Source organism: Candidatus Wallbacteria bacterium, assembly GCA_028687545.1.
Classification (GTDB): Bacteria; Muiribacteriota; JAQTZZ01; order JAQTZZ01; family JAQTZZ01; genus JAQTZZ01.
This window is the reverse complement of record JAQTZZ010000008.1, coordinates 1-57,671: the sequence shown is the minus strand read 5'-3', so window position 1 is coordinate 57,671 and position 57,671 is coordinate 1. Positions and strand designations below refer to the sequence as shown.

The window sequence follows — 57,671 nt, the reverse complement described above, 5'->3', positions numbered from 1 at the left end:
GCCGCTCGAAGATCCTCAGCAGAGCCCGTACGCGGTTGAACCAGCCGATTGAGGCGATTTCCCCTGTAGCGACCCTGAAAAAAACTTCCGGATCAATATCATAATCCCAGAGAATCGGTTTCAGGATGCGGTTAATTCGGTTCCGGTCCAGTCCAGCTCCCAGTCCTGTTCCGGAATCCTGCTTCATTTTCTGATGTTTTCTCATATTTCAATGATATTGCGATTATCGGACTTTGACAAGAAGAAAGGCGAATTGTAGTGAGGTTTTTCAAGAAAAATCGATTTTCCGGTAAGTAAGGGATTGATTCACGCTTATTTTTTTTCAAACTGTTGCAATGCCGCTTTCAGACTTGACTCCGAGTCGATCAGGAAATTGGCTGAAACAACGACTGTTTCGCCTGATGCCACACCACTCAAGACTTCGTAATAATCATTTCCCTGAACACCAAGTTTCAGATCGCGCGGCTCTAACATGCCTCCGCCCAGATCCACAAAAGCGATCTTGCGGTTGCCTGCATCAAGGACTGCACTGGTTGGGATGGCGAGGCGGCTGCCAAGATCCGATAACAGTTCCAGATTCGTGAACATTTCGGGTTTCAGCTTCAGGTCCAGGTTTTCAGCAACGATACGGATTTTGATAGTGTGTGTCTCAGGGTCAACAGTGGGGTAGATGTAATCGATTCTACCGCTGAATTCTTCACCAGGATAAGCCTTGAGGCTGAATTTCACTTCCTGGGAGTTCTGAACGAAACCCAGTTCATATTCATAAATTTCGCCATAGATCCAGACTTTGGAAAGATCCGCGATTTTGAAAAGCATTTCTCCTGCCATGATTTTCTGGCCTGCTGAAACTGATTTTTCCACGATTATGCCTCTGGCAGGCGAGGAAATCGTGATTGTCTTATCCGGAATGCCGTTTTTTTCCAGTCTGGCGATCTGTTCAGAAGTAATGTCCCAGTATAGGAGCTTCTGCCTGGGGCTTTTCACAATCTCCGCATCGCCTGAGCCCATGGATCTCCTGACCAGTAAGTACTCCTGCTCTGCCGCGATCAGCTCCGGGCTGTAGATGGAGAAGAGCGGATCGCCTTTTTCCACCTGTTTGCCTGTGTAATCAGCCTGCAGGGTCTCAATGAATCCCCCGAACTTGGTGTTGACTATGTACAGATTTGGTTCAGCGTAATCCACTCTGCCGGCAGCGTGGATGGTTTTCCTGATTGGCATTGATTCAACTTTAACGGTTTTGACGCCGATCAGCCTGCTCTGTTCAGGTGAAACAATCACTGTAACCCGGTCTGATTGAGTTTCGTTTCCCGTCACTTCAAAGGTAACCATTTCCATACCCATTGAATCTTTTCCAGGCTGATCTGAAGTCTCTTTGGGATTCATGGTGGAACGGTATCTGACTTTTTTTGCCTGCACCTATTCAGCAGCTTTACTTTTACTCAGCACCAGATCCATCCCGCAGATCGGGCATGAGCCAGGTTTATCCGAAACAACAGTGGGATGCATCGGGCAGTAGTATTCAGTTTTTCCGGCCATACCTGCATCAGGAGCTCCGCATCCGCTGAGGAAGATCAAGCATAGAATTGCCAGGAAAGCTTTTTTCATTTTATCCTCTCAATCAGTGCAAGGTAAACAGTGGCAGGAGATTCGGCAAATTTTCCCTGTTAAACGCACATGACTTTGTGGGGTGGCCATCCATGGCTGTTGAAAATCCTTCGGATTTGTTACAGCCATGGAAGGACAGGACCCGCCACAAATCCCTGATAAACTAAAAGGATCTGGCTGCACACCACAAAAATTTGCCGTTAACTTACTATTAATTATCATTCCATTTCACCAGACTTGCGGCAGTGATTTCTTCCAGAGCAGCGATCATGTTCCAGAATTGATTCTGTTCCCTGATCAGGGAAAGCTCAAAGGCATAGACTTCATGGATATCGTCAAGCAGGGCTGTATAATCGATTCTGCCGAGTGTGTAGTTTGAGGATGATGACTCTGCTGCAAGTCTGGCCTGGGGCAGGAGTTTCTCCTTATACAGGCGGAAGATTGAAAGGCCGGACTGCAGCTTATAGAAATTTTCGGTCAGCCCGGCTTCGATTTCATTTGTGGCTGCGTCAAGCTCTTTCCTGGATTTTTTCAGCATGGTCTCGGATTCTCTCAGCAGCGGTTCCTGTTTTCTGGATTTGTGCACAGGCAGTTCGAATCCTGCCATCAATTCGTACATTGGCGTAAGTGATTCTTTGTATTCATAACCCAGGCGCAGATTGATGTCTGATGCGAAATTCCTGCGGGACAGTTCCACACGGCTTTCATTTTCCAGTATCTGCAGGTTGATCTCCGCAGTGAGCGGGGAACTTGCTAGAGCCAGGCTTCTGAGCTTTTCCAGCTCCCAGGGGAATGACTTGATCCGGCTGAATTTTGGAACATCGAGCTTACGATCCGCAGGATAATCCAGCAGCAGATTCAGCCTTATTTCAGCGGACCTGATCATCTCTTTCAGGGGAAGTATCAGTTCGTCCATTTTAGATACTTCAAGCTGGGCTTTAGTTATATCTGACTGCAGGATGTCGCCCACGCCATATCTGGACTTGGTGATTTTCAGGATCTTTTCCATCTGGGATTTCTGACGCTTGAGGATTTCTTCTGAATCATGCAGATACTTAAGGTTAAAAATCAGTGATTTGACCTGTCGCTCAATCGACAGACTCAATGCCTTCGCTTCCTGCAGCTTCTGCTGATACTGGAATTCAGAAATCTCGCCCTGCAGAGCCAGCTTGTGCGGTCTGGGTATGGTCTGCGAGATGTAAACTGGAAGTCCGCTGTTAGGTTCGTCCCCGACATTATAGTCTTTCAATCCCATGTTCTTGATGCCCAGTTCCAGCATCGGGTCAGGCCTGGCTGTGGAAGGTGCGATCCGCTCCTGATAGGCAGCAACTTCCTCAGACATGGCTTTGATTTTAGGGTTGCGATCAGAGGCAAGTTTCAGGAGATCCTGAAATGATAGGTTTTCGGCCTGTAACGGAAACAGTAACAGCAAAAGAAAAAGCAGATGCAGAACAGATTTTATCAAAGAGTACCTCACAGTTAAAGTTATCAATTTTCCAGGCTAAAGGCAAGAAAACGGATTGCTAATTGATCTTGTATTTGCTGTATTTGACAATGATATTGACCTTTTTACCGGCTTCCGAAGTGGTGTTCACGATCCTGTCCACCATCTGGAATTTTCCGACTGTGATATAGGTGAATGCCGATTCCTGCCTGACTCTGTCTTTGTCGGCCTCAAATCCGGTCATCCTGTAATTTTTATCCAGTCTGACCGTCATTTTCTGCGCTATGGCGTTTTTTGTGGCAGCAGTCAGGTTAATCCTGATTTCAGTTGTAGTGTTTTTTGTGGAAGCGATTTTGAAGTCCTTCTGCAGCGCGACCAGGCCGCTGCCGAATTCGATGAAATCCTTTTTGCAGAATGACTGCTCCATCATCTGTTCAACAACGGTTTTCACGTCTTCAGGTGTCTGGGGAAGCAGGGTATAGGAGAGTTTGAATGATTCGGGCTTCTTGAATTTCAGGATCAGGTTCGGAATATACGGGTTAAGAGCGCTCATGTTGGAGTCGTCGAAGCTGATGGAGATTTCGCAGGTCAGGGAATTGAGTCCTGCCTGTTTGTAAGGATCGAAAATCCTCGTGAAAATATTTTTCTCCTGGGCAGAATTTGCAGAAATACAGACAAACAGCAGCGAAATCATTAATAATCTGGCCATGATCATCTCCCAGCTGGAATGATATCAAAAAGAAGCTTACAATAGAATTTATTGATTTGGGATAGATGTAACCAAATAAAAATGGGTATGATAAAATTAAGATAATAAAGTGGATTCGAAGTTGAAAATATGCTTGAGGACAGTAAATTGAAATTCTGGATATCTCTGGCACTGTTCTGGCTGTTCAACAGCTGTAGACCGGTTGGAGCCACAGGCGAGATTTCCATCCTGGCCAGTTTCTACCCGATCTACATCATGGCTCGGAACATTACTGACGGAGTGCCTGGCGTGAAACTTTCCAATCTGACTCAGCCTGTCACTGGCTGCCTCCACGATTATGCGCTTTCCACCAATGACATGAAAAAAATCTCCGGTGCCCGGGTACTGCTGGTGAACGGTGCTGGAATGGAATCTTTCCTTGACAATGTCCTGCGGCAATTCCCTTCGCTTACAGTAATAGAAGCTTCCAAAGGAGCAGAGCTGATCAAATCCGGAAACGGTTTAAATCCTCATGTCTGGCTGAGCCTGGACGGAGCGAGCGCTGAAGTGGCTAACCTTGCCGCAGGCCTCGCAAGCCTTGACCAGGAACATGCGGATCAGTATAAAACGAATGCTGCGAATTATCTCGCAAAGCTTCAAACCTTGAAATCCCGCATGGTGCAGGAACTTGCTCCTTACAAGGGGAGTCTGATCATCACCTTCCATGAAGCCTTTCCATATTTCGCCAGGGATTTCGGTCTGAAAATCGCAGCAGTAGTAGAGCGCGAGCCCGGCTCGACACCCGGTGCCAGGGAACTGGCTGCGACAATTGCGCTGATCAGAAAATACAGGATCAAAGCTCTGTTCATTGAACCCCAGTATTCTCCTGCTGCTGCTCAGATCATCAGCCGGGAAACCAGTCTCAGGGCTTTTACACTTGACCCGGCCGTCACAGGGCCGGACGGGCTGGACTCATATCTGCAGATCATGGAAAAGAATCTGGAAACATTAAAAGAAGCTCTGGGTGGTTCATGAAATATCAATCCTGCGACCACTGCTGCACCCGCATCGAAGGGATCACAGTCCGCTATGGCAGCAAAACGGTTCTGGACAATGTGAATCTGCACATCAACTGCAGGGAACTGCTGGCAATCGTAGGGCCGAACGGGGCTGGAAAAACTACACTCCTGAAAGCTCTGCTGGGAGAGATCAAGTACGAGGGAAAACAGGAATTCCGTTTGATGGGAAAACCAGCCAGACCTACCATCGGATATGTACCCCAGAAAGTAGTGCTTGATCCGGAGACTCCAGTCAGTGTGCTGGATTTGTTTGCTGCCGCTGTGGCCGGCAGGCCATGCTGGCTTTCAATTGGGAAGAGGATCAGAAAAACCGCAGCCGAGGCACTGGAAATGGTGACAGCCGGAAATTTGATCCGTCGCCGTCTCTGCGATCTTTCCGGAGGAGAACTGCAGCGTGTGCTGCTCGCTTTAGCCATCTCACCTGTTCCGAATCTGCTCCTGCTGGATGAAGCCATGGCAGCGGTTGATGTCGGCGGGATCTCGCTGTTTTACGATGTGATCAACCGGCTTAAGAAAATCCATGACATCTCGATTATTCTGGTGACTCACGATATCGCAGGCGTAGCTCAGTACGCGGACAGAATGGTACTTTTAGATCGCAAAGTAGTGGCAGATGGCGATCCGGCTGAGATCCTCTCGGATGAACGCCTGCTGCAAAGTTTCGGCCCGGCATTATGGAACATCTCGAAGATTCCTGGAGGGCAGGGGCGAACTGCCGTTCGCCCGTACAAAGAAATTGATTGAATTTTCTGGAGAATGTTTATGGAATCCTGGCATGCTCTGATCGCGAAACTGCCGTTTGAATGGGCTCATTACCGCTTCATGGCAGATGCGCTGCTGGCGGTGCTGATCTGTTGCCCGCTGTTTTCCCTGATCGGGACTATGGTTGTCAGCAATCACCTGGTTTTCTTTTCTGATGTGCTGGGACATTCAGCCCTTACCGGCATTGCGATTGGAGTGCTGATGGGGCTGGGAGATCCTCAATGGGCAATGGTGGGATTCGCAATCATGCTGGCCATAGGCGTGAATGCGGTGAAAAAATACACCTCTGCTGCTCCGGATACAGTGCTGGGAGTGTTTTTCTCTGCCATTACAGCGCTCGGCATTGTAATTTTATCCCGGGGCGGTGGATTTGCGAAGTACACATCTTTTCTGATCGGGGATATTCTGGCTGTAGGCCCTGTAGAGATCGTTCGTCTGTGTTTTGCCCTTCTCCTGGTGCTCCTGCTCTGGTACATCGGGGGAAACGCGCTGCTGCTTGTCAGTGTCAGTCCTTCGCTTGCCAGGAGCAGGGGCAGGAATGTATTCCTGATCGAAACAATTTTTTCCATGCTGCTCGCGGTAGTGGTCACCATCTCGATCCGGCTGGTGGGAATCCTGATCATCAATTCTTTGCTGGTGCTGCCTGCCGCTGCAGCGCGCAACCTGGCGCGTGACACCCGCGCATATACTGCCTGGGCCCTTCTGCTGAGCCTGATTTCCGGAGTTTCCGGTTTGATCGCATCTTATTACTGGGGCACTGCCTCAGGACCGACGATCGTGCTTTTTGCGGCATTCCTGTATGCGGTCACAGCTGTTCTGCGCCCGCAGTTTCGAAAGAATTGATTTGATTTACTTTTCATGCATGTGAGTCACGCCGGTCCAGTCATGTGGCGGATCGGCTTCGTACTGGACACAGCGGGCAAGAATGATCTGCGCTGGTTTGTCGTCGGGTTTACTTTTTTTCAGTTCTTCGAACAGCTTTCTGGCTTCGGCCCATTTCTGCGCCATGTAAATTTCCATGCCTTCATTAAACAAATCGATGAATCGTTTGAATTCAGAGCTGAGACTCCCCCGCTCAGAAACAAGTTCATACACTCCGATACCCTGAGATTTACCCTTGACCGCGACTATGTCCAGCAGCCTGGCTTCGACCTCGGTTTTGGATCTCTGGTAGGTGAATTCGCTGATCATGATCTGCGTGCCGTAATACTTGTTAAGTCCTTCCAGACGATTGGCCAGATTCACATTGTCGCCCAGAATGGTGTAATTCAGCCTCTCAGAATAGCCGATGTTTCCGACCACAACCGGGCCGGTGTTAATGCCGAAGCGGGTTTTGAAAAGCGGCAGCCCTTTTTCCATCCATTCTTTTTCATGGAGTGAGAGATCCCTGCAGCACTTGAGTGCCGTGAGACAAGCAAGGACAGCGTGATTTTCGATCTGCCGCGGAGCTCCCCAGAAGGCCATGATCGCATCTCCTATGTATTTATCCAGGGTGCCGTGATTCTCCAGGATGATACTGGTCATTACGCGGAAATACAGATCCAGGTCTTCCGCCAGCTTTTCAGGGGCGTACTTTTCAGCGATCCTGGAAAAGCTCTCGATGTCGGAAAAAAAGATGCTCAGTTCCCTTCGCTCCGCGCTCAGCACAGCTTCTTTTTTCAAGCTGATCAACTCGCTCACTATTTCCGCAGGGACATATTTCTTAAAGGACCTCAGCCCTTTCTTCATATTCTCGATCGCGTCCTTCATGTGATTCATTTCCATGATCCGGGAATTGATCTGGATCTCATCCTCGATTTCAAATTTCTGAACTTTCTGCATGTCTCTGGAGATGGCGAGCAGCGGCTGGCTGATTTTTCTGGACAGTTCAATCGCGATCACGATCACCAGGACTAGAACGAGCAGTGAAATGAAGAACTGCATGCTGACCTGGAGCCGTTCATATCTGATAATTTTGTCGGCTGAAATGTCGATCCCCAGAATTCCTTCGAATTTCCCCTCCTTATCGAAAAGCGGAGCATAACTGGAGAGGAAAGTGCCCCACTTGTCAGTGTTGAACTCTTTTTCCACCTGGGTTTCATAGGGAGGATTGAAAGCTGCCAGCATCGGTTCTGTGGGTTCATCATACAGGTCACCGATGTGACTGACTTTTGTCGGGTCGTCTTCAGCATCCACTACAAAATAGACGTCTCCGCTACTCCGGCGCATGGTATAGATATACTTGAAATCTTTGCAGTTTGCCTTTACTTTCCTGAGCGATTCCTTGATCTCCTGGTATGCTGCGGAAATTTCGTCGCTCCGTGTCAATAATGTCCTGTGCTTCTCAGTGTCAATCTGCTGAGCCGCAATGGAGACCGAGTCATGCAGGCGCTCGCGGATCTGCTCTCTGATAAACGAGCTGACCATGAAGTATGTGCTCACTCCAAGCAGACAGGCTGTGAACAGCACGACTGAAATGAATGCGCTGCTGATGCTGAACTGGAAGCTGAATAAAAACTTTTTTCTGCTCATTCTATCATCATACTTTCTTCACTAAAATTGCTCAAGAAAAAAATGGGGCTGCCTTTTTGGACAGTCCCATTTTTTGAATTCAGTCGGTTCGGATCAGGAATGCGATTTTTCCTTTTTGGAAGTCTTTTTCGGAGCATCGGTTTTCTGCTTATCTCCGTAGTCAAGAGCAGCCTGTGCCGCTGCCAGTCTGGCGATCGGCACTCTGTAGGGAGAGCAGGAAACATAATTCATTCCTACAAGATGGCAGAACTTGACACTTTTAGCTTCGCCGCCGTGTTCGCCGCAGATCCCTACTTTGAGGTGTTTGCGGATGGAGCGGCCGCGTTCGATGGCCATGCGGACAAGCTGACCGACACCGTCAAAGTCCAGCACCTGGAAGGGATCGTCCTTGAAGATTCCAGCTTTTACATAGGCCGGAAGGAAGCTGCCCCCGTCATCGCGGGAGATGCCCATCGTGGTCTGGGTCAGATCATTGGTGCCAAAGCTGAAGAATTCAGCGTGTTCGGCGATCTGGTCTGCCATTAATGCAGCCCGCGGGATCTCGATCATGGTTCCCACCATGTATTCAAGCTTTACTCCGGATTTATGGATAATTCTGTCCGCAATTTCCCGGACCTGGATTTCCTGGATCTTGAATTCATGGGCATCCAGAGTCAGCGGGATCATGATCTCCGGATATACTTTCACGTTTTCTTTGGTGAGGTGTACGGCAGCTTCAACAATGGCTGTTACCTGCATTTCCAGAATTTCAGGATAGGTGATGCAGAGCCTGCAGCCGCGGTGTCCGAGCATCGGGTTGGCTTCATGCAACTGCTCGCAGCGATGGCGGATGGCTTCAGGGGTAAAACCTGTGATTTTAGACAGTTTGTTCACTCCAGCGTCATCCTTTGGTGTGAATTCATGCAGCGGAGGATCGATCAGCCTGATTGTCACAGGGTATCCTGCCATGGCCTTGAAAATACCGTAGAAGTCGTCCCTCTGGAAAGGAAGCAGTTTGGCCAGGGCTTTCTTGCGCTCGGAGGGAGTGCCGGCGACGATCATTTCCTGCATGGCAAGGCGGCGTTCTTCAGTGTCGAAGAACATGTGCTCGGTCCTCGTGAGGCCAATGCCTTCAGCGCCCAATCGAATAGCATTTTCAGCATCGTAAGGGGTGTCGGCATTTGTTCTGACCTTGAGAGTGCGAATCTGATCTGCCCAGCTCATCAGGGTTTTAAAGCTTGGAGTGAGCTCCGGTTTGATCAGTTCAAGTTTGCCGGCATAGATGTCGCCTTGTGAACCGTCGAGTGTAATGTATTCTCCCTGCTTGATAGTTCTGCCGCCGACTTTCATTAATTTCTGGTCATAATTAATATCCAGTGAGTCGCAACCCACGATGCAGCATTTTCCCCAGCCGCGGGCTACGACTGCAGCGTGTGAAGTCTTTCCGCCGGTGGCTGTAAGAATGCCCTGGGATGAGTGCATGCCGCCGACATCTTCAGGGCTTGTCTCCTTGCGGACCAGGATTACTTTATGCCCCTTGGCTGCGAATGCCTCAGCTTCGGCTGCAGTGAAAACCACTTCACCGGTAGCTGCTCCTGGAACCGCGTTGATGCCTGATGCAAGCCTGGACTGGGAGAGTATCTTCTTGTCTGTTCTCGGGTCAATGACCGGGTAGAAAAGCCGTTCGATGTCTTCAGGAGTGATGCGCTTGACGGCTTCTTCCTTCGTGATCAGGCCTTCTTCGACCATGTCAACGGCGATGCGGAATGTTGCTGCCGGTGAGCGCTTGCCGGTGCGGCACTGAAGTATGTACAGCTTCTCGTCTTCGATGGTGAATTCTATGTCCTGCATTTCCTTGTAATGCTTTTCAAGGATCTGGCGGACATTGCAGAGCTGCTTATATGCCTTGGGCAGTTTGCTCTCAAGCTCGATCAGTTTCAGCGGAGTCCGGATGCCTGCGACCACGTCTTCGCCCTGGGCGTTGATCAGCGTGTCTCCGTAAAATTCGTTTTCGCCGGAATTCGGGTCGCGGGTGAAACAGACGCCTGTGCCTGAGTTATCGCCTTTGTTGCCGAAGACCATCTGCACGATGTTGACGGCAGTGCCTTTGAGTTCCAGGATCTTTTCCACGCGGCGATATGTTACGGCTTTATCAGCTTCCCAGGAATTGAAGACAGCCATGACCGCGCCCCAGAGCTGTTCCATCGGTTCCTGAGGGAAGTCGCTGCCTTTCTTCTGGCGGTAGAAATCCTTGAACTGACCGCAGAGTTTTTTCAGCTGATCAGCTGGAATCTCGGGATCAGTCTTGACTCCGAGATGATGTTTCATTTCGTTCAGCATTTCTTCCATGGGTTCTTTGGAAAGTCCCATGGCTGTAGTGCTGTACATCTGGATGAAACGGCGATACGCGTCGTAAGCAAAACGGGGATTGTTTGTTTTGGCTGCCAGGCCTTCCACTGATTTGTCGTTGAGGCCGAGATTGAGGATGGTTTCCATCATGCCTGGCATGGAACGGGCTGCGCCGGAGCGCACTGAAACCAGCAGCGGGTCATGGGGATCACCAAGCTTTTTGCCTGTAGCCTTTTCCATTTTAATCAGGTATTCCCTGACATTGTCCTGCAGGCCTTCGGGGAATTTCCGGCCGAGTCTGAAGTATTCCGCGCAGGCGTCGATGGAAATGGTGAAACCGGCAGGTACAGGAAGTCCGATCTTAGTCATTTCGGCTAAACCAGCACCTTTTCCGCCGAGAATCTCCTTCATTTTTCCATCGCCTTCGGACTTGCCGCCCCAGAAATAGTAAAGATATTTATCATTTTTTTTTGCAGTTGTTTTCTTAACGGTCATTCATCCTCCAAGCGAACCATGGTTCGCTGTTTGATTCTCTAAGCTCCATACTGCTTGACAAGTTTTTCGAAAGAATCCCAGTCCCGGACTGCCATGTCGGCGAGGATCTTGCGATTTAACCCTACATTGGCTTTGCTCAGCCTGTTCATGAAAACACTGTAACTGGTGCCGAGCTTCCTGCAGCCCAGGTTGATCCTGGTGATCCAGAGCCTGCGCATCTGGCGTTTCTTTTGTTTCCTGTCCCTGAAGGAATAGTACATCGCCTTCATGATGGCGTTGAGAGCGGTCCTGTAAAGCACATTTCTCGAATTTTTAAAACCCTTTGCGCGATTCAATACTTTCCGGTGTCTTTTCTTGGTCATGACACCGCCTTTGACCCTAGCCATGAGAACCTCCTTAAATAATGAATTTAATTCACGCGGTAATCATCCTTGCTGCGCTCTTCTGCTGCGATTCGTGGATCAGTGTCGCTTTGCGCAGGTTTCTCTTGCGTTTCCTTGATTTTTTAGTCAGAATGTGGCTTTTGAAGGCTTTGCTTCGCTTGACCTTGCCGCTTTTAGTGAGGGAAAACCTCTTGCAGGCCGCTCTTTTAGTTTTCATCTTGGGCATTGCTGTCCTCCTTCTTGAGAGCTTTTTCAATTTTCTTCGGTGCTATAAGCATTATGATCTGACGTTCTCTGAAATCCGGTTCTTTTTCCACCTTGCCGGCATCGCCGATCAGCCCGACTATTTTTTCAAAAAGCACCTTTGGCTTTTCCTTGTTCCCGATCTCCCTGCCGCGAAGCTGCAGGATAAATTTGACTTTGTGCTCATGAGCCAGAAATTCAAGGGCATGCTTGACCTTGATCCCCAGGTCGTGATCCTCTATGTTCAGCCTCATCGTGAGCTGCTTGATCTCGACGACCTTCTGCTTTTTTCTGGCATCGCGCTCTTTGCGGCGCAATTCATACTTGTACTTCCCGAAATCCATGATTTTGCAGACCGGAGGAACCGCCTGGGGAGCAATTTCCACCAGGTCCAGCTCAAATTCCCTGGCTTTGGCCATGGCATCTTGAAAGCTCACAATTCCAAGCTGCTCAGCTTCGGGACCAACCAGGCGAACCTCTTTCACCCTGATCTCGAAGTTGACTTTCGGGAGCTTAGGATTTCCGACTTTTCCTTTAATAGTTACACCTCCAAAATAAAATAGGCAGCCCTGGAAGCTGCCATTTTGAAATAAAACATGTTGAACATGTTGTTCCCGGACCGATATTACCCTCTAAGCCTGAGGCTGAGGGTGAGAAGCGGCAGCTTCTGCTTAGATTAATGCGCTTATATTAATATCCGGACTTTACCTTGTCAAATAGGCACTGGACCAGAGCACCAAAATTTTTCCTTCCAGTTTTTCAAGCCCCCGTGCTTAAGAATTTTTTCGCTAATTATTCTTCCTGTTTCAGGAGATATCAGTGATTCATTATTATTTTGAAGATAATCAAACAAGTTGTCCGAAAACAGGGAACCTATTGTGTACCAATAGCCGTATCCGGGTTGAGTGTTCAGCACGAAATCATAAAGCCAGGTGTTTTCGGAAATCTTTACCCCTGTAATATTCTCGAAATTTTTCGCATGATATTTCGATATTTCATCAGGAGCAATGACGCCGTCGGCGTAAATCTTCAATTCCGTTCTGGCGTTGTTCAGCACAAAGGCATCAAAATTGACAATAAAACTGTCTTTAAACAGATGATAGCAGCTGATATCATCTTCGGAAAATCCGAGTTTCAAAAGGTTCTCTTTGCTATAGAACAGTCTCTCAAAAAAAATGGCAAGTCCCTCCTTGATTCCAAAAAAAGGATCAGTGGAAACAAGAAGGTTATCTCCTGTTCGGTGAAGATATTCTACGGCATGCCCGAATTCATGCACAAGCGCACTTAGCTGCATCATATTTTGAGCTTTTTTCCCGATCAATATCACAGGCGGATCAAGTGTGAAGAACATGCCACAGGTGGGAATGTCTTCCACTTGAACCCTGACTCTGTCAAGGCAGTCGCCGTAACCTATAGATGCATAAAATTCCAATACCAGTTTCACCGGATCATCAATTTTCTCTCTGAATTTATCGAGTTTGATTGCTTTTCTGTTTTTGGTGAATTCCCAGTCACAGAATGAGAGGCTGCCGCGAGACTGAAGTCCCAGATTGTTTTTTACAGGTATAAGACGTTCTGCCAGTTTTCTAGTCTTGGAATCAAGCAAACGATGGATTTCATTTTCCTCTATGCCAGCCCTGAAAATTTCGCTGTAATCAATGAACCCGAATTTCCGGGCAAGTTCAGTCCTTTTTTTAATCATCCCCAGAGCCGGGGTGAGAATTCTGTCATCATTCCCGTAAAGGGCATGATAAATGCCATTTCTTTGTTCAGGGTCTTCTGTGGTATAAATTTTACCGAACAATTGGTTGAAACTCAGTTCTTCGTTATTGTAATTATACTTTTTCCCTCCCAGGTTCTCTTGGTATTCGTTTGTAAGTTTCAGGAGTTCTCCGTTCTTGTAGAACATGGAGTCAGTGATCGACTCCCTCGCCGCCAGAAGAATATTTCTCTTCTCCGACGGATGATTTTCTTTCAATTCCCTGTTCACATCTGCTAAAAGCCTGCTGTCGGCAATGAAAGAATGATATTCCTGCTGTTCTTTCTGGTCATCGATATCCTTGCCGCAACAGCTCTCTAATCTGTTGCGGTCAAGGAATTCTTTCCTCTTTTCTATTTCTTTCGCAAAAATGTTAATCCTTTCGAAGAATTCCATCTTAACTCCTTCCTATAATGAGGGCAGAGCAATTTTAACTTAATTTTGGCGGACACACAAGTCGTTCCAAGAAGAAAGGCGGGAATTCAGCATTGAAAAAAAGCCTATCCGGAATTATAATGAGTTAAGTTTTCAACTGGAGTCCTGCCATTATCAGGGAAAAGAAGATTGTCATCGGACCCGCGGCTTTCGAATTCATCAGGATCGAACCTGGAGAATTCGAAATGGGTTCGGATGGACCCTTCTCAGTCAGGGATGAACGACCTGTCCACTCAGTGACCATCAGAAAGGCTTTCTGGATCGGGAAATTTCCTGTCACCCAGGAGCAGTTTGAAGCAGTCAGCGGAAAAAATCCCAGCTTCTTCAAAGGCGGGAAATTGCCTGTAGACAATATTTCCTGGAATCTATGCCAGGAATTCTGCCGGGAACTCAGTTCGAGAAATGCTGGCTGGTTCAGGGTACCAACGGAAGCCGAGTGGGAATTCGCCTGCCGTTCAGGAAATTCTTCCGAGTTTTTCTGGGGGGATTCACTGAATGGAGATTACTTCTGGTATTCCTACAACAGCTCTGGTGAAACACAAGAGGTCGGCCTGAAAAAGCCCAACGCCTGGGGGATCCATGACATGCTTGGCAATGTCTGGGAATGGTGCAAGGATTTTTACAGCGAGGATTATTACATGGAGTCTCCTGAGACAGACCCTGTCTGCCTGAGGGACAAAATCAGGCTCGGCATGAAGGTGAAACGCGGTGGTTCCTGGCAGGAACCTGCAGATCGTTGCCGCTGCGGAAGCCGGGGCAGGGCAAATCCGGAATTCATGACCAGGGATACAGGTTTCAGACTGATTTTTGAAGAACTGGCATAAACCCGTAATTTCTCAAACATCAATTGTAACTTTAATTTTACTGTACATCAGACGAATTTGATTAATAATTGAATTACAAGTACAAGAAAGTAATTCAAGGGGGTACTATGAACACAAAATTTTACATCTGTTATTTTATCTTAGGGATTTTCATGACATTGACTGCTTCTGAGCCGGTTTCTCCGGCATTCAAACCCTTTTCCCTGCCATTCTTGTTCGGCAGAGGAAACTCTTTTACTTTTTCCAAGCCGGTTGCAGGACGGAATTATGTATTCTGCTTTTTTAACAACCGGCTCGGAGATGCTGCCATTGAAATCAGAAAGCTGGACGCCATGAGGGATAAATACAGCCACACCTTTTTTTATGCAGTAGATGAGAATGAACCTTCCAGATTCGGAGCGGATTTTGTGAACCGGAATACGATCGAGATGCGCTGCCTGTCTGACAGCTGCGGAGAACTCGCCAAGCTTTATGGAGCTGGTGGCTCTCCTTCAGTTCTGGTGATCTCAGGCAACGGCTCACCATATGTGATTAATTCTCTCCTGGTTCCTTCTCTTGACAAATGCCTTAAGGAACTCACCAGAGAACACGATCAGATTTTTTACATCTCCTCCAGGTTTTCCTATTACAGTCATGGAGCATCCAGCACCCGGGTCACGCTGGGATCGATTGAACCGGACAGTACCTATCGAAAAAGCGAATCCCAGTTCGAAAGCCCGGATTGTCATTATTTTACTGATATCGCGCCTTGCGGATATAAATTCCTGGAAGGAAAGTTTAAATGTACTGGATACAGTCTTATCGAGTACAACCTCAGAAATCAGAGCCTGAATGAAGTCAAAGGAGTCGGGGGATATACCGCGAAATATTCCCCTGACTATAGGCAGGTAGCCTTTGTAACAGGCCTCAAGGATACCACAATCCTCCGCACCTGCAATCTGGACGGCAGCGGACTGCAGGACTGGGTCACTTACAAGACCGGCTACAAGGGAGATTATGACAGTGATTTTATCCAATGGGGTGTGATTAATGATCCTGAGTTCACACCTGACGGGAAGACCATTGTATATTCAGCCTCGATAGAAGGGATCAGCAACCTTTATCAGGTGGATCTGATCAGCAGGGAAGTATACATGCTGACAGACAACACTGACCAGAAAACCAGCTATAGTTACCCTTGCGTGACTCCGGACGGCAGTGAACTTGTGTTTGCGGAATCCAGATGTTATGAAGACAGGAGAACAAGTTATCTCTGCACCAAGGAGATCCATGGCGGCAAAATCAACAGGTTTTACTGTGTTGAGGAGATGGGGATCTCTTCATTGCACCTTTCAGTTGACGGTGAGAAACTGGCATTTTTACAATATGCCTGCCATGGCTGGGACAGCTGGCTTAATGAAATCAGACTGGACAGCCTTGAACTTAAGCGGCTGTTCAAAGGGGATGTGGACTGGATTGTGGGCTGGAAATAATGTCAGTTTCCGGCCTTCTTATGTACAGAACCGGGTTTATAAAGCTCTTCCAGGATCTGCCTGATATTGGTCTGATTCACTGTGACATTATCGAGCTTGGTTTCACTGGTTTCAGAAGTATTTTTCTGCGATTCCAGATCACCGGAAGACAGGTCTTTCAGGGCATTCACGTTGATCGAGGAAAGAAGCTTCTGCACCTCGGTGGAGTCGCCTGAATTGAGTTTTTCGATCAGCTGGGAGACTTCGCTCGTATTGCAGGACTGGAACATTTCCTGGCCGTCGCTGCTTTTCAGATATGCGCCCATCGATGACATCAGCTTTTTCAGGAAATCCGAGTCTCCGGTCTTCACCTGGCCTCCGAATTCCGCCATGCTGCCGTTCAGCCTGGAGAGCAGGCCTTCCATCAGGTCAGGGCTGACCAGGCCTTCAGGGCTGAAATCAGGCAGATTCGCGGAGTCCTTGGCAGCTTCGGACAGCTTCGTCGGGTCCACGTCGTCAGGGTCCAGGCTGGTGCCTGCAGTGATGTTCTGCAGGCTTTTATTCAATTCATCAGTGTTTGGGATGTCCTCGTCATCGTCTGCCGCGAAAAGCGGCAGGGAGATAAAAATAAAAAAAAGAAAGCTGAAATAAAGCTTATACATGTTTCGCAGTGCTCCTTTCATTGTTATGGGCGCAGCAAGCGGCGGCATACAAATCTTGCTCACCATTATAGTATACCTGAAAAGAATTTGGAAGATACATAATCCGTCAGGCTGTGAATCACCTTGAATTTTACCAGTAGAATCAATATAATTCGTGCATGAAAAGTTCGCTCTGGCTTCCGCCTGAATGGAGCAAGAAAGCTGTCTGGTACCAGATTTTTCCTGAACGATTCAGGAATGGAGACCCAGCGAATGATCCCAGGATCGGAGACCTGAGTGGCGCTTATCCTGGAAATAACGACCTGGCCTGGCAGCTGCACCCCTGGAACTCGGACTGGTATCAGCGTCAGCCCTGGGAGCGGAATCAGCGTGACATCTGGTACAACATCCACCGCCGCCGCTATGGAGGCGATCTGCAGGGTATCCTGGATAAGCTCGATTATCTACAGGATCTCGGTGTAAACGCCATCTATCTGAATCCAGTTTTCGATTCCCCTTCTGCGCATAAATACGACAGCGCATCCTATCATCACATTGACCCTAATTTCGGTCCTGATCCTGACGGGGACCGCAAGCTGATCCAATCTGAAATCCCGGATGATCCGTCCAGCTGGGTCTGGACTTCTGCTGACAGGTTGATGAGATCTCTGATCTCAGAACTGCACAGGCGTAAAATGCGGATTATTTTTGATGGAGTGTTCAATCATGTGGGCTACAATCACTGGGCTTTCAAGGATCTGAGAAAGAGTCAGAAAAATTCGAAATACGGGGACTGGTTCTCTGTCAACGCTTGGGATGATACGGCTTCAGGAAGCAGTTTCGATTATAAATGCTGGTATGGCGTGAGAGAACTGCCTGAATGGAAACAGGATGAAAACGGGCTTGTGGAAGGGCCGAAAAAATACATCTTCGATTGCACCAGGCGCTGGATGGATCCTGACGGAAATGGTGACAGCTCAAAAGGTATCGACGGCTGGCGGCTGGACGTGGCTTTCCTGATCAGGCATCAGTTCTGGAAAGAATGGGCGGCACTTGTGCGAGAGATCAATTCTCTGGCATACCTGACAGCAGAAATCATCGACACTGTGGAAGCTAATAAACCCTATCTGGAAGGCGATGAATTCCACGCAGTGATGAACTACAATTTTGCCTTTGCCTGTTCGGATTTTTTCTTTGATAAAAAAGGAATATCAGCAACATGTTTTGATGAATTGCTCAGAAAACTTCGCGACGCCTATCATCCTGAAACGGCATATGCCATGATGAATTTGTTCGGAAGCCATGATACGAACCGACTGGCTTCGCACATTGTCAACGGATTTCCAGATTACCGAGACTGGTCTAAGTATTTCGACGAATCCCTTGGAAGGAATCGGAATTACAATGTGCGGAAACCGAATGCAGATGAGATCAGATTGCAGGAATTGTTTCTGATAATGCAGATGACTTATGTTGGCGCGCCCATGATTTTTTATGGCGACGAGGCAGGAATGTGGGGAGCCAATGACCCCTGCTGCAGGAAGCCGATGCTCTGGGATGACATAGAGTATTTCGATGAAGTATTCCTGCCTGATGATACAAAACGGGCTAAACCTGATCCAGTGAAATTCAACCGTGAGTTGTTCAGTTGTTACAAAAAACTGATTGGGATCAGGAATTCCCATCCAGCGCTGCAGATTGGAAAATATGAAACTATTGTGATTGATGATGAACATGAGATTTTCGGATTTTCAAGGAACCTGGGCAGGGAAGAACTGCTGATTTTTTTAAATAAAAGCCTTGATTCTCAGATTATTAGAGTTAAAACACTTAGTAAAGGGCCATTTATCGATTTGCTGGACGAAAAAGGCCTGTTTCAGGTTGTGAATGGTGAAATTCTGCTGGAAATCCCGGCTTGCGGGGGAAGGATTATCATGCAGAGATGATTGTTATTGATGGTAACAGGAAATTCAAGATTCAAGATTCAAGATTCAAGATTAATAATGCAGTCAGTAATGTCCGCTACCTGGCGAAATGTTTTTCAATGTATTTCAACATCAGTTCATCCGCCCTGTCACGGCACTGACCGCAGACTGTACTGATCTTGGTCTTTTCCTGCAGTTCGATGAAAGTGCGGGCACCTTCCAATACAGCATCTTCAATTTCCGAATCATAGATGGTCATACACTGGCAGATGAGTGTTCTGTTTTCCTCTCTGATCTTGTCCAGCATGCCGTTTTTTTTGTAGTAATCGTTGATTGCAGCCCTCAACGCCTTATCGCCGAGCACCGAGCAGTGGATTTTGCGGTCAGGCAGGCCGCCCAGCTTCTTCACTATGTCTTTGGGCGTGATTTTGAAAGCTTCTTCCAGCTTCATGCCTGTCACGACTTCCGAGAGCATTGAGGTACTGGCAATTGCGCTCGCGCACCCGTATGTTTTCCAGCGGCATTCGCTGATGATGTTTTTAACTTTATCCACTTTGATCACCATCAGCATCTCGTCTCCGCACTGCGGATTGCCGACCATCCCCCGGCCATCGGGATTGAAGGCTTCTTCGTCATCCAGGATGTTTCTGGGATTTGTGAAATGCTCGCGTACCAGGTCGGTGTATGCCCATTCGGTTTTGGCCATCTGTCCTCCGGTCTATATTACCAGTTGATTTTTCATCATATTTGTGGGGGCGCAGCATGCTGCGCCCTTACGAAAGTACATTCATTTTTTCTTATACGTTGTAGACATCCTGCGGATCTTCTCGATGATGCCAGGAAACACTTTCAGCACTCGGTGGATTTCTGATTCTGTCGTCTGCCTGCCCAGGCTGATCCGGACTGAGCCGTGAGCCCATTCGTGAGTCAAACCCAGCGCAAGCAGGACATGCGACGGGTCGAGTGATCCGGACGCGCAGGCTGAGCCAGTGGAAACGCAGATGCCTTCCAGGTCAAGGTAGAGCAGAATTGATTCCCCTTCAGCACCCATGAAAGAAACATTCAGAGTTCCGGGCAGGGTGTCATCCTGGTCTCCGTTGAAGCGGATGTCAGGTATTTTTTCAGCGAGTCCGTATTTCAGTGCCTTCTTCAGGCTCAGCAGTCGAATTGCTTCTTCATCCATCTCCTCTCTGCGCATGTCTATAGCTCTGGAAAGTGCCAGAATTCCGATCGTATTCTCTGTACCGGCCCTTCGTCCCATCTCTTGATGCCCGCCTCGGATGAATGGGCAGTAAGGGATGCCTTTCCGGATGTAGAGAGATCCTACACCTTTGGGTCCGTAAATTTTATGCGCTGAAAAGGAGAGGAAATCTATCTCCAGTTTTCTTACGTCCAGCGGAATTTTTCCTACAGCCTGCACAGCATCGGTATGGAAGTAAGCGCCATACTTATGTGCCAGCCTGGCAATTTCTCCTATTTCCTGGATGGTGCCGATTTCATTGTTGGCAGACATCACAGAGACCAGGGCAGTATGCTCTGACAGGAGTTTCTGCAGTTGGTTCAGATCGATCTTACCCCGGTCGTCTACTTTTAGAAAGTGCACTTTGAGACCTTTACTGGCAAGGCACTTGGAGGCCTCCAACACGCAGGGGTGCTCAATCACTGTAGTGATGATCTCGTCCCGTTTGCCCTGTTTGGCGCTGCAGCAGGATCCGTGGCAGGTGATATTGTTCAGAACTCCGTTATTAGCTTCAGAGCCGGTGCCTACAAAGATAAGTTCTTCAGGGCTGGCTCCGAGAAATCCGGAGATATTGGCACGTGAGGCCTCGATCGCTGCACGTGATGTGCGTCCCAGTTCGTGCAGGCTGGAGGCATTGCCGTAAAGGCTCATGGCCTTGATAATGGCCTTCTTCACCTCAGGGTGGATCGGAGTGGTGGCGTTGTTGTCCAGATAGATTATTTTGTGGCTCATTGCTCCCTCCGGCCGGATTTGATAAATTGTCAGCATTATATCATGATTCAGGATCAGTTTGAAGGCTCGGGGTACGATGTTCGCGGTTCGGGTATGGAACAAGAGGCTTGCGGTTCGAGGCACGGATCATGGCATGTATCAACAGAGAATCCGATTCCGGACCTCGCACCCCGAGCCTCGTACCCAAAAAGTAAGTGTGCTGTTAGAGGATTGAAAAAATGGATGAAAAGATCGATAACGGGCAGAGTCAGACTCACGAAGCCTTCCTGAAAATGAGGACTGAGAAGAGGCTGAAAGCCCGCGCCCGCAGGATCAGTGTGGTCGAAGGATCAGCTTGCAGCATAATGGACGGCTGCGGTCAGCGTTACATGATACCTTACGCTCTAGCGCTGGGAGCGCAGAACAGGGAAATAGGATTTCTGAGCAGCTTTCCCTCTATTCTGGGTGCGGTTTCCCAGCTGATCACAATCAGGATGCTGGGAAAATTTTCTCGGAGAAAGCTGCTTTTCTTCTCTGTTTTTTCCCAGGCTCTGATGTGGCTTATGATGATTTTCGCAGGTTACAGGTATTATTACTGCCCGCATGGCTCAATGGAGATAATAAATCTGCTGACCGTGATCTACACTCTGCTGGCTCTTTTCGGGTCAATGCTTACTCCTGCCTGGAACTCCTGGATGAACGACATTGTCCCGAAAAACAGGGGCCGTTATTTCGGCAAACGCAATCAGATAGTGGGCCTGGTTGCGATGGTGAGCATGCTGTTTGCTGGACTTTTCATGGATGTTTTCAAAAAAAACCACCTTTTCTGGGGTTTTGCAGGGCTGTTTGCCGTCTCTTTTCTGGCGAGAACAGTCTCTGCCCTCCTTTTCCTGATTCAGTATGAACCGCCATTCAGGCAGGAAAAAGGGAGTTTTTTCAGTTTCAGGGACTTTCTGCTCCGGATTTATGAGAATAATTTCGGAAGATTTGTGGTGTTCGTTTCCCTGATCGGTTTTTCCACCATGATCTCTGCCCCTTTTTTCTCAGTATATATGCTCAACGAGCTGCAGATGAGCTATACAGGTTATACCGCAGTAGTCCTTGCTTCGTCCCTCACCAACATGATCTTCATGCCTGCCTGGGGCAAGTTCGCGGACCGTTACGGCAATTTCATGGTGATGCGTATCTGCGGTATACTGGTTGCCATTGTCCCCCTGCTCTGGCTGGTATCACCGCAAGTGCATTCAATTCTTCCTTCTCTGGTTGTACCTGTGCTGGTATTGATAGAGGGTTTTTCAGGGATTGCCTGGGCCGGTTTTTCCCTGGCTAACGGCAATTACATTTTCGAGGCTGTCACCAGGCAGAAACTGGCGATCTGCGTGGCTTACTTCAACATCATATACAGCATAGGGGTTTTTGCAGGAGGAATGCTGGGAGGTTATCTTGGGAATATGGGGATCAGGCTTTCCGGTTCAGGCCTTCTCTTTGTATTCCTGATCAGCGGATTCGCCAGGCTGGCTACATATCTCCTGATGATCGGGAGGATCAGGGAAGTGCGGATCGTGAAGAAGTTCAGGCTCAGGGATGCGATAGAGATGATTTCACATCTGAATCTGATGAAAATTGTGGGCATATTTCGATAAAAGTGACTGGTGATTAGTGAATAGTGAATTGATAATATTGATTCCTGGTGGAAAGAGTGGAAATTCTCTATTTCATCATTCACTAATCACCATCAATTCATTGAGAGGTAAGAATGATAAAATCGACTATTTTTCTCCTGGTCATTGCAGTGACTGCAATTTGTGAGGGAGGAGTTATGAATCTCGTGCTTGCAGGCGGAGGAATTGACGACAGCGACAAGGAATATTACGGGACTATCATCAAGCTTGCCGGCGGGAATCACAGCCGGATCGGGATCATCACCGCAGCATCCGTGCCTGAGCGGGATGACCCGGACCGGGGAACTCCTGCTGCCAGTAATTCGCGGGAAAACGGTGAATTCTATCTGAAGCTTTTTACACAGCACGGTGCTAAAGCCGCAGAATGGATCCCGATCGATATTGACACGATCTCGAACAATAAAGATGAGAAACTGATTGCCAGAGTGGGGAAAATGACCGGCTTCTTTTTTGGAGGTGGTGATCAGACCAGGCTGGTGCAATGCCTGATGAATGACGATGCTTCTGATACGCCACTGCTCTCAGCCATCAGACGCAGATTCGAAAACGGAGCAGTGGTTTCAGGCACCAGTGCCGGAACCGCGATCCAGTCAGGGATTCCGATGATCTCAGGCGGAGTTTCATATTACGGCCTGCGTGACGGGATCTACAAAGATGGAGCTCCACATCCTCACGGCGATGATGATCTGACATATTCTCCGCAGGGAGGTTTTGCTTTTTTCAATCAGGGTCTTCTAGACACTCATTATGTGCAGCGCGGCAGACAGGGCCGTTCCATCAGGCTGGCATGGGAGAGGGGAGTCAGGCTGATCTTCGGCGTCGATGCCGGTGCCACCATGGTGATCAGGAATGCCAACACTCCTGACGCTGAAATGACAGTGCTGAGCGACCTTGGCGTGACAGTGATCGACCTCTCGCGTGCCCGGGCCGGAGCAGGCAAGGAATTTTCCATTTCCAACGTGCTGGTGCATTATCTGACGCACGGCGACAGGATGAAAATCGGGAAAAAGGAATTTCAGATTGCCGACTATAAAAAGCCGCTGGCAGGCAGGGAGGAAATACTTTCTGTAAAGCCATCCCCTGACATTTTCAGCTGTCCGGAACATGTCGTCGGCACCAGTGAGACCAGGATCTGTGAGAAGGAATTCATGCGCGTCACCACAGGGCTGTTCAAGTCTGCCAACCATGTTGTATACGGCACTACCTGGGAGAAGAATCCCAGATTTCAGGTCAAAATGGAAAAAAGTGGAAAATATGGATCAGCTGGTTATGAGGGCATCAGGAAGAAAGAATCAGTGATTTCCTATCTGAACATGCTCCTTGAAATCAAGCCGTTAAATGATGACTTCCAGAACAGTAGAATCAGGGAATAAAACGCGATCTTTTTCATACGGCATCTTCCCCTTTTCCGATCATTCCAACTCCCCGTATTTCTGATATTGCTTAGGCACATACCAGTTCTCAAAATTGTAGCGGATGCCTGCCGGCTCAAGCTTGATGCCGTGAATGCGTTTGTGAACAGCGTAGATCATGTCTGTCGCATAGATGAAGATGTAGGGCTGCTCGTCAGCCAGTATCTGATGGAAACGGTGATACATTTTTTCCCGTTCTGCCTGGTCCGTAATTTTACGGGCTTCTTCCAGCAGTCTGTCCACCTCAGGATTACTGTATGACATGAAATTATCACCCATCTTGCCTTTTTCCTTGTCAGGCATCTGTGATGAATGCCAGCGCCGGTATGGGTCCGGATCAACATTGTGGGACCAGCCCAGGATCATTGTATCGTAACTTTTGTAATCACAGATATCCATCAAGGCGTTCCAGTCCACAAATCTGACGCTGGCTGAAACGCCTACGTCCTTCCAGTAGTCCCGGATCATACAGGCGGCCAGTTTGCGGGTGTCATTTCCGTTGTTGGTGACTATCTCCACCTGGAATTTCTTTCCGTCCCGCTCCAGGATCCCGTCGCTGTCCGTATCTTTCCACCCTGATTCATTCAACATCTGCCTGGCTTTTTCAGGGTCATAGGGCCAGGGCTTGACGGACTTGTCGTATGCCCAGAAAAATGGAGGGAACGGGCCGGTTATGAGTGTGCCCATGCCATAGAGAGCGTTGTCAATGATCTTCTGCCGGTCAGTGGCCAGGCACAGTGCCTGACGAACTTTTCTGTCCTGGAAAAAAGGATTCAACAGATTGAATGAGAGAAAGTTGTAAACCCTCTGCGGATAACGGAAGACATTGAATTTTGAAGTGAATTCAGGGGTATCGGCCTGCTTGATGAACTGGTCTGTCGTGATCGCGAAGATGTCCACATTTTCCTTCAGAAGTTCCAGAAACTGCATGGACGGATCCGGAATGATTTTCAGAATGTAGCGGTCAGCATAGGGACGTCCATTGAAATAATCCAGGTTGGCTTCTAAAACTACTCTGGTCTGAGGTTCCCAGTTCTTCAGCCTGAAGGGGCCGGTACCTATCGCCTGCTGATTATATTTGGATGTATTGATATCTTCATTGAGGAAAAGGTGCCTGGGAATTATGCCAATCGACCAGGCTTCCAGGGCTGCTGGAGTCAGATTGTCGTATCTGACTCTGACTGTATCAGGGTCAATCACTTCCACAGTTTTGACCTGTGAGAAATTTTCCCTGTCATAGGTCTGGGTTTTGGGGTCAGCGATTTTCTGATATGTGAAAAGCACGTCCCAGGCATTGAACGGCGCAGCATCGTGCCATCTGACGTTTTTTTTCAGATGAAAGGTGATCTCCCGGCTCTCCAGCGAGATTTCCCAGGTATCTGCCAGATCGCCCAGCATATTCAGTTCCGGCCCTTCCTTGACCAGCCCGGAAAAAATCAGTCCGCAGGTTCTGCGGGTGACTGAATCAGGGCAGAGGATCGGGTTAAGGATTACAGGGCCGGCATTGGAAGTTTCCACGATACTGTCCCCATATGCCGGGGACAGCGAGATTTCCATCGTAGTTTCCGACACGCGATTGCTGGGAGTTTCTACGCCACAACCTGGGAGGAAAATAAACATGACAACCAAAAATGGCGCAAATATCATCACCATTCACAACTCAATCCTTGAATTTGTCAGGTGTCAGTTCCTTGACCGGTCCGTGATAGCGCAGGAATTTCCCTGTATCAAGTGTCCCTTTTAAATAGTTAACTGCGCATGCTGGGCAGAAATTATAACAGCGAAAACAAGATATGCATTTTTTTCCGAAAACCGGCAGTTCATTTTCAAGCAGGATGTTATGGACAGGGCAGGACTCCACGCAAAGCCCGCAGCGTGTGCAGCGGGATTTATCCGCCCACAGATGTCTGGGCAGGCCTTTGATACCGAACTTCCAGATCCAGCGCATGAGAGAGCCGAACAGACGGTAACCCGGATTTTTTCCCTGAATGTATTTTTCATCAGCCACGATCAGGTCTGCAAATCTGCTCAGAGCCCAGTTTGCCCTTTCTTTCATTTTTTCCAGCTTTTCTCCGGATTCAGGGGGAAAGAAGGAAAAAGGAGGAATCGGGACCTGGAAATTTGTGGGCATGTTTATCTGGATGGACTGGCGCAGTGTCAGACCTTTGTGGCGCAGTGTTTTTCTGAGAAAAGAATCTCCGTCTCCTGAAAAGGAATTCTGGGTGCAGAAGATGGAGATGTTTTTCCGTTTAGCGAATCTGGGCAGTTTTTTTACAAAGTCTTTCACAGGTGCTGGAGCATCTGAACAGTAAATTGGATATCCAAGAACGATCTGATCCGCTTCGCTCAATGTTCTGGACAGAAGCTGCTCGTCGCTGATGAGCGGGTTTTCCACAGACTGGACTGTGACTTCGCAGTCCCGGTCGTGCAGCCTGGTGGCGAGTTGCCCTGCCGCCCACCAGGTGTTTCCCGTGCCGCTGAAGTAGAAGATCGCGATTTTCATGTCAGCTCCTTATCAAGATAGTGTTCTTTATGTCTATCATACTCCAAGAAAAGATCTTTTCAAAATGTTGAGTTATTACCGGTCAGAGGTTTTGGCATTTAAGGTCTTCCGGTGGTTGCCGGAAGAGATAAAAACAGTTAAAATATGTTCATGCATAACATACCATCAACCCCTATCGGATTTTGTGGAAGAAAGAAGGAACTGGACGAACTTGTGACTGCGTTTTCCGATCACCGCGTGCTTGTGATTTCCGGGAACTCCGGCATCGGAAAATCCGCACTTGCCATGACTCTGGCCAATCAGCTCAACGCCATGGAGGCCTATCAGAACCTGGTGGCATTCATCATCTGCAGGCCGGGCTGGAACAGGGAAGACCTGATGGCAGAGATCGCAAAAAATGTTTTCCGCGTCACAGGCAACAAGGATCAGTATTCACCATCGATCGGATATTCAGCAGAGACTGTCACCCGTATGATCGAGGACAATCTTCTGATCCTCTTCATTGACGACCTCTATCAGATCGGGAAAGAGATTTTCGTGGAGCTGATCACTGCGGCCAGGAAAAACCTGAAAATGGGACGCCTGCTGATCTCTTCACGGACCGACTTCGCCGGACTGAACATGAAAACTCTCGAAGTGTACGATCAGGTTCTGGAAGGTCTTCAATACGAAGAATGCACCCAGATGGTGGAGAATCTGCTCAAACTCAACCTGTTCGAGAGATTTCCAGATGAGATCAACTGGAAGCTTTTTTCCAAGTTCAAGGGGAACCCGTTTTTTGTGAAGATGATCGTGGGACTGCACACTGCCTTTGGCCTCAAAATCGACGAATTTCTGGAGTCTTTCCCTACCGCTGAAGAGGAAAAGAATAATCATATATTGCGTACTGTAGTAAATACCATTTCCCAGATCGAAATATCCATTCTTAAATCACTCGCTGTTTTGCGGATTCCGATCAGGGCCGAAGAATTTTTCCGGAATGACGATGATGCTCACAAGTCAGCCCGGCGCAGGCTGATCAGCGGCTTCATGCTGGAATATGATCAGGAACACAAGATTTATCTGCACAGCGTAGTGCGCAATCACTTGCTGCAGAGCATGAAACAGGAAGATCTCAAAAACATGCACCTGGATTATGCCGAGCATTTCGCAAAGCATGAGAAAGCCAGGATTGCGGATCTGAAGGAAGCTTACTACCATTTCCAGAAAGGCGGAGACACGAAGAAAGCTGTGGACCTGATCCACAGGCTCAGTAAAGAGATGCTGACTCTAGGCCGGCAGACCGAGAATTTCTACTATCTGCTCGTCGACGCTATTGAAAATTGCAACGAATACAGGGAGCAGGACCTGATCAAATCCAGGATCGAGATGCTGATCCAATGGCGGCAGATCCAGGAAGCTGAGCAATTCCTCGAACAGATAAAAGGTAAGGTTGATTCAAAGATTTTAGCCGGCAAGATCGCCTATGCTGCAGGTAAATATACCGATGCTGTAAAGAATTTCGAATTTGTGCTGAAAGAAGATATTCCCAGGAAAGTGGCTGCCGATATTTTTGTAAGCCTGGCTGTCAGCTACAATTACCTGGACAACAAGGAGAAAGCCAAGGCCTGCTTTGAAAAAGCCCTGGAAAACTGCCAGAAAGTCAAGGCTCCGCTGGTGCGGGCGAGATGCCTTCTGAATTACGCGGTGTTCCTGTCCGAACGCGGCAAGCTCTATGAAGCTCTCAAGCACCTGAAAACCACAGAGGATTATTACAGAAAGTATAACCTGCCTGGCCTGCTAGCCACTACCATCTATAACAAGGCTGCTATTCTGTTCGAACTCTCAGAGCTCGAGGAAGCAGTGGAATGTCTGAAGGAATCCACTGAGATCAAGCGGCGGATCAAGGACCATCATGGCCTGGTCTACACTTATTCCATGCAGGGCGAGATCTATTTTCAGGCTCAGAAATACATGCAGGCTCTCACTGAAAAATACAATGCCCTGGAACTGGCAAAAAAATTCAACTGGACTCAGCTGGAAGCATACATCCTGCGCGATATCGGCGAGATCAACACCCGCATCAAGAAGCATTCGGATGCCGGATCCAATTTCAGAAAATCCCTGGAACTCTTCGAACAACTAGGCAACCCTGTGCAGACGGCAGGTGTGCTTCAAAGTTACGGTCAGTTTCTGCTCTTTGACCTGCAGATCGTGCCTGCTCTCAACTGTTTCGGCAAGGTGATGAAACTCACTGCCAACAGCAAGAATCCGGAAATCTGGGCCAAGGCATCCTTTTTCATGGCCAAGGCCATGGAATTGAAGAACAATCCGGCGAAGCAGAAGGATTATTACGCAGTTCAGCATCATTTTCTGGAGAAACTGCCTGACCCGGCGCAGAACAGGCTCAAGCGAGAATTCGACTGGTACGACAAGAACATCGAGCAGCGCTACCGTGAGGATACGAGCGGCTATTTCGCGATGGACAAGGCTAAACGGTATACTGACCATACCCGCATCGGAATCGGCAGGATGGGCATCACTTACAAGGTCACCAATGTCTACCGCAAGGAGCAGTTCGCGATCAAGATGCTTAGTGAAAAAAAACTGATCGATAAGAAGCTTGTGCAATCTTTTATTCTGGGATTCGGGAGTTCCATGCAGAAGCTCGAACACCCCAATATCGCGAAGATCCTGGAACTGGTCGGCGCTGAGACTCCGTTCGTCGTGATGGAATGGGTGGACGGAGAGAGCTTGCGGGTTGTTCTGGACAGAAAGAAGAAGATCAAGCCTGAATTCGTACGCCTGATCGGCATCCAGACTGCCGAAGCCCTTGGACATGCACATGAGAAGCATGTCATCCATCGTGACCTGCGGCCCGAGAATATACTCCTGCATCAGAACCGTACAGTGAAAGTCACAGATTTCGGTCTTGAGCGCGTGCTGGTGGAAGAGCTGAAACCAAAGGACGGCGATTCATACAACAATTTCCAGTATCAGCCGCCTGAGCAGCATAAAGGCGACAAGCTCACAGACTCGGCCGACCTCTATTCGCTCGGAGTCTGCATGTATGAATTTCTGACAGGCAAGCTGCCCTATGACGACGAAGCCCCTCAGGGAGTGCTGCACGAGATCCAGAATACTGTCCCGCTCCCCCCGTCAGAGCATGAGAAAAGCCTGCCCCAGGATTTCGACCGGATCATCATGAAATGCCTCTCCAAGAATCCTGGCGAGCGTTACCAGAGCGCAGCTGAACTGATCGCTGAACTGGAGAAAGTTTACTCTTGAGACTTTCGACAGCTGGTTCTCATACTGTACAACTTTTTGTCACATGATAAAGTCAAGCTGAAGATCATTTTTACCCTGACACCGAACTTTTCTTTCTTGATTTGAGGCGATTAAGTGGTATAATTGTATCATAATATGAAGCGATTATACGGATTAATCGCTTCATCCTGGAGTGAAAAATTAACATGAAGTACATCTGGCAATGCGAATTCTGGCCTGAATTGACCTGGGACAGCGATGCTCTGCTTAAGCTTTCCGGACAGGCAAGGCTTGCCCAGGGGACCTTTTTCGGCCGAGTCAGGCATCTTGGATTGAACCTCGGAGAAGATGCGCAGTCTGACCTTCTGGTTGAAGAGGCTATAAAAACCGCAGAGATTGAAGGAGAGCGCTTGAACCGGCAGATGGTGAGATCTTCTGTCGCGAGGCATCTCGGGCTTCCTGCCGGAGGCCTGGTCCAGTCAACCAGATCGATTGACGGACTGGTGGAAGTGATCTTGGACGCCACTCAGAAATCTGAGGAGCCTCTTACAGATCTGAGGCTGAAAGTCTGGCAGGCAGCGCTTTTTCCGGCAGGCCATTCCGGGCTGCATAAGATCCGGACAGGACAATGGCGTGGAAACGATCCGATGCGGATAGTGTCAGGGAAAGTTGGGCGGGAAAAAATCCATTTTGAAGCCCCTCCGGGTGAAGTGGTTGAAGCTGAAATGAGGAAATTTCTGCAGTGGTGGGAAGAAGGCCGCAATACCATGGACGGACTTCTGCGAGCTGGCCTGGCACATTTCTATTTTGTCGTCATCCACCCGTTTGAAGACGGGAACGGACGCATCGCCAGAGCCCTGACCGACATGGCTCTGGCCCAGGATGAAAAGAGCGCGTCCAGGTATTACAGCCTTTCATCGCAGATCATGGAAGAAAGGGAAGAATACTATGCTGCCATTGAGAAATGCTCGACCGGAAAAAGCCCGGATGTAACCAGCTGGCTTTCCTGGTTTCTGGGATGCTTCAAACGCTCAATCGAGAGATCCGACAGGATCATCGGAAATGTGCTGGCCAGGGCTGATTTCTGGCAGCTGCACGTTCAGGCAGAACTCAGCGTGCGCCAGAAAAAAGTGCTGAACCGCATGCTGGAAGCAGGGCCAGGCAATTTCGAGGGCGGCCTGACCACCCGAAAGTATACGGGCATTGCTAAAGTCAGCAGAGCCACGGCATTCAGGGAGATCTCAGACCTGCTCGAAAAGGGAATACTTAAACAACTGCCTGGCAGGGGCCGCAGCGTCAGCTATGACCTGGTCTGGCCGAGTGAAGGAAATAGATAAATCTTCATCGTGATGTAGCTTTCAATTTTATCATATCATAACAGTAGTTACATGAATCAGCAGGCCGGGGACTTATTCCTGCTCCGGTCGTTTCGTCCTGCTTGCCGAATCTTCGGTCAGCAGGACTTCACTTATCTGCAGGCTTAGACAGGATTCTGCCATTGACAAGGCTGAGTGCAGCGCCTTTGAACTCCTCCGCAGGAACAAGTCCCCGGCATACTCTCCCTTCCGTCATACCTGCGACTATAGTCCCCGAAGCTTCAGCTGCGCTGGAATGAGGGAAAAGGCACAAGTAAAAAAGTTACATGATTTTTACAAGATTATGAAAGGATGTTTACAGGATCTGTTTATAATGGAATCAGGAAAATACGATGAAGGAGGTAAAAATGAACAGACCCCATGCTTTGGCAATAGTCTGCGTTGGAATTCTATGCTTCCTGCCTGCACTGGCCTCAGGTGAGGACAAACTCCTGACCCTGGAGTTTAATAAAATCAGCCTGATGGATGTTTTCAAGAATGTAGCGCGACTAGCAGGAATGAGCGCCGGGTGCATGGATATTCTGGACAGCAGGGAGATCACGTTTCAGGTGAAAGAAACCAGGCCGTGTGATCTGCCGAAAATTTTCTCTCAGCAGGTGGATGCCAAACTGATCGATTTGAATGGCGCTTTTGTCATGGTGAGCAAAGATGTGCCGGATTCCGGAGTACAGCATCCGGCTGGGGAAAATTGCATAATTACGCTTACTTTCAATGACTGCGACCTGGACACTGCATTGAAGATCTTCACTCATCTGACCGGGATCAAAGTGACCTGTGCTGCGGGTCTGACTGACCGCAGGATCAAATTCGTTGCCACGCGGTGGGAGGCTGCTCCTGCAATTGAGGCAATCGCCCGCTGCTTCGGGCTGAAAGCCTCCCCCTGCATAGACGGATATCGTCTGGAACAGCCTAAGCCTGAATCTGGTGGATAGCCTGATTCAGACTGATGATTTCAGCCCCAGCACTTCGAAAATCCTTTTCTTCTGCCATTTCTTGTCTGTGAAGGATTTGGGTACATAGACCGGTTCCAGGGTGAATGGATTGAGTTCAGTGTAATACATGCAGGTGGAAACAGACATCGGGGTTGGGGTGAAGACCTGGATGCTTTCCACATTCCAGAGTTTTTTCAGTTCGCGGATCAGGAGTTCCACATCTTTTGGTTCTGAGCCCGGATGCGCTGTGATGAAATAATAGCGCAGAGCCTGTTTCAGCGGCTGATTGAGGCGCGCGAAGATCTTCAGGAATTCCGGGAATCTGCTGTTGTCCTTATTCATCAGCTTGAGCACGCGCGTAGAAAAATGCTCTGGTGCGATCTTCAGGCAGCCGGAGATGTGATTTTTAGACAGTACTTCTATGTACTCGGGCGACTCCAGGGCCAGGTCATAGCGGATACCGCTTCTGACAAAGACTTTTTTGATACCCTGGATCTTGCGGGATTCATTGAGCAGATGGATCAGCTTTTTATGATCACGATTCAGGTTTTTACAGGCCAGGCAATGGCTTTTACATTTAATATGTTTAACGCAATCCATTCCATACATGTTGGCTGACGGACCGCCCAGATCATCGATGTATCCCTTGAAATCAGGATGTGCAGCAATTTTCTCAATTTCACTCAAAATCGATTTCTCGCTCCTGGAAATGATTCTGTCTCCAAAATGCAGGGCTATCGAGCAGAAATTGCAGCGGCCGAAACAGCCGCGATGAGAGATCACGGAAAACTGCACAGCTTGGAAATCATGCGCTTCTTTAGGAATTTTCCTGGAATAGGGGAGATCGAAAATCTGGTCCAGCTCAGCTGTTGTCTGGTCGTGCATTTTATTCTGAAGAATGAAGCGGTTCTGCACAGGCTGGGCCAGTTTGGCATTTGTGAATAAAAGCTGCATCCTGCAGAAAGCTTCCTTGTCTGCCACAGCCTCTTCATGCGAGGGCAGCAGTGTGAAACCTTGCGGAACATTATTTGAGACAATGCAGGTGGATTCGATACCTGGCAGGTCGGCACCGCGTTTCAGCCTTTCCGCGATTTCCAAGATGGCATACTCGCCTGCCCCGTAAACCAGGATGTCGGCCCTGGAATCCAGCAGAATGCTGCGTCTGGCTTTATTGTCCAGGTAATCGTAATGCGTAAATCTGCGCAGGGAAGCTTCCACTCCGCCGATTACTATTGGCACGCCTTTGTAGAGTTCGCGGATCTTGTTGGCATAGACGATCACTGCCCTGTCAGGCACGTTGGAATTGTAAGGGTGGTGAGGGTCTTCAGCCCGCAGCTTTTTAAGCGGAGTATAGTTCTGCAGTAAACTATCCATGGAACCGCTGGTGATCCCGAAAAAAAGTCCCGGTTTTCCGTGCTTTTGAAAATCGCGGTCTGATTTCCAGTCAGGTTTGGAGATGATATCGACAGAAAAGCCACGGCCTTCCAGCACTCGTTTGAGAATTCCAGTGGCATTCAGGGGATGGTCGATGTGATAATCCCCTGTGATAAGTATGATGTCTGGCATCGACTATTTAATACCGATCAGGGCTTTGTATTTCCTGTAATCCTTGACTGCCATTTCCTTCATACCCAGCCTGAGATAAGCCAGTGCTCGATTCTTGTAAGCAGAAGTGTAGCCTGGATTGAGATGGATGGCCATGCTGTAATCCTCGGCTGCTTTCTCGTATTGCTGGCTGCAGAAATAGGCCACCCCGCGGTTATTCCAGAGTTCCGGGTATTTCGAGTCAAGGCCGATGGCTACAGTATAGTCCTTGATCGCCAGATCGTACTTTTTCAGTTCATCGTAAATCATGCCTCTGTTGTAATAAGCTTCGATCAATTTCGGATCAAGCTGAATGGCTTTGCTGAAATCCTGGCAGGCCTTTTCATACTCGCAGCGTTTGAACTGCACGCTGCCGCGGGCGAACCAGGCTTTGGTAAGTCCAGGGTCGATTTCGATGGCCCGGTCCAGGTTTGCCATTGCCTTGTCCAGTTTGTTTTTTTCCTGATAAGCCATGGCAGTATCATAGTAGGACAGGGCATCCATCTGTTTGAATTTTTCCACTGCCGAGAGGTTAAAAGCAGTGACAACAAATAAAAAGATGACCAGCGGAAGATAAGCTTTGAAGTCCATTTGCAGCTCCGAATATGATTTGTGATCAGTGTATCAGAAGTACACCATGATTCCAAAACTTGCTTTTTAATTTTCTCAGGTGTTAAATATGGAATGATTCTTGAACATTGTGTTGAAGGAAGGTGGGATTGCGGAATTTAGGAAACAAACAAGAATTCGGTACATAAAATTCCAGGAGGAAAAACATGAAACTTTTCGCAATGATGCTGATGCTGTTCGTAATTTCCCTGCCGCTTCTGGCCACAGAAGAAACCGCAGCCCCTGCTACCCCGACTGCCACTGCTGAAGCTGTTACTCCGGCTGTCCCGGCCCCGGCCACACCTGCTGCTCCTGCAACCCCGGCCGTAGAAACTCCTGCTGCCCCCGTGACTCCTGCGGCGACACCGGTTGCCCAGCCCGCCGAAACCCCAGCGGCTCCAACCCTGCAGATCCCTGCAATTCCAGTGGCTCCAGTAGCCCCGGCTTCAGACAAGCTGTGCAAAGTCAATGTTAACACAGCCACTGAAGAGCAACTGGCCAAAATTCTTTCCAAAACAGCTGCCAAGAAGATTGTGGCTTACAGGGTAAAGAAGGGAAATTTCGCCAAACTCGAAGACCTGAAGCCTCTGGTTGGAGTGAGAAAATACGACTCTCTGGTGAATTATCTCGCCATTGATGACAATGATAAAGAGATCAGAATTAAAGCCAGCAGACTTACCAAGTTTGACCTTTCCACCCTCGGCGTTGCCGATGCGGACGCTGTTAAAGTCGTGAAAGAAATCAAGAAGACCCAGAAAGATAAGAAGGAGTTCAGCATTGAGATGCTCGAAAAGGATTTTCCGGCAGTGGCCGAGAAAATCAAGGGATATCTCGTCCCTTAACTTGAACTTTAAACCTTTTTGAAGGGGCTGTCTTTTTAGACAACCCCTTTTTTGTTGATTCTGTTTGTGCTTCAGTTATCCAGAAAATTGGCGTTCACATCTCCGTATTGGGCTGATACGAATTTCTGCTCTCCACGACAGTATGTGAGAATGTTCTGATCAGAATTCGGATAATTGGAATCATAAACATGGATCAAGGTATCACCATTTTCGATCTGTTCTGTTTTGTATGCCAGAATCACATGCATCCATTTGATCGATTTACGGATCTGGATCAGAGTAAGCCGTTGACTGTTGACGCTGGATTCAATTTTTCCAAATTCGCGTTCCGGATTACCATTGAAAAGCATCGGCAGGTTGAGGGGATTGAAGAGCAGTCTGGACTGCCAGTAAGCGACTGACTTTTTAAGTTCACCTTCATTGGACAGGGAAAGAGCGTGCAAAGAGGCTGCCGGAACGTTTTTATCATATCCGTCTGTTACATCGTCGATGATGCTCTGGAGATCCTGTTCTCGCGGGATCCTGCGGCCGCTGAAAGTGGCGTGTTCGAAGAACATTTTCGTGACATAGGCCATTCCCCAGCAATGTGCGTAGCCCATTGATTCGAGGATAGCGCTTTTCTGTGGATCTGAGATGGAATTTCCGGCTCCTGGAAGGTTGAATTTATCCGGGCAGTTTGTTTTGAAATAGGTTGCGGGAAAATTCTTGAACATGTTCTTAAGTTCGGATTCAAAGTATCTGACATCAGTCGGGCCTGTTTTCGCAATTTTTTCCGCTATGCTCCAGATTTTCATCTCTGAAAGAGTGAAATTGGGAAAAGAAGGCGTATCCCTTAAAATATTGAATCCAGGGACTTCACCAGCCTGAAGACAGACCATTAAAACAAGAATCAGCGCGCACAGCAGTCTCGACATTTACTCCTCCTGATAATTGAAACTCAATAGAGATTGATTCTTCTTACCGGTTTCTATAGGCCAATTATATTTGGATTCGCCTGCAATGCAAGAGACAATTTGCGGCATTTCTGGAATCCTGTGTTATCATGAAATATATCCAGAATCATGAGGTGCAGAATGATCAATATTACCTTTCTCGGTGGTGCGGGCACTGTAACCGGATCGTGCTATCTGGTCGAGGCTGAGGGACTGAAATTGCTGGTGGACTGCGGAATGTTCCAGGGAAAAAAAGAACTTTTCTACCGCAACATGGAACCGCTGGGGGTCGAACTTTCTTCAGTGGATGGTCTGATCTTAACCCATACGCACATCGACCACTGCGGAAGGATCCCCCTGATCGTGAAAAGCGGTTTCCAGGGAAAAATCTATTGCCACCAGGCTACAGCTCAGCTGGCAGAGATCACTCTCCGGGATTCCGGGCAGATCCAGGAACAGGAAGCAGCCTGGAGGACCAAGAAGAACGAACGGAAAGGTCTGGGTCCTGTCGAACCACTTTACACCCTGGAAGATGCTGATAAAGCGCTTTCATATTTTGTACCTGTAAAGTATCATCAGGAAACTTTCCTGAACAAAGTTTTCAGCTTTCAGCTTCTGGATGCAGGGCATATTCTTGGTTCTGCAATGATCTGCCTGACAGTCAAACATGCCGGCAAAACAACTTCAATCCTGTTTTCAGGCGATCTGGGCCGGAAAAACCAGCCGATCATCCGCGACCCTGAAATCGTTCCTCAAGCGGATTATGTTTTCTGCGAAGCTACATACGGGAACAGGGTGCATGAAAGTATAGACGATACCGAGAAAAAGCTGCTGGAGATATTCAGAGATGTGAATCTCCAGAAAGGCAACCTGATCATCCCGGCCTTTGCCATCGGCAGGACACAGGAACTGCTTTACTGTTTCCGCGACCTGATCGAGAGGCATGAAATCGGGGATCTGAATTTCTTCATCGACTCGCCGATGGCTAAAAAAGTGACAGAGGTATACCGCCGTGCGCTTTCCGAATGTTATGATGAAGAATATCTGAGAAGGTTGAAATTCGAAGATCCGCTGGACTTTCCAGGGTTGCACCTGGTGGACTCAGTTGAAGAGTCAAAAAAACTCAATGAAATCCAGGCCGGGAATGTGGTGATGTCCGCAAGCGGCATGTGCGAAGCAGGCAGGGTGCTGCATCATCTCAAACACAATCTCTGGCGGAAGAATGCCCATATCCTGTTAACAGGATATCAAGCAGAAGGAACCCTGGGACGCAGCCTTCAGGGCGGCGCAAAAACAGTCAAAATCATGCGTGAAGAAGTGGTTGTAAACGCGCAGGTACATTTTCTTCCTACTCTGTCCGCCCATGCAGATCAGATTGAGATAATTCAGTGGCTATCTAATTTCAGGAATCAACCCCAGCTGATTCTGGTTCACGGTGAACAGGACGGCCTGGCCGGTCTTTCAGAGGCTGTGAAAAACAAGTTCGGGTGGAATTGCCTGATTCCTGCTCACAGGGAAATCATGAGGCTTCTGTAGGTTATTTCAATTTGACAGGTATGTCATACAACAGGCAGTTTTTGACCGCGTCGCTCTCGTTTCCATAAATGCCGATGAAATCTTCGATTTGAGTGATGTGCAGTATTCTCTTTACGAAGTTGGTTGGGTTGCAGATGATCAGCTCTCCGCCGTTCTCGACTATTTTCTTGGAAAATCCAATAATCAATCCTAGAATTGAGCTGTTCAGGTAACTGAGATTTTCCAGATTCAGGACCAGCTTTTTCAGGCCCTGTTCAGCGAAATGATCAAAACTCTGGCGGAGTGTTTTTTCATCGCCAGGGGTGATCTCATCCGCGATCAGCTTGATCACAGTAACTTCGTTCAGAATTTTGGTTTCAATGTTCATTAGAAGCGCCTGTTGTAAAACTCTTATTTCATTTTATACTGAAATTTGTGTTTTGCAAGTATCCCTATGGTATATTAAATTAAGTTTTTTCTGACCGGTAAAAGCCGGAAAGTGCGGGAGGAAGCAGATGAAAACAGTGCTGGCTGCGATCATTGAAAAAGATGGAAAATATCTGATAGCGCGAAGAGCTCCCGGAGAAAACATGTCAGGCAAGTGGGAATTCCCTGGAGGCAAACTTGAGACAGGGGAGAGCCATCAGGAATGTCTTGCAAGAGAATTATTCGAGGAATTCGGGATCAGGTCGGTGATCGGGGATTTCTTCGGCGAAAGCGTTTACAGATATGGATACGGCGACATCAGGCTGCTTGCTTACAGAGTAATTTCGTTCATCGGTGAATTTGTACCGGTCGTCCATAATGATCTGCGCTGGGTGCTTCCACAGGAAATGAAAGACTATGACTTCACTCCTGCGGATCTGCCTTTTGTGAATCTGATCAGGGCACTAAATACGGACTGAGTTTTTCCAGCACTGACGGGAATTTTCTTCCCAGTTCTGAATTGCTGATGTCTCTCCTTGCTTTCCTGAAATGAGAGACCACTCTTTTGGCTTCATCAGGATTTACACCCAGGAAAATCATCTCTTCAATGGTGAGAGACACGACTTTTATTTTGATTTCCAGGTCCAGGTCGCTGAGCGTGATTAACTTGCGGAATTTGAGAAAATTGTCTTTATTGATTCTTTTCACGCTGAGCAGGTCATCCAGGGTGAGAAAGTTACCGTTACCGGTGCGGTAATCGATGATCGCCGCGGCTAGAACAGGATCAACACCCGGCAGTCGGCAGAGATCAGTGAGTTGAGCGGTATTGATGTTGACTTTGACTGTTCTATTGGTCAAAGCCTCGACTGTAGATGCGCATGTAACTTCTGCAGTGGAAGGAACCGGCTGGATTTCAGAACTGCTCAGAATTGTGGCGGAAACAGTCTGTTCCGGAGCGCTCACTGAAGAGGTATCGGTAATTAAAGCACTAGAGACAGTACTGGATAAGATGGATTCTACAGTGACAGGCTGAGACTCGGATTCGATGATTGTAATCGGTGCCTCAGCAGTGTCCTCCTGATTAGAAGGACCGGTTGCGGAAAGGTTATCGCTGATAAAAATAATCGCCATCACTGCAAGGAATTTTCTTATATTCATGCCTGCCTCCAGTGGTTAAATGATTTTAATTATATCAATACACCTTTTGAGTGAGTTTTTCAATCCGAAAAATTATTCTTGCATCAGTGGAAAAATCGGGTAGTATTAAATTTGTGAGTAAACATGATCGAAGGAGAAATTGCCATGGAAAGGGCAGAAAAAGTCACGGAACCTGTTATAATCAACAATTACCTGCTTGATAAAAACAGTCAGCAGTGGTTTAAGGCTGAAACCATTCCTCATCCAGATTCAAACTGGATTGCAAGCCTCAGTACCGAACTTCTTGAAACCTATCTTAAATAAAAAAAATGACGGTATAAACCGCCATTTTAAAACTTCCAGTATCTATCTCGTCGAGTATTTATCTCGTCGGATAGCGGTATACATTGATACCGACTTTTTCGGCTCTGCCCGGAACAGTGACATTCCCTTCAGAGCTGGCGACTATTATGGTTTTGCCTGAAGAGGAAGCACCGAAATCTTTAGACAGGTCAATGGTGATGGTCAGGGTCTCGCCATCCACTTTCATCTCAACATTTTTCATTTTTCCTCCGTTTGAAGAATTTATTCCTTACCATTCATATTAACTATAATTACTTTTTGAATCAAACTGAATCAGATTCTTTTTTGATCAGCTGGGAAAAAAGGAAGTTTTGCACTTCTGATACCGGTACACCTGAATCGGAAAACTCATTTTAATCCCCGGCAGTTTTGTGATAGAATCAGATATCGAACAATGGGGAAGACTTGAAGAGCCTGATTTCAGTATTTTTAATCAACATCTTACTCTGTGGCTGCGGCCAGCCCGGCCCGAAGAATGTCGGAACCGCTACTTCTTCCAATGTTGCAAACCAGCGCGTGGACAACGGGCAGGTTTATGGGGATATGTTGGTGGAAACCATGGGTGTGAACCCGCCATTGCTGAATCCACTGGCCTATAACGAAGGTTATTCCATCGGAATCCTGAGCAAGATTTTCAATGGACTGGTCAGAGAAAATGAAAATTTTGAACTGCTGCCTGATCTAGCCGAACGCTGGGAGTTCTCCCCTGACGGACAGACCATCCTGTTTTACCTGCGCAAGAATGTTTTGTGGCACGACAACTCGGAATTCACAGCAGACGATGTTTTATTCACTTATCAGATGATCATGAAAGACAGTTCCGAATCTTTTTTCAAACCGTATTTTGAGCCGGTGCAGTCTGTTGAAATCCTGGATAAGTATAGAGTGAAAGTGACTTACAGGGAACCGTTTGCCTATGCTCTTTCTGCCTGGAGATGCTTCATAGTCCCCAGAAAGATCTTCCAGGAGGACGGAATCTCTGACATGAAAAAAGAACCTCCTTTAGTGGGTACCGGACCTTTTAAGTTTGTCAAATGGGATCAGCATGAGCAGATCGTTCTGGAAAGCAACAGAAAATATTTCAACGGACGTCCCTGTCTCGATGGTTATACATACCGGATTATCCCAGATGCTTCGATGTCTTTTCTCTCCCTTTTAAAAGGCGAAGTGGATCTTTTGCGGTTAAATCCGGATCAACTGGTAAAGCAGGGGGACACTCCTGCGTTCAAAGAAAATTTCAATGTCTACAAATCCCTGAATCGGATGTTCCTTTTCGTGGAATACAACCTGCTTAACCCGCTCTTTGCAGACAGGAACGTCAGACGAGCCTTGACCATGGCCGTCAACCGTCAGGGAATTATCAGCGATGTTCTTCAGGGTTACGGTAAAGAGTGCAACGGATCTTTCCTGATCACCTCAGATGATTATGACAAAAGCATGGAGGTGATGGCATTTTCTCAGGATGAAGCCAGGAAACTTCTGAAAGCGGCCGGATGGGTCGATACCGACAAGGACGGAGTGCTGGAAAACGGAGGGAAGAAATTTGAATTCGATCTGGTGGCGACCCACGGCAATGCGATCAGGCAGCTGGTGGCTAAAGTGCTGAAGGATGCCTGGGAAGCGGTCGGAGTCAAGGTGAATCTTCAGTTCGATGAATGGAGTGTACTGCTGGACAAAGGACTTTCAAAAAAATTCGATGCAATAATCCTTGGCTGGGACCTTTCGATCGACCCTGATCCCTTTATGTTGTGGCATTCTTCACAGATACCGGATACCGGGAAGAAAAAAGTGGGCTACAACTTTTTTTCATATAATAACCCTGAGACAGATAAACTGCTTGAACTTGCCCGCCGGACCATTGATCCTTCAGAGCGGGCGGAAATTTACCACAAATTCCAGAGACTGCTGTATGCTGATCAGCCTGTGACATTCCTGTTTTTCACTGAAGACATTACTGTTGTCAACAAGCGCATCCACGGGATCCATGAAAACGGATCAGAGATTTTTTACAATCTGACTAAGTGGTATGTGCCTGAATCACAGAGAAGATATTAAGGCTGTTGAAAAAAGTCCATCTGCGTTGTTCCACTCATCCTGCGCAGCTCAACATACGATTAAGTATGTCTCGCTTTGCGCGGATTCGTGGGCCTAGCATCTGGACATTTTTGAACAGCCTTATTTGATTTGTCTAAGTGGCTTTTAAAATCCGCTTGGCTGCCAGTACTCCAGTTGCTGCCGCACCTACTATGTTTCCGGCTACACCCGCCCCATCTCCGGCTATGTATAGTCCTTCCAGCTTTGTCTTCAGGCAGTCGTTCCTGATTTCAGTGCTGAAAAATTTGATTTCAGGGGCATAGAGCAGGGTGAAATTCGAGTCAATGCCAGGAATCACCCGATTCAGTTTTTCCAGCCCTTCGATCAGGTTGGTGACAATGCGCTTAGGGAGTGCCATGCTGATATCCCCTGGCGTGACATCAGTGAAGGTGGGCCGCATATGGCAGTTGTCGATGCGCTGGAGGGTGCTGCGGCGCCCTTTTTTGAGATCAACGAAGCGCTGTAAAATAGGTTTGCCTCCCCCGATGACAGTGGCAAGTTTTCCAATCGAACTGCCGTATTTATAAGTATCATTGATCGGTTCAGTGAGAGTGACTTTGCTGAGAAAGGCAAAATTTGTGTTGGCCGATTTATTGTTTCTTTCAGCATGTCCGTTCACACAGACGAAGTCCTGGTAATCTTCCTTGGTGACAAAGCCTCCCCGGTTGGTGCAGAAAGTGCGGAGAAGATCATCATAGGTATCAGAAAAGATGAAAAATGCAGGATCATAAATAATGCTTGTGATCTCATCCATGATCTCATTAGGGACTTCCACCCTGACCCCGATTTCAACGCCTCTGTAAGTCACTCCGAGACCGAGTCTGGTGCATTCACAATAGAGCCAGCGCGAACCGACCCTGCCGGGAGCAGCGATCACAGAATCTGCCGAGATTTCTCTTTTGTTTGTTTTAACTCCAGTGATGCCGCTTTTCCCGACTTTGAAATTGACCACTTCTTCGGAAAGGGCGAATTCGATGCCATTTTCTACTAAAAAGTCCATCATTCCCTGGATATGAAGAGGCAGCATGTCTGAACCGAGATGCTTCTGCTTGATCAGCAGCAGCTCAATCCCTTCCTTCATTGCTGAATCCCGGATTTTTTTGGCTTTTGCCATGTCAATTGGATAGACCTTGCCGTCCATGTTGAAGCGGTTGAAGATCTCCTCTGTCTCGTCGATCAGCTGCTGGGCAGCTTCAGGGTCCAGAAACTGGTAGAGGTCGGTTTTCCCATGTTTGGGGATGAAGTTGAGTTTACCGTCTGAAAAGAGGCCGGCCCCTCCGATTCCGGACATGATATTGCAGGGGTTGCACTTCTGGCAGACCTGCTTGCGCTTCAGCGGGCAGTCCCTTTCTTTAGGGCTCTGGCCCATATCAATCAGCAGCACTTTTTTCCCGATCAGCGTATAAGCTGCAAAAAGTCCGGCCGGGCCACCGCCGATGATGATCACATCGTATTTTTTCACTGTCATCTCCTGAAACGGCTGAAATCGTCAATCAAGATTAATATCTGGAGCTTAAAGAGTCAAATGAACTGATTAGAAAAAGGGGAGAGCAGGAGCTCTCCCCTGGGAGGGACAACGAAAAGAACATTATTGAACAGCCTTGCCAGTTTTCATGGATTTATACAGAAGCTTCAGCAGGCTGTCGCTGTTTTTCAGCACGCCGGCATAATCGCCCTGGGAAAAGGATTGCCCGACAGAGTAGCCTGACTGGAAAGCCTGATAAGGCTTGAAAACCTTGGCCAGTGCATAATCAATGGTTTTTCCGGCCTGGATCCCATAGTCTGCCAGGTCCTGGTCAGTACCCAGCAGCTGATGCGCAGTGGCAATTATAGCTGCTGCAACCTTGCCGTCATTCTGGTCCAGTTTTTCCAGGAATGTATCTGCAGTCTTTTCAAGAGCATCAACAATCTGAGCGGCAGGGATCGGATCCTGGGGTGTCCAGTAAGTACCATTAACGCCTGTACTCATGCCGTCAGGATTATCACCATTCCACCAGGGCTGGGAGAGATCTTCAGTTGTGGGTGGGACTGTCGGGTCAACAGGCGGGACTTCCGGGTCAACGGGCGGAACTTCCGGGTCAACGGGCGGAACTTCCGGGTCAACGGGGGGAACTTCCGGGTCAACGGGCGGGACTTCCGGGTCAACGGGCGGTTCTTCCGGGTCAACGGGTTCTTCTGGAGTCACTTCGTCATTATCGTCATCATTTCTGATGGCGAGCAGCTTTCCGGCATTGACCTGCATGATCCTGAAAAGTTTTAAAATCGACGGATTGCTGCCTGCCTGGCAGGCTGCTGCAGCGATACCGAAGTTTCTGGTCATCTCTTGATTCCATTTCCATGATTTTACCGCAGATCTGATGCAGGTCAGAACTTCCTTCTCAGACCAGCCCAGAATGATGCCTCTTTCCACGCCGGCCATCAGCACGCTGCACTGGGTTTCATAATTGCGGTATTTATCAAGACTCTGGATACTTCCGGTTCCATGATATCTGGACATTGTGAAGCAGACCAGAGAGTATCTCATTTCTGCCACAGGCACTCGAAAACTGAGGCTGGCTTGATTCATTGACTCTTTCACCAGATCTGCTGCCCCTGTCTTTGCTGCCATCAGAGCCTGGCCCGCTCCAGTAAATCCGCAGAAGGTAGATTCGCTGAAAGAGGCAGTCAATACCTGGCCGCAGGATTCAGCCTTCACGAATACTCCGTTCACGCCATAATAACTTCTGTCTTCGGCAACTGCTGCATGTGCCATCAGCACGATCATCACGGATACAGCAAAATACTTCATACGCCCCCCTCGGGTTTTAAACCCTTCATACTTGATACTTTATACGCTTCTATCCTATTTATAATTCAAAACCTTCAAGAACCAGTCAGAAACCTGTAAAAAAAATGTAAATTCTCAATTTATTACTGCAAAATGCTTGCTGCATCTTCAGAACCTGTGGAAAAGATAATGCTTTGCAATTAGCCGTCAGGTTCATTACCATGAATAGATGAGGTTTTGATTGGAAATGAAGAAAAACTCAACCGGAATGATTATCCTGGAGAAAAACCTGTTCAACTGGCTGGACGGTCTGCGTGATCGCTTCATTATCCTGGGGCCTGTGCCGGATAAAAAGGGAGAAACCATTTTTAAGCCGGTCAGTGACGCTTTCAGTATCCGGCTTGATTATCAGAGCACAATGCAGAGCCCGGCAAGGATAATCTATCCATCCAGGCAGACTATCTGTGAGATAGACAGGAAAAGCCTGCAGACAACGGCTGCGGATGACAGGAGGAAAAGGATCATTTTCGGACTGCATCCCTGTGATATGCACGCCATCTCTATCCTGGACAGGACTTTGAGCTGGGAAACCCAGGATTTTTATTATAAACAGACCCGTGAAAACACGATTACTGTCGTGCTGAACTGTAACCTTGCCTGCAAAAAAAAATACCCGGCTTTCACGCATCAGGGTTTCTGCTCTTCAATGGGGACAGGCCCTTTTTTGAAAAAGAAAGCCGGATCCGACATCGAACTTACTCTTCTGAGCGGTTCAGAGGAAAGTGAGTCACTTTATCTGATGGAATTCCGTTCAGAAACAGGCCTGGAACTCGCCTCAGGGATCAGAAGGGCTGAAAAAGCAGGAGCAGCCGATCAGAAAGCCAAACTCAGACTTGAAAAAAAAGCTCTTTCCACTTTCAGCAAAAAACTTGATATTGATGGACTTGCAGAACTGCTGAAGAATTATCTTGATCACAAAGTTTACAAGAATACCGCTGACGCGAGATGCCTCTCCTGCACTAACTGCACCATGGTCTGCCCGACCTGCTTCTGCTATAACATCGAGGAATGCACCGGTATGGATCTGAAAAAAACCACGCGCATACGCCACTGGGACTCATGCCTGGAGCTGAATTTTGCGAAAGTACACGGTTTTAATTTCCGCGATTCCCGCTCAGCCCGTTTACGCCAGTTCGTCACACACAAACTGAGCAGCTGGGTTGAGCAGTTCGGTTGTTTCGGCTGCGTGGGCTGCGGCCGCTGCATGACCTGGTGCCCTACACATATTGATCTGACAGAAATCGTTGCTGAAATCAGGAGAGACGATGAATGAACAGGATTAAACACTCGATCAACCCTCTCTTGCCTGGCACAGCTGTCCTTAAAGAAATCAGTGCTGAGACATCAGATGTGTTTTCGCTGAAAATGACCACAGATGAGGATTTTTTGTTTGAGCCCGGCCAGTTCAATATGCTGGGCCTGCCCGGCTTTGGCGAAGCTCCGATCTCCTTCAGCTCCCTGCCTCTGAAAAAAAACTTCATCCATACCATCAGGGTGGTGGGGAACGTGACCCAGGCTCTCTGCTCTTTGAAAGCTGGTGACAGCCTTCAATTGCGTGGACCTTTCGGGAACAGCTGGCCGCTTGAACTGGCTCTGCATAAAAACCTGATCATTGTCGCAGGCGGGATCGGCATGGCTCCGCTGCGGCCTGTAGTGCATTTCGTGCAGCAGAATCGGAAAAAATTCGGACGAGTGTTTCTGATTTATGGCTCAAAACGCAGCGAAGACATGCTTTTCACCAAGGAAGTTGAAGAATGGTGCAGCTCTGACCAGATCACTTCGTTTTTCTGCCTGGAGCGGAAATCGAAAAAAATGCCGTTCCCATTATCCGAAGGCCTTGTCACCTCGCTGTTACGCAACATTGATGTTCCGCTGAAAGATGCTGTCACTTTCACCTGCGGCCCGGATATCATGATGCATTTCGTGGCAGAAGACCTGATCAGAATCGGACACAAGAGCAGAAATATATTCGTCTCCATGGAACGCAGGATGAAATGCGGGTTTGGCCATTGCGGCCACTGCCAGATGGGAGCGAAATTTATTTGTAAAGACGGCCCAGTTTTTGCTTACAGCGAGGTCCGGCACATGATGCACGGGCAGATCTGACGGGAGAGACATGATTTTAAAGAAACCGAGAATCGGAGTTTTCAAATACAGCTGCTGCGCAGGCTGCGAATTCCAGCTGATCTATTTCCAGAAATACATACTGGAAACGCTGGGAGCCGCAGATATCATCTACTGCCAGATGCTGCAGTCAGACGGTATTGAAGAAGGACCTTTTGATATAGCCCTGATCGAAGGCGCGATCACAGAAACCTGGCAGGCTGATCAGCTGAAAAAGGTCAGAAAAGCCAGCACTCACCTGATCGCTATCGGTACCTGCGCTGTCTGCGGCGGGATCCCTGCGATCAAGAATAATCAGAACGAGTTGGAAGTGGAAACAAGGGTTTACCCTGATACTTCTGCTCTCCACTCGATCAAAGCCCATCCTGTAGAGCATTATGTCAAGGTGGACGGCAGCGTGAAAGGCTGCCCGATGGGCGAGCGCGACCTGACCGAACTGGTTCTTTCCCTGCTTTTGAAGAAAAACCCTGATTTCCTCGAATCCAGCGTCTGCGTGGAATGCAAGCTCAAAGGCAACATCTGTTTGCTGGTGGCATACAACGAGCCCTGCATGGGACCTGTCACGAATGCGGGCTGCGATGCTCTCTGCCCGTCCTACAACCGGGCCTGTTTCTCCTGTTTCGGCCCGCTGAAAGATGCCAATTCAGCCGCACTGGCGGCGCAGCTTCTGAAAATGGGGCAGAGCCCTGAAGATATTTTCCGCAGATTCACTGAATTCGGGCAACCCACTATTGAATTCCAGACAGGAGCGAATGTCAAAAAATGAAGCGGAACGAACGGATAGAAGTTGACTATCTCGCCAGAGTGGAAGGCGAAACAGCGATCAGGATCGATCTTGAAAATGAGCAGCCGCTGCTTCTGAAGATTTTCGAACCGCCCAGATTTTTCGAAGGATTCCTGGCTGGCCGGAAATATGACGAAGTCGGCGACATTGTCTCCAGGATCTGCGGCATCTGCCCTGTTTCGCACATGACCACCGCGATCCTGGCCATTGAGAATGCCATGGCTGTGGAAGTCAGCGCCCAGACAAAGATTCTGCGCGAACTGATGAGCCTGAGCCAGATCGCAGCCAGCCATCTGATCCATCTCTTCATGCTGGCCATGCCCGACTATTACGGCAAAGACAGCATTACCGGGCTTATCCCTGAATTCAAGTCCGAAGTCACCATGCTGCTCGCCATGAAAGAAGTGCTGAACGGCCTGACTGCTTTGATCGGCGGCAGGGCGCTGCATGCAGTCACCAGCCTGCCTGGCGGATTCACAAAGATCCCGGATAATTCAGCGCTCCATGAAATGCTCCCGAAATTGAAGGAAACAGCTGCCCAGGCCGTGCAGGTAGTGAAACTGGTCGCGAAATTCAACCCTCCGGAATTTGAGAGCAAAGTCGTTTATGCGGCAATCTCCGGAAAAAAGGGCTATGCGATCAATGACGGAAGAATCATTACAAGCGACGGGCTCAACATCCCGGTTTCCGATTATCTGAAGCATTTCCAGGAAACACAGGTGGATTACGCCAATGCTAAGAAGACCAGGGTGGGGAAGGGCTCTGTCACTACCGGAGCTCTGCCCAGGATGAATCTGAAATTTGAAAAACTCAAGCCTGAGACAAAAAAGCTCGCGAAATCTGTCGGATTCTCAATTCCTGATTTCAATCCGTTTCATAACAACCTGGCCCAGGCCCTGGAAACCTATGACGCGATCATGCGCTGCATTGATCTGATCGAAAATACTACTTTCAAGGATGAAGATATCAATCTCAAAATCAAAGCTGGAGAAGGCGGAGCCATCACCGAAGCTCCTCGAGGCCTGCTTTATCACTGGTACAGGATCGATGGAAGGGGAGTGGTGGAGAAAGCCAATATCGTCACGCCGACAGCCCATAATTTTGTGGATATAGAGCGTTCCCTGAACAAGCTTGTCCTGGAGAATAAGGGCAGGACCAGGGATCAGATCAGGCTCCTCTGCGAAGAGCTTGTGAGGGCTTATGATCCGTGCTTTTCCTGCTCGGTGCATTAGCTGTCATGAGCTATCCAAGACTTCTGATCAATGTCCGCAAGCTCGAGCATAATGTCCGGGTGATGCTAAAGGAGTTCAACGCCGCTGGCATCACGATCATGGGCGTGAACAAGGTGTTCAACGGCATGCCGGAAACTGCCGACGCCATCATCAGGGGCGGGATCGAAACCGTAGCCGAATCCAGGGTCGAGAACCTGAAGAAGATCAGAAATCTGAAGTGCAAAAAATGCCTGCTGCGCAGCCCGGCCCCGAGTGACATCAGCGCCACTGTCAGCTATGCCGACATTTCCATCGAGTCAGAGGAAGAGACCATCAAGTCCCTGTCCGCCGAAGCGGTCAGGCAGGGCCGCACCCATGAAGTGCTCCTGATGGTGGACATGGGCGATCTCAGGGAGGGAATCTGGCACGAGGACTTCCCGGCCCTGTGCAGAGCTTTGGAGCTGATCCTGACTCTGCCGGGCTTGAAAATCTATGGTCTGGGCACGAATTTCAACTGTTACGGCACCCTGCTCCCGACCTATGAAAACGGGATGCAGTTCGTGGGGATTGCCAGGAGGCTGGAAGAAAAGTTCGGCATCCGTTTCCCGCACCTGTCTGGCGGCAACTGCACCAGTCATTACCTGCTCACCCACGGCACCTGGCCTCCCGGAATCAATCATCTCCGCATTGGAGGAACCCATCAGTTCGGGATCGAGTATGTCAATTTCAGATATCTTGAGGGATTTCACCATTCAGACCAGGACGTGAACAGAACCTGCTCTGATCTTTACCTTCTGCAGGCCGAGATACTCGAGCTGAGTTCAAAACCCACGAAACCGGTCGGGCCCCTGGGCCTGGACGCCTTTCTCAAGCCCAAGACCTTTGTGGACCGCGGGATCAGGAAACGGGCCATCATGGCATTTGGCAGGCAGGACATGCCGTTCGAGAATATCTGGCCTGTAGACCAGAAGATGGAGATTCTTGGCCAGACCAGCGATCATACGATTATCGATATTGAAGATTCGTCTGTCAGGCTGAAAGTCGGGGACATCATCACCTTCCAGGTGGATTACACGGCACTGCTCCAAGCCTGCTCCACTCCGGGAATCGAAAAGATGGCAGTCTATGATTGAACCGATTGAAATCATGCAGACCGTTCCGGTCAGGTCCCGGTCAGTTCCTCCACGCTGGCTGCTGATCGGCATTGCAGTTCTGATAAACATGATCTGGGCCCTGTCATATCCGATTTCCAAGGACATGATCGCCAGCCTCAATCCTCTGGCCCTGTCCTGCTGGAGGATAGTGCTGGCTGCCGCCGTACTACTGCCGTTCATCCGCAGGCAGGAAATCCCTGACAGGATCACGAGCAGGGATGTCTATCTGATGCTGATCATGGGCCTGCTTGGCTGCGGAGCCGCGATCATGCTGCAGTATGCCGGGACAGAGAGGACCACAGCCTCCAATGTCTCGATGCTGGTCGGGCTGGAAACCCCAATGGTGGTTCTGCTTTCAGCAGTCTTTCTGGCCGAACGGCTTTCCATAAGAAGTGTCCTGAGCCTGGTGCTCGCATTCCTCGGCGTAGTGCTGCTTACAGTCGACCCTGCGACCCTCGACCTGTTGGGCAGCCGGAATCTGGCAGGCAATCTGATGGTGCTGGCTTCGATATTCTGCGTCTCCTCATACACAATCACAGGCAAACTGCTGGTGGGACGCTGGGGAGCAACCGCCTCGACAGCCCTGCCCTTCCTGGTTGCTGCCCTCACTTTTGTTCCGGCCTTTGCCTGGTATGATCCGGTAGCCTGGCACAGGGGGCTTTGCCTGAACGGCCGGGAATGGCTGGGCGTGATCTTTCTGTCAGTGATTGTGACAGGCATCGGTTATCTGGCCTGGAACTGGCTGCTGAAATTCATGTCAGCAGGCGAGCTTTCCTTTTATCTATACCTGCAGCCTCTGGCAGGCGCAGGATTTTCGGTCTGGCTGCTGGGCGAGAAACTGACCGGAACTTTTTTCATCGGAGCAGTGCTGATCCTGGGGGCGATTGTCCTGGGCAACAGAACAGCAACTCATCAGACCCCTGTTTCTGCTGCAGAAAATAAAAAGCGGATTTGTCCTTGAGAGTATGATCAGGAATTTCGATTTGACTCAATTAACTAATTATGTGATATTTGAACATATCTGTTTTGAGGGTTTTCTGTGCCGCGCAAGATAAGAGAACTTGTCAGGGATCTTCTGAAGGCTGGTTTTGCTGAACGTGGCGGGAAAGGCAGCCATAGGAACTTCGTGCATCAGAAAATCATCAAACCCATCACAATCTCAGGTTCAGATGGGGATGATGCGAAGCAGTATCAGGAAAAAGCTGTCAGACTGGCTCTGGAGGAGGCATCAAAATGAGTGACGGATTGAGATATGTGAAACTGATCGAATGGTCGGAAGATGACAAATGCTTCATCGGCAGCTGCCCTGAGCTTTTTTATGCGGGATGCCATGGAGATGACCCGCGCATTGTCTTCGACGAACTCTGCCGGATCGTGGATGAAATGGTGGAAATCTATCAGAAAGACGGCAAACCGCTTCCCACTCCATTATCAGGCCGGGAATTCGTGAATGCCATGCAGCAGGTGGCCTGAGAGGCTTTTGCAGAGAAGCATATTTTCCAAATCAATCTCCTGGCTCCAGGAAAATTCTGATGAAATTTGATTCAACACACTCGTTCCCTCGCATCTTCACCATGCTGGTGTTTGCCATGATGGGATATCTTGATTTACAGATTGGCTCACGCATACATGGGTATCGTTCGGGTTATGCTGGATTTCTGATTGACCCGAAGATCGTCACATTTTCTTGGATGATTTTTTTCACAGTGATTGGTTCCATCTATGCGAATGTAGGTTTGAGGCTTGAGCTTACAAATCACTACAGAGCCTATAGGAAACTTGAATACCTGACTTTGTTTTTTGCGATTCTAACAGGCATCTTCTCAGGCTTGCTTTGTATGTACGCCAATGTTGATAGTGAAATAGTTTTTACATTGATATACGCGAATATTTTCTTTTTATCGATTTTTGCCTGGATTTTCAGGCTGATGACTTTTACTCTTCCAAGAATTGAACCTGTGATCCCTGATCATTACTTCTGCAGAAACTGTCTGAAGTATTTTTCTGTATCAAATGATGAATGCCCGATTTGCTACAGCAAATTGTCAAAAGAGGAATTGAAGAGTCTCTGGCGTTTTGAAACAGCAGATTTCCGAATCTGCAAAGTTATACTTTTGATCGTTTTGTTCTTATTGTTTTGTGGTTCTCTGATGCCGTGCATATAGCGTTATAGTTCACCTGAATTTCGGAAAAAGTCGTGGGGTAGCTGCTTTGTACTTTCTGTATTCATCCCCGAACAGTCCCTCAAGCATCCGCTCTTCTTTTGCGATCGCAAAATGAAATACCAGAATCATGACTGCTGAAGACAGCAGAAAAATCCAGGCATTCAGGAGCAGGGACAGGGAAGGCACGATGAAGATCAAAAAGGCGCAGTACATCGGATTTCTGGTCAGGCTGAAAACACCAGTGGTTATAAGCATTCCCTGGGACACGAAACCCATGATTTTGAACACTGAAGCCAGCCAGAAGTATAATCCGATGATCAGCCAGATAATCCCGATTATAGTAAATAACTGGCTGTCAGGCAGGAAATTGTAAGACCGCATGTGCCAGTTTGTGAGCCAGAGCCCGGCGATGATTACAGCAGCACCTGTGGCCAGCAGAAGCGGGCCGATTCCGAAAATGGACATCTTGCGGCAAGGAACATTTTTATCCATGATTACAGCATATCAAAAAAACGCACCGTTTGAAGTCGGTTTCAAAAGTCAGGCGATTTTTATCTTGACTTCCTCAAATTTTTGACGAATAATATAACTAGATAGTTAAACTAAATGGTTAGTTAAAAACGAGACGGTTAAAACTGGAGTGGTGATGAAGACTTCGTCGGAAAAATCACTTGAGAAAATTCTCAAGACAGCGGCACTGGAGTTTTCCAGGAAAGGCTTTGCCGGAGCCCGCATGGACGAGATAGCTGAGAACGCCAAAGTGAACAAGGCGAGCATCTATTATCATGTGGGCGACAAGGAAGCCCTGTATGCGAGGGTGCTTTCGACCTTCATCGGGACTGCGCTGGAGTCGATCATCGAAGCAGTACCTGACCTCAATGATCCTGTGAAAGCCCTGACCACACTGGCCAATGTCCTGGAAGAGCATTTCAGGAAAAACCCGCTGATGCCCAGGATCATGATGAGGGAACTGGCTGACGGCGGTGAACGGCTGCCGGTTCAGATGAAGCAGGATGTGACCAGGCTTGTGGAGCTGGAAGGCAGGATCATCAGGGATGGATTTAAAAAAGGGGTTTTCATGGAGATCAATCCTCTCAATTTCCATTTCATGATGCTGGGCAGCATCATCATGCTGCAGGTGACAGAACAGGTGAGGAAAAGAATTTTCAGTGGCAGTAATTCCGAAAATGTGAAAAAGATATCTCAGGATATACGCAGGACCAGCGAATTCATCGTGAATTCAATATTGAAAGGGAAATCATCATGAAAAAAATCATCCCCATAGCGATCATCGGCCTGGCAGCCCTGTTTTATTTCCTGATACAGGAGAAAAAAGACCTCAGGCCTGTTTTTTCAGGCAACATCGAAGTGACTGAAGTTGATGTGAGCTTCAGGATTCCAGGCCAGATCGTTTCGCTGTCTGTGGAGGAAGGCAACAGCATTGAAATCGGGCAGACCATTGCCAGACTTGATGACTCTGAAATCTCAAAAGAGATCGCAGTCAGAAATGCTGACATCAGGCAGGCTCAGGGCAGGCTTCTGGAGCTGTCCAACGGCTTCCTGACCGGTGAGATCACATCGGCCGAAGAAACTGTGAAAGCTTTGGAATTCAAGCTGAATCAGGCTTCCCAGGATCTCTCGCGCATGAAGAAATTATATGCCAAACAGGGTGTGGCTGAACGTGAATATGAAAATGCCGCTACAGCTTATAAAGTGCTGACAGCCCAGAAAGCGGATGCTGTTTCCAGACTGCAGACCATGAAAAACGGACCGCGGGCAGAGCAGATCGAACAGGCCAGGGCTGCCTGTGAAAAGGCACAGAAAGCGCTGGAACAGACTGAATTGAAGCTGTCATTCACGAAGCTGGCAGCTCCAATCTCGGGAATTGTGGAGAGAAAATTCGTGGAAACAGGCGAGAATGTCAATACCGGATCGCCTGTGGTTTCCCTGCTTGATTTCAGCGACACCTGGGCCAGAGTATACATACCGGAAACAATGCTCGGGAAAGTCAGGCTTGGTCAGGAAATGCTCATTAGATGCGACTCATATCCAGGGAAAGTTTTTCAGGGAACAGTTGCCTACATTTCACCTTCAGCCGAATTCACGCCAAAGAGCATCCAGACCCAGGAAGAGCGGGTCAAGCTTGTGTTCAGGATCAAGGTGAAGATACCGAATCAGGGCCAGGAATTGAAACCAGGCATGCCGGTTGATGTGGAATTTTCTCCTGATAGAAGATGAATGTTCTTAAGATAGAATCTTTGTGCAAGCGCTTTGATGCGACCAGGGCAGTCGAGGATTTCTGTCTGGAATGCGGGACTGGGGAAGTTTTCGGGTTGCTCGGCCCGGACGGAGCAGGGAAGACCACACTGATCAGGATGCTTGCCGGAGTGCTGACGCCCGACAGCGGCGAAGCCTGTATCAGCGGATTCAAACTTTCCAGCGAATGGGAAAAAATCCAGGAACTGGTGGGATATGTCAGCCAGAGATTCGGACTTTACCCTGATCTGAGCGTAGCAGAAAATATCGGCTTTTTTGCCGATATTTTCTCGATTCCCGGATCGGAACAGAGCGGCAAAGTCAGGGAACTGCTGGAACTGACGGACCTGTATCGCTTCAGGGACCGCCTGGCGCGGAATCTGTCTGGAGGCATGAAGCAGAAGCTGTCCCTCTGCTGCGCCCTGATCCATGCGCCACGCCTGCTTTTGCTGGATGAACCGACCAATGGAGTCGATCCTGTTTCACGCCGGGATTTCTGGAATATCATTGTCAGGTTAAAACAGGAAGGTACCACAGTACTTGTGTCAACAGTTTACCTGGACGAGGCAGAACGCTGCGACAGGATTGGCCTGATGCATGAGGGCAGACTGATGGTCTCAGGCAGCGTGGCAGAAATCAGGTCCAGGATGAACTTGATCCTGGAAGTGATTTCACCGGAAACACGCAGATTACGATCTTTGCTTCTGACTGAACTGGATTCGGGAAGCCTTCAATTAAGGGGTGACAGACTATATGTGGTAGCAGGGAATCTTGAACAGACTGGAAAAATAATCGCTGAAATTGCAGAAATGAATCAAATCGCTGTCAGCGGGAGTCGTCAGGTAATCCCGAACCTGGAAAATGTTTTCATTGATTTCATGGAAAAACAGGTTGCAGAACGAAAAGTTTCATAACATCGTTTGTGCACTGCAAGAGGTTGGTAAGTTTGTAAGTTAGTATGTTAGTAAGTTGGGGAAAAATGGTAACTAAAACTGAAACGATTGTGGAAGTAACTGACCTGACTCGGAAATTCGATGATTTCATCGCAGTGGACAGGATTTCGTTGAAAATCGGCAGAGGAGAAGTTTTCGGCTTTCTTGGTCCCAATGGTGCTGGAAAATCTACCACCATCAGGATGCTCTGCGGACTTCTGGTGCCGACATCCGGAGAGGGAACAGTGGCCGGATTCGACATAATCAGTGAATCAGAGAAGATCAAGGAGCGCATCGGCTACATGAGCCAGAAATTTTCGCTGTACGGCGACCTGACAGTAGATGAAAACATCGATTTTTATTCCGGGATTTACAATGTGCCCAGGGAAATCCGAAAAAAAAGGCGGGAATTCGTGCTGGAAATGGCTGGATTGACCGAGCAGCACAATCAGCCGGCCTCGATCCTGCCGGCAGGCTGGAAACAGCGACTGGCATTAGGCTGCGCTGTGCTGCATCAACCTGAAATAATCTTCCTGGACGAACCTACCTCAGGCGTTGATCCGCTTACGCGCAGAAAATTCTGGGATCTGATCTATTCCTTCGCAGATTCGGGAGCTACTGTTTTCGTGACTACTCATTACATGGATGAGGCGGAATTCTGCGCCAGGCTCTGCCTGATTTACAGAGGCAGGATGATCGCTGAAGGCAGTCCTCAGGAACTGAAAAAAGTGCTTTCCGCTTCCAGCACCTTGAAAATTACTAATCCCACGCTTGAGGATGTGTTTGTAACGCTGATCGATGAGGAAAACAGAAAGGCTGCATCATGAAAATCAGGCGCCTCAGGGCTGTGGCCAGGAAGGAGTTTATCCATGTGCTGCGGGACAAACGTTCCCTGGGTCTGTCAATCCTGATTCCTGTGATGCTTCTGTTTCTTTTTGGATACGCTTTATCGCTTGATGTGGACAGGATTCCGCTGGCTGTGATCGACAGAGACGCAAGCTTTCAAAGCCGTGAATTTCTGTCTTCTTTTCAGGGTTCCAGGTATTTTTCCCTGAATTATTATTGCAGCAATTATCGGGAAGTCGAAGAGCTGATCGATGCCCGCAAGGCTCTGGCCGGGATAGTGATACCCCCGGAATTTTCCAGAAAAATCTTTTGCGGAAAAAACCCGGAAATACAAGTGCTGCTTGACGGCAGCGATTCCACGACCGCCGGAATCGCAATGGGTTACTTTAACGCAATATCCATGCAGTACAATGCCGAAGTGCTTAAGAGCAGAATGGAAACTGCGATATCAGCAAGGTTCGTTCTGCCTGTTGACATGCGGCCCAGGGTTCTCTACAATCCTGAACTCAAATCCAGGAATTTCATCGTGCCTGGTCTGATCGCGCTGATCATGATGGTGATCGCTGCGCTTCTGACATCCCAGACCGTTTCCAGGGAATGGGAAAACGGAAATCTGGAGCTTCTGAAGCCTTCTCCGCTCCTGCCGTCTGAGATGATCCTGGGAAAGCTGATTCCCTATTTTGTGATCGGCATGACTGACGTGGCAATCTCAATTTTCATCGGGATTGAAGTCTTTGATGTTCCTTTCAGGGGCAGCCTGACACTGCTTTTCGCTTTATCATCGCTTTTTCTGCTCTCTGCGCTCAGCATGGGAATTTTTATTTCAGTGGCTGCTAAAAGCCAGCTCGTTTCAGCTCAGTTTGCCCTGGTTACCACATTTCTTCCTGCTTTCCTGCTGTCTGGTTTTATCTTTGACATCAATAACATGCCCGCAGTGGTAAGACTTCTGTCAAGAATTGCGGTGCCTGCCCGCTATTTCGTGACCATCATCAAAGCGATTTATCTGAAAGGCAACGGCTTTTCTTTCTTTGCGGCTGAAGTGATTTCTCTTTTTGTGTTCGCGATTGTGATGCTGATCGTGGCTGAGCGTAAGCTGAAAAATATTTTCAGGTGAAATGATGTTTGAACGACTGCTGGCAATGCTGAAAAAAGAGTTCCTGCAGCTCTTCAGAGACCCCAGGATGCGGGCTGTAGCGATTTTTGTTCCTGTGCTGCAGACCATGATTTTCGGCTATGCCGTGAACACGGATGTCAGGCACATAGTGACTGCTTTTGAAGATCAGGATAACAGTTCCGCTTCTCGCGCGGTTTTAGCCGGATTTCAGGGCTCCAGTTATTTTTCGCTGGACTATTTTACCCGGAATCCTCTGGAAACAACCAGATTGCTTGATGAAGGCAAAATCAGGCTGGCGATTCGTATCCGCAAGGGATTCGCGGAAATGGCAGGAACAGGAAAAAGTGCGGACCTGCAGCTTCTGATTGACGGGACTGACTCCAATTCCGCTGCGCTGATCCTGAACTATTCGCAGCAGGTGATAGCTCAACTGAATCACGAACTTCTGGCTGAACGGGTTAAATCCGCAGGCATCGACAAGGAAATACCGTCGATTCAGGTTCAGTCACGCGTCTGGTTCAATCAGACTCTGGAGAGCCGTAACTTTTATATTCCTGGTGTACTGGGGCTGATGCTGACTGTGATTACACTTCTGCTTTCTTCCATGTCGATCGTGCGGGAAAAGGAAGTCGGTACTATCGAGCAGCTGATCGTCACACCGATCAGAAAAAGCGAGCTGATTCTGGGGAAAACGATTCCCTATGCGCTGGTTGGATTTCTGGATGTAACGCTGATTCTGCTGCTAGCTGTAAAATGGTTTCACATACCATTCATGGGCAGCCTGATTTTGCTGTATTCGGCTACAGGCCTGTTCCTGATGAGTTCTCTCGGTGTCGGGCTTCTGATTTCTACTGTCAGCAGCACGCAGCAGCAGGCCATGATGAGCTGTTTTTTCCTGATTTTCCCCACAATTCTGCTCTCAGGATTCGCTTTTCCGATCGAGAACATGCCGGAGTTCGCCCAGTATCTGACTGTTGTCAATCCTCTGCGCTATTTCGTTGTGATCATCAGGGGAGTTTTCCTGAAAGGCATCGGTTTCAATGTTCTTACCCATGAGTTTGCCGCTCTTGCCGTAATC

Annotated in this window: 56 protein-coding genes (1 of these 56 running past the window's edge); 31 read left to right on the top strand and 25 right to left on the bottom strand. The window is 48.4% G+C overall.

What is annotated here, in order from left to right; genetic code table 11:
- From PHW04_05680 to PHW04_05660, 5 genes are all read right to left on the bottom strand, one after another.
- Window positions 1-205, bottom strand: the 5' end (the start) of a protein-coding gene (locus tag PHW04_05680) for a hypothetical protein (protein MDD2715368.1). It extends 224 nt beyond the left edge of the window; only the first 205 of its 429 coding nucleotides appear in the window; the start codon lies at window positions 203-205; its stop codon lies beyond the left edge, outside the window.
- Between the two features lie 107 nt (window positions 206-312).
- Entirely contained in the window at window positions 313-1,419 is a 1,107-nt protein-coding gene (locus tag PHW04_05675) for an efflux RND transporter periplasmic adaptor subunit (protein ID MDD2715367.1), read from the bottom strand.
- Window positions 1,420-1,608: a heavy metal-binding domain-containing protein gene (locus tag PHW04_05670; GenBank protein MDD2715366.1), complete on the bottom strand. Its 189-nt coding sequence runs from the start codon at window positions 1,606-1,608 to the stop codon at window positions 1,420-1,422.
- 211 nt (window positions 1,609-1,819) lie between these two features.
- Window positions 1,820-3,085, bottom strand: a complete 1,266-nt coding sequence (locus tag PHW04_05665) for a TolC family protein (GenBank protein ID MDD2715365.1) — start codon at window positions 3,083-3,085, stop codon at window positions 1,820-1,822.
- Window positions 3,086-3,131: 46 nt separating this feature from the next.
- A complete protein-coding gene (locus PHW04_05660) occupies window positions 3,132-3,761 on the bottom strand; it encodes a hypothetical protein (GenBank protein ID MDD2715364.1) in 630 nt (209 codons plus the stop codon).
- A 147-nt stretch (window positions 3,762-3,908) separates the two neighbouring features.
- On the opposite strand from PHW04_05660, the gene PHW04_05655 reads away from it, so the two are divergent.
- From PHW04_05655 to PHW04_05645, 3 genes are read left to right on the top strand one after another with little or no spacing between them, the layout of a single operon-like run.
- Complete coding sequence (locus PHW04_05655) at window positions 3,909-4,775, top strand: metal ABC transporter substrate-binding protein (GenBank protein MDD2715363.1); 867 nt, start codon at window positions 3,909-3,911, stop codon at window positions 4,773-4,775.
- Complete coding sequence (locus PHW04_05650) at window positions 4,772-5,563, top strand: metal ABC transporter ATP-binding protein (GenBank protein ID MDD2715362.1); 792 nt, start codon at window positions 4,772-4,774, stop codon at window positions 5,561-5,563. Before PHW04_05655 ends, PHW04_05650 begins: the two co-directional genes overlap by 4 nt.
- A gap of 18 nt (window positions 5,564-5,581) precedes the next feature.
- On the top strand, window positions 5,582-6,424 hold the full coding sequence (locus PHW04_05645) for a metal ABC transporter permease (GenBank protein ID MDD2715361.1): 843 nt from the start codon (window positions 5,582-5,584) through the stop codon (window positions 6,422-6,424).
- Window positions 6,425-6,430: 6 nt separating this feature from the next.
- On the opposite strand, the gene PHW04_05640 is transcribed toward PHW04_05645, so the two are convergent.
- The 6 genes from PHW04_05640 to PHW04_05615 form a co-directional block, all read right to left on the bottom strand.
- Window positions 6,431-8,092, bottom strand: a complete 1,662-nt coding sequence (locus PHW04_05640) for an adenylate/guanylate cyclase domain-containing protein (GenBank protein ID MDD2715360.1) — start codon at window positions 8,090-8,092, stop codon at window positions 6,431-6,433.
- A 93-nt stretch (window positions 8,093-8,185) separates the two neighbouring features.
- Window positions 8,186-10,915, bottom strand: coding sequence for a pyruvate, phosphate dikinase (gene ppdK, locus PHW04_05635; GenBank protein ID MDD2715359.1), 2,730 nt, complete (start codon window positions 10,913-10,915; stop codon window positions 8,186-8,188).
- Between the two features lie 38 nt (window positions 10,916-10,953).
- Entirely contained in the window at window positions 10,954-11,301 is a 348-nt protein-coding gene (rplT, locus tag PHW04_05630) for a 50S ribosomal protein L20 (protein MDD2715358.1), read from the bottom strand.
- A 28-nt stretch (window positions 11,302-11,329) separates the two neighbouring features.
- Window positions 11,330-11,524 carry a 50S ribosomal protein L35 gene (rpmI, locus tag PHW04_05625; protein ID MDD2715357.1) on the bottom strand — a complete coding sequence of 65 codons (195 nt, stop codon included), beginning with the start codon at window positions 11,522-11,524 and terminating at the stop codon, window positions 11,330-11,332.
- Window positions 11,505-12,080 carry a translation initiation factor IF-3 gene (gene infC / locus PHW04_05620; GenBank protein ID MDD2715356.1) on the bottom strand — a complete coding sequence of 192 codons (576 nt, stop codon included), beginning with the start codon at window positions 12,078-12,080 and terminating at the stop codon, window positions 11,505-11,507. The genes rpmI and infC overlap by 20 nt, the downstream gene beginning before the upstream one ends.
- 173 nt (window positions 12,081-12,253) lie before the next feature.
- Window positions 12,254-13,696, bottom strand: coding sequence for a hypothetical protein (locus PHW04_05615; protein MDD2715355.1), 1,443 nt, complete (start codon window positions 13,694-13,696; stop codon window positions 12,254-12,256).
- Window positions 13,697-13,899: 203 nt separating this feature from the next.
- Here PHW04_05615 and PHW04_05610 point away from each other — a divergent pair, with 203 nt between their 5' ends.
- Window positions 13,900-14,559: a formylglycine-generating enzyme family protein gene (locus tag PHW04_05610; GenBank protein MDD2715354.1), complete on the top strand. Its 660-nt coding sequence runs from the start codon at window positions 13,900-13,902 to the stop codon at window positions 14,557-14,559.
- 107 nt (window positions 14,560-14,666) lie between these two features.
- Entirely contained in the window at window positions 14,667-16,031 is a 1,365-nt protein-coding gene (locus PHW04_05605; protein MDD2715353.1) for a hypothetical protein, read from the top strand.
- A 2-nt stretch (window positions 16,032-16,033) separates the two neighbouring features.
- On the opposite strand, the gene PHW04_05600 is transcribed toward PHW04_05605, so the two are convergent.
- A complete protein-coding gene (locus PHW04_05600) occupies window positions 16,034-16,672 on the bottom strand; it encodes a hypothetical protein (GenBank protein MDD2715352.1) in 639 nt (212 codons plus the stop codon).
- Between the two features lie 158 nt (window positions 16,673-16,830).
- On the opposite strand from PHW04_05600, the gene PHW04_05595 reads away from it, so the two are divergent.
- Window positions 16,831-18,597: a glycoside hydrolase family 13 protein gene (locus PHW04_05595; protein MDD2715351.1), complete on the top strand. Its 1,767-nt coding sequence runs from the start codon at window positions 16,831-16,833 to the stop codon at window positions 18,595-18,597.
- Window positions 18,598-18,673: 76 nt separating this feature from the next.
- On the opposite strand, the gene PHW04_05590 is transcribed toward PHW04_05595, so the two are convergent.
- Together PHW04_05590 and PHW04_05585 are read right to left on the bottom strand one after the other, a co-directional pair.
- Window positions 18,674-19,282, bottom strand: coding sequence for an iron-sulfur cluster assembly scaffold protein (locus tag PHW04_05590; protein ID MDD2715350.1), 609 nt, complete (start codon window positions 19,280-19,282; stop codon window positions 18,674-18,676).
- A gap of 81 nt (window positions 19,283-19,363) precedes the next feature.
- The gene (locus PHW04_05585; protein MDD2715349.1) at window positions 19,364-20,548 is read right to left on the bottom strand and encodes an aminotransferase class V-fold PLP-dependent enzyme; all 1,185 of its coding nucleotides are present in this window, start codon (window positions 20,546-20,548) and stop codon (window positions 19,364-19,366) included.
- A 218-nt stretch (window positions 20,549-20,766) separates the two neighbouring features.
- Here PHW04_05585 and PHW04_05580 point away from each other — a divergent pair, with 218 nt between their 5' ends.
- On the top strand, window positions 20,767-22,170 hold the full coding sequence (locus tag PHW04_05580; GenBank protein ID MDD2715348.1) for an MFS transporter: 1,404 nt from the start codon (window positions 20,767-20,769) through the stop codon (window positions 22,168-22,170).
- Between the two features lie 176 nt (window positions 22,171-22,346).
- Window positions 22,347-23,582, top strand: a complete 1,236-nt coding sequence (locus tag PHW04_05575) for a cyanophycinase (protein ID MDD2715347.1) — start codon at window positions 22,347-22,349, stop codon at window positions 23,580-23,582.
- A 39-nt stretch (window positions 23,583-23,621) separates the two neighbouring features.
- Here the strand turns inward: PHW04_05575 and PHW04_05570 are convergent, their stop codons facing one another.
- On the bottom strand, window positions 23,622-25,178 hold the full coding sequence (locus PHW04_05570) for a peptide-binding protein (protein ID MDD2715346.1): 1,557 nt from the start codon (window positions 25,176-25,178) through the stop codon (window positions 23,622-23,624).
- 103 nt (window positions 25,179-25,281) lie between these two features.
- A complete protein-coding gene (locus PHW04_05565) occupies window positions 25,282-26,124 on the bottom strand; it encodes an EFR1 family ferrodoxin (protein ID MDD2715345.1) in 843 nt (280 codons plus the stop codon).
- Window positions 26,125-26,274: 150 nt separating this feature from the next.
- Between PHW04_05565 and PHW04_05560 the strand changes: the two genes are divergently transcribed.
- The 3 genes from PHW04_05560 (at window position 26,275) to PHW04_05550 (ending at window position 31,678) form a co-directional block, all read left to right on the top strand.
- On the top strand, window positions 26,275-29,391 hold the full coding sequence (locus PHW04_05560; protein ID MDD2715344.1) for a protein kinase: 3,117 nt from the start codon (window positions 26,275-26,277) through the stop codon (window positions 29,389-29,391).
- A 185-nt stretch (window positions 29,392-29,576) separates the two neighbouring features.
- The gene (locus tag PHW04_05555; GenBank protein ID MDD2715343.1) at window positions 29,577-30,707 is read left to right on the top strand and encodes a Fic family protein; all 1,131 of its coding nucleotides are present in this window, start codon (window positions 29,577-29,579) and stop codon (window positions 30,705-30,707) included.
- 386 nt (window positions 30,708-31,093) lie between these two features.
- A complete protein-coding gene (locus tag PHW04_05550) occupies window positions 31,094-31,678 on the top strand; it encodes a hypothetical protein (GenBank protein ID MDD2715342.1) in 585 nt (194 codons plus the stop codon).
- 6 nt (window positions 31,679-31,684) lie between these two features.
- Here the strand turns inward: PHW04_05550 and PHW04_05545 are convergent, their stop codons facing one another.
- The gene (locus PHW04_05545) at window positions 31,685-33,244 is read right to left on the bottom strand and encodes a YgiQ family radical SAM protein (protein ID MDD2715341.1); all 1,560 of its coding nucleotides are present in this window, start codon (window positions 33,242-33,244) and stop codon (window positions 31,685-31,687) included.
- 3 nt (window positions 33,245-33,247) lie between these two features.
- Window positions 33,248-33,853, bottom strand: a complete 606-nt coding sequence (locus PHW04_05540; GenBank protein ID MDD2715340.1) for a tetratricopeptide repeat protein — start codon at window positions 33,851-33,853, stop codon at window positions 33,248-33,250.
- A gap of 185 nt (window positions 33,854-34,038) precedes the next feature.
- On the opposite strand from PHW04_05540, the gene PHW04_05535 reads away from it, so the two are divergent.
- A complete protein-coding gene (locus tag PHW04_05535) occupies window positions 34,039-34,713 on the top strand; it encodes a helix-hairpin-helix domain-containing protein (protein MDD2715339.1) in 675 nt (224 codons plus the stop codon).
- A 71-nt stretch (window positions 34,714-34,784) separates the two neighbouring features.
- Here PHW04_05535 and PHW04_05530 read toward each other — a convergent pair whose 3' ends face one another.
- Window positions 34,785-35,627: a hypothetical protein gene (locus tag PHW04_05530; protein MDD2715338.1), complete on the bottom strand. Its 843-nt coding sequence runs from the start codon at window positions 35,625-35,627 to the stop codon at window positions 34,785-34,787.
- A 159-nt stretch (window positions 35,628-35,786) separates the two neighbouring features.
- On the opposite strand from PHW04_05530, the gene PHW04_05525 reads away from it, so the two are divergent.
- Entirely contained in the window at window positions 35,787-37,181 is a 1,395-nt protein-coding gene (locus PHW04_05525; GenBank protein ID MDD2715337.1) for an MBL fold metallo-hydrolase, read from the top strand.
- A gap of 1 nt (window position 37,182) precedes the next feature.
- Here PHW04_05525 and PHW04_05520 read toward each other — a convergent pair whose 3' ends face one another.
- Window positions 37,183-37,548, bottom strand: a complete 366-nt coding sequence (locus tag PHW04_05520; GenBank protein ID MDD2715336.1) for an STAS domain-containing protein — start codon at window positions 37,546-37,548, stop codon at window positions 37,183-37,185.
- Between the two features lie 127 nt (window positions 37,549-37,675).
- On the opposite strand from PHW04_05520, the gene PHW04_05515 reads away from it, so the two are divergent.
- Entirely contained in the window at window positions 37,676-38,065 is a 390-nt protein-coding gene (locus PHW04_05515; GenBank protein MDD2715335.1) for a (deoxy)nucleoside triphosphate pyrophosphohydrolase, read from the top strand.
- Here PHW04_05515 and PHW04_05510 read toward each other — a convergent pair.
- Complete coding sequence (locus tag PHW04_05510; GenBank protein MDD2715334.1) at window positions 38,043-38,744, bottom strand: helix-hairpin-helix domain-containing protein; 702 nt, start codon at window positions 38,742-38,744, stop codon at window positions 38,043-38,045. The two genes, PHW04_05515 and PHW04_05510, sit on opposite strands and share 23 nt — an antisense overlap.
- Window positions 38,745-38,867: 123 nt before the next feature.
- On the opposite strand from PHW04_05510, the gene PHW04_05505 reads away from it, so the two are divergent.
- The gene (locus PHW04_05505; GenBank protein ID MDD2715333.1) at window positions 38,868-39,047 is read left to right on the top strand and encodes a hypothetical protein; all 180 of its coding nucleotides are present in this window, start codon (window positions 38,868-38,870) and stop codon (window positions 39,045-39,047) included.
- 58 nt (window positions 39,048-39,105) lie between these two features.
- Here the strand turns inward: PHW04_05505 and PHW04_05500 are convergent, their stop codons facing one another.
- Window positions 39,106-39,288 (bottom strand): hypothetical protein, encoded by a 183-nt coding sequence (locus PHW04_05500; protein MDD2715332.1) that lies wholly within the window; start codon window positions 39,286-39,288, stop codon window positions 39,106-39,108.
- A gap of 203 nt (window positions 39,289-39,491) precedes the next feature.
- On the opposite strand from PHW04_05500, the gene PHW04_05495 reads away from it, so the two are divergent.
- Complete coding sequence (locus PHW04_05495) at window positions 39,492-41,141, top strand: peptide-binding protein (protein MDD2715331.1); 1,650 nt, start codon at window positions 39,492-39,494, stop codon at window positions 41,139-41,141.
- Window positions 41,142-41,274: 133 nt separating this feature from the next.
- On the opposite strand, the gene PHW04_05490 is transcribed toward PHW04_05495, so the two are convergent.
- Complete coding sequence (locus tag PHW04_05490; GenBank protein ID MDD2715330.1) at window positions 41,275-42,648, bottom strand: NAD(P)/FAD-dependent oxidoreductase; 1,374 nt, start codon at window positions 42,646-42,648, stop codon at window positions 41,275-41,277.
- Between the two features lie 120 nt (window positions 42,649-42,768).
- Entirely contained in the window at window positions 42,769-43,968 is a 1,200-nt protein-coding gene (locus tag PHW04_05485; GenBank protein MDD2715329.1) for a hypothetical protein, read from the bottom strand.
- Between the two features lie 226 nt (window positions 43,969-44,194).
- Between PHW04_05485 and PHW04_05480 the strand changes: the two genes are divergently transcribed.
- The 9 genes from PHW04_05480 to PHW04_05440 all read left to right on the top strand — a co-directional run bounded on the left by PHW04_05480 (window position 44,195) and on the right by PHW04_05440 (window position 51,445).
- The gene (locus tag PHW04_05480; protein MDD2715328.1) at window positions 44,195-45,280 is read left to right on the top strand and encodes a 4Fe-4S dicluster domain-containing protein; all 1,086 of its coding nucleotides are present in this window, start codon (window positions 44,195-44,197) and stop codon (window positions 45,278-45,280) included.
- Window positions 45,277-46,113, top strand: a complete 837-nt coding sequence (locus PHW04_05475) for an FAD/NAD(P)-binding protein (GenBank protein ID MDD2715327.1) — start codon at window positions 45,277-45,279, stop codon at window positions 46,111-46,113. The genes PHW04_05480 and PHW04_05475 overlap by 4 nt, the downstream gene beginning before the upstream one ends.
- Before the next feature lie 10 nt (window positions 46,114-46,123).
- Window positions 46,124-46,897 carry an oxidoreductase gene (locus PHW04_05470; protein ID MDD2715326.1) on the top strand — a complete coding sequence of 258 codons (774 nt, stop codon included), beginning with the start codon at window positions 46,124-46,126 and terminating at the stop codon, window positions 46,895-46,897.
- A complete protein-coding gene (locus tag PHW04_05465) occupies window positions 46,894-48,147 on the top strand; it encodes a nickel-dependent hydrogenase large subunit (protein ID MDD2715325.1) in 1,254 nt (417 codons plus the stop codon). The genes PHW04_05470 and PHW04_05465 overlap by 4 nt, the downstream gene beginning before the upstream one ends.
- Window positions 48,148-48,152: 5 nt before the next feature.
- Window positions 48,153-49,259, top strand: a complete 1,107-nt coding sequence (locus tag PHW04_05460) for an alanine/ornithine racemase family PLP-dependent enzyme (GenBank protein MDD2715324.1) — start codon at window positions 48,153-48,155, stop codon at window positions 49,257-49,259.
- Window positions 49,252-50,241 (top strand): DMT family transporter, encoded by a 990-nt coding sequence (locus PHW04_05455; protein MDD2715323.1) that lies wholly within the window; start codon window positions 49,252-49,254, stop codon window positions 50,239-50,241. Before PHW04_05460 ends, PHW04_05455 begins: the two co-directional genes overlap by 8 nt.
- Before the next feature lie 78 nt (window positions 50,242-50,319).
- Complete coding sequence (locus PHW04_05450) at window positions 50,320-50,517, top strand: type II toxin-antitoxin system HicA family toxin (GenBank protein ID MDD2715322.1); 198 nt, start codon at window positions 50,320-50,322, stop codon at window positions 50,515-50,517.
- On the top strand, window positions 50,514-50,753 hold the full coding sequence (locus PHW04_05445; protein MDD2715321.1) for a type II toxin-antitoxin system HicB family antitoxin: 240 nt from the start codon (window positions 50,514-50,516) through the stop codon (window positions 50,751-50,753). Before PHW04_05450 ends, PHW04_05445 begins: the two co-directional genes overlap by 4 nt.
- Window positions 50,754-50,812: 59 nt before the next feature.
- Complete coding sequence (locus tag PHW04_05440; GenBank protein MDD2715320.1) at window positions 50,813-51,445, top strand: hypothetical protein; 633 nt, start codon at window positions 50,813-50,815, stop codon at window positions 51,443-51,445.
- Between the two features lie 9 nt (window positions 51,446-51,454).
- On the opposite strand, the gene PHW04_05435 is transcribed toward PHW04_05440, so the two are convergent.
- Window positions 51,455-51,937, bottom strand: coding sequence for an isoprenylcysteine carboxylmethyltransferase family protein (locus PHW04_05435; GenBank protein ID MDD2715319.1), 483 nt, complete (start codon window positions 51,935-51,937; stop codon window positions 51,455-51,457).
- A gap of 154 nt (window positions 51,938-52,091) precedes the next feature.
- Between PHW04_05435 and PHW04_05430 the strand changes: the two genes are divergently transcribed.
- The 6 genes from PHW04_05430 to PHW04_05405 all read left to right on the top strand — a co-directional run.
- Window positions 52,092-52,712, top strand: a complete 621-nt coding sequence (locus tag PHW04_05430; GenBank protein ID MDD2715318.1) for a TetR/AcrR family transcriptional regulator — start codon at window positions 52,092-52,094, stop codon at window positions 52,710-52,712.
- Window positions 52,709-53,683 carry an efflux RND transporter periplasmic adaptor subunit gene (locus PHW04_05425; GenBank protein MDD2715317.1) on the top strand — a complete coding sequence of 325 codons (975 nt, stop codon included), beginning with the start codon at window positions 52,709-52,711 and terminating at the stop codon, window positions 53,681-53,683. The genes PHW04_05430 and PHW04_05425 overlap by 4 nt, the downstream gene beginning before the upstream one ends.
- Before the next feature lie 20 nt (window positions 53,684-53,703).
- Window positions 53,704-54,615 (top strand): ABC transporter ATP-binding protein, encoded by a 912-nt coding sequence (locus PHW04_05420; GenBank protein ID MDD2715316.1) that lies wholly within the window; start codon window positions 53,704-53,706, stop codon window positions 54,613-54,615.
- A gap of 65 nt (window positions 54,616-54,680) precedes the next feature.
- A complete protein-coding gene (locus PHW04_05415) occupies window positions 54,681-55,460 on the top strand; it encodes an ABC transporter ATP-binding protein (protein ID MDD2715315.1) in 780 nt (259 codons plus the stop codon).
- The gene (locus tag PHW04_05410) at window positions 55,457-56,593 is read left to right on the top strand and encodes an ABC transporter permease (GenBank protein ID MDD2715314.1); all 1,137 of its coding nucleotides are present in this window, start codon (window positions 55,457-55,459) and stop codon (window positions 56,591-56,593) included. The genes PHW04_05415 and PHW04_05410 overlap by 4 nt, the downstream gene beginning before the upstream one ends.
- A gap of 4 nt (window positions 56,594-56,597) precedes the next feature.
- The coding region (locus PHW04_05405; protein MDD2715313.1) for an ABC transporter permease at window positions 56,598-57,671 on the top strand (1,074 nt) is incomplete at its 3' end.

Bases quoted from the DNA above. Each gene is read 5' to 3' on its own strand.
- PHW04_05670 (MDD2715366.1), bottom strand. From the start codon at position 1,608: ATGAAAAAAGCTTTCCTGGCAATTCTATGCTTGATCTTCCTCAGCGGA.
- PHW04_05660 (MDD2715364.1), bottom strand. From the start codon at position 3,761: ATGGCCAGATTATTAATGATTTCGCTGCTGTTTGTCTGTATTTCTGCA.
- PHW04_05650 (MDD2715362.1), top strand. From the start codon at position 4,772: ATGAAATATCAATCCTGCGACCACTGCTGCACCCGCATCGAAGGGATC.
- PHW04_05645 (MDD2715361.1), top strand. From the start codon at position 5,582: ATGGAATCCTGGCATGCTCTGATCGCGAAACTGCCGTTTGAATGGGCT.
- PHW04_05640 (MDD2715360.1), bottom strand. From the start codon at position 8,092: ATGAGCAGAAAAAAGTTTTTATTCAGCTTCCAGTTCAGCATCAGCAGC.
- ppdK (MDD2715359.1), bottom strand. From the start codon at position 10,915: ATGACCGTTAAGAAAACAACTGCAAAAAAAAATGATAAATATCTTTAC.
- rplT (MDD2715358.1), bottom strand. From the start codon at position 11,301: ATGGCTAGGGTCAAAGGCGGTGTCATGACCAAGAAAAGACACCGGAAA.
- rpmI (MDD2715357.1), bottom strand. From the start codon at position 11,524: ATGCCCAAGATGAAAACTAAAAGAGCGGCCTGCAAGAGGTTTTCCCTC.
- PHW04_05615 (MDD2715355.1), bottom strand. From the start codon at position 13,696: ATGGAATTCTTCGAAAGGATTAACATTTTTGCGAAAGAAATAGAAAAG.
- PHW04_05605 (MDD2715353.1), top strand. From the start codon at position 14,667: ATGAACACAAAATTTTACATCTGTTATTTTATCTTAGGGATTTTCATG.
- PHW04_05600 (MDD2715352.1), bottom strand. From the start codon at position 16,672: ATGTATAAGCTTTATTTCAGCTTTCTTTTTTTTATTTTTATCTCCCTG.
- PHW04_05595 (MDD2715351.1), top strand. From the start codon at position 16,831: ATGAAAAGTTCGCTCTGGCTTCCGCCTGAATGGAGCAAGAAAGCTGTC.
- PHW04_05590 (MDD2715350.1), bottom strand. From the start codon at position 19,282: ATGGCCAAAACCGAATGGGCATACACCGACCTGGTACGCGAGCATTTC.
- PHW04_05585 (MDD2715349.1), bottom strand. From the start codon at position 20,548: ATGAGCCACAAAATAATCTATCTGGACAACAACGCCACCACTCCGATC.
- PHW04_05580 (MDD2715348.1), top strand. From the start codon at position 20,767: ATGGATGAAAAGATCGATAACGGGCAGAGTCAGACTCACGAAGCCTTC.
- PHW04_05575 (MDD2715347.1), top strand. From the start codon at position 22,347: ATGAATCTCGTGCTTGCAGGCGGAGGAATTGACGACAGCGACAAGGAA.
- PHW04_05570 (MDD2715346.1), bottom strand. From the start codon at position 25,178: ATGGAAATCTCGCTGTCCCCGGCATATGGGGACAGTATCGTGGAAACT.
- PHW04_05565 (MDD2715345.1), bottom strand. From the start codon at position 26,124: ATGAAAATCGCGATCTTCTACTTCAGCGGCACGGGAAACACCTGGTGG.
- PHW04_05560 (MDD2715344.1), top strand. From the start codon at position 26,275: ATGCATAACATACCATCAACCCCTATCGGATTTTGTGGAAGAAAGAAG.
- PHW04_05555 (MDD2715343.1), top strand. From the start codon at position 29,577: ATGAAGTACATCTGGCAATGCGAATTCTGGCCTGAATTGACCTGGGAC.
- PHW04_05550 (MDD2715342.1), top strand. From the start codon at position 31,094: ATGAACAGACCCCATGCTTTGGCAATAGTCTGCGTTGGAATTCTATGC.
- PHW04_05545 (MDD2715341.1), bottom strand. From the start codon at position 33,244: ATGCCAGACATCATACTTATCACAGGGGATTATCACATCGACCATCCC.
- PHW04_05540 (MDD2715340.1), bottom strand. From the start codon at position 33,853: ATGGACTTCAAAGCTTATCTTCCGCTGGTCATCTTTTTATTTGTTGTC.
- PHW04_05535 (MDD2715339.1), top strand. From the start codon at position 34,039: ATGAAACTTTTCGCAATGATGCTGATGCTGTTCGTAATTTCCCTGCCG.
- PHW04_05530 (MDD2715338.1), bottom strand. From the start codon at position 35,627: ATGTCGAGACTGCTGTGCGCGCTGATTCTTGTTTTAATGGTCTGTCTT.
- PHW04_05525 (MDD2715337.1), top strand. From the start codon at position 35,787: ATGATCAATATTACCTTTCTCGGTGGTGCGGGCACTGTAACCGGATCG.
- PHW04_05520 (MDD2715336.1), bottom strand. From the start codon at position 37,548: ATGAACATTGAAACCAAAATTCTGAACGAAGTTACTGTGATCAAGCTG.
- PHW04_05515 (MDD2715335.1), top strand. From the start codon at position 37,676: ATGAAAACAGTGCTGGCTGCGATCATTGAAAAAGATGGAAAATATCTG.
- PHW04_05510 (MDD2715334.1), bottom strand. From the start codon at position 38,744: ATGAATATAAGAAAATTCCTTGCAGTGATGGCGATTATTTTTATCAGC.
- PHW04_05505 (MDD2715333.1), top strand. From the start codon at position 38,868: ATGATCGAAGGAGAAATTGCCATGGAAAGGGCAGAAAAAGTCACGGAA.
- PHW04_05500 (MDD2715332.1), bottom strand. From the start codon at position 39,288: ATGAAAAATGTTGAGATGAAAGTGGATGGCGAGACCCTGACCATCACC.
- PHW04_05490 (MDD2715330.1), bottom strand. From the start codon at position 42,648: ATGACAGTGAAAAAATACGATGTGATCATCATCGGCGGTGGCCCGGCC.
- PHW04_05485 (MDD2715329.1), bottom strand. From the start codon at position 43,968: ATGAAGTATTTTGCTGTATCCGTGATGATCGTGCTGATGGCACATGCA.
- PHW04_05480 (MDD2715328.1), top strand. From the start codon at position 44,195: ATGAAGAAAAACTCAACCGGAATGATTATCCTGGAGAAAAACCTGTTC.
- PHW04_05475 (MDD2715327.1), top strand. From the start codon at position 45,277: ATGAACAGGATTAAACACTCGATCAACCCTCTCTTGCCTGGCACAGCT.
- PHW04_05470 (MDD2715326.1), top strand. From the start codon at position 46,124: ATGATTTTAAAGAAACCGAGAATCGGAGTTTTCAAATACAGCTGCTGC.
- PHW04_05465 (MDD2715325.1), top strand. From the start codon at position 46,894: ATGAAGCGGAACGAACGGATAGAAGTTGACTATCTCGCCAGAGTGGAA.
- PHW04_05460 (MDD2715324.1), top strand. From the start codon at position 48,153: ATGAGCTATCCAAGACTTCTGATCAATGTCCGCAAGCTCGAGCATAAT.
- PHW04_05455 (MDD2715323.1), top strand. From the start codon at position 49,252: ATGATTGAACCGATTGAAATCATGCAGACCGTTCCGGTCAGGTCCCGG.
- PHW04_05445 (MDD2715321.1), top strand. From the start codon at position 50,514: ATGAGTGACGGATTGAGATATGTGAAACTGATCGAATGGTCGGAAGAT.
- PHW04_05440 (MDD2715320.1), top strand. From the start codon at position 50,813: ATGAAATTTGATTCAACACACTCGTTCCCTCGCATCTTCACCATGCTG.
- PHW04_05435 (MDD2715319.1), bottom strand. From the start codon at position 51,937: ATGGATAAAAATGTTCCTTGCCGCAAGATGTCCATTTTCGGAATCGGC.
- PHW04_05430 (MDD2715318.1), top strand. From the start codon at position 52,092: ATGAAGACTTCGTCGGAAAAATCACTTGAGAAAATTCTCAAGACAGCG.
- PHW04_05425 (MDD2715317.1), top strand. From the start codon at position 52,709: ATGAAAAAAATCATCCCCATAGCGATCATCGGCCTGGCAGCCCTGTTT.
- PHW04_05415 (MDD2715315.1), top strand. From the start codon at position 54,681: ATGGTAACTAAAACTGAAACGATTGTGGAAGTAACTGACCTGACTCGG.
- PHW04_05410 (MDD2715314.1), top strand. From the start codon at position 55,457: ATGAAAATCAGGCGCCTCAGGGCTGTGGCCAGGAAGGAGTTTATCCAT.